Here is a 56,935-nt window from a genome sequence, read left to right on the forward strand (position 1 = left end):
GGGCCAGTTCCGGCGCACTCTTCAGCAGATCGTCGACCCTCACATAGAGTGCGGTTGCGAGGGTGTCCAGTTCGGTCGTCACAACCCGAGAATGGACATCCTCGCCCTATCTCCGCAGCTATGCCTTGGACTCATTCATCTAGTACGACATGTCACCGATCGTCGTGAAATTTCGTGTGATGTCGTGGGACGAATTCACGCGCCCTTCAGCGGTAGGACATCCAGCGCGGATACCTTTCGACCCTTATCTGTAGGTTTGCTGCCAAGGGAAGCGTCATGTCTCGTTCGTTCATCGCCATGCTGGCCGTCGGCGCGGCTCTGGCCACCACCGTCGCCGCGCCCGCCGACGCCGCCTCGGGACGGCAGCCGCGCGTCCTGTCCGACGTGACGCTGCCCGCCCCCGACCTGGCCGCCTTCGAGCCGGACATCGTCAAGGACTCCCGCGGCGTCAAGCTGGGCGGCCTCGGCAGCGGCCTGTTCCCGGCCAGGCGCGCGGGCGAGTACTGGATGGTCACCGACCGCGGCCCGAACGGCGAGCCCAAGGTCAACGGGGAGAAGCGGCGCACGTTCCCGGTGCCGGAGTTCGCGCCGGCGATCGTCCGCGTGGCCGTCCGGCACGGCGCGGCGCGCATCGTGGAGAGCATCCCGCTGAAGACCTCCGACGGCACCCCGATCACCGGCCTGTCCAACCAGTCCGGCCACGACGAGCCCCCCTACACCTGGGACGGCCTGACGCAGCTCCCCTACGACCCGAACGGCCTGGACACCGAGGACATCGTCACCGACGGCCGCGGCGGCTTCTGGCTGGTGGACGAGTACTCCCCCTCGCTGCTGCACGTGGCGGGCGACGGCCGCGTCCTGGCCAGGTACGTCCCCAAGGGCCTGAAGCTCACCGGCGCCGGCTACCCGGTCCACGAGACGCTGCCCGCGATCCTGGCGACCCGGCAGCAGAACCGCGGCATCGAGGCGCTCGGCGTCTCGCAGGCCGAGCGCGCCCTGTACCTGGCCGTGCAGAGCCCGCTCGCCAACCCCGACAAGAAGACCGGCAAGGCGTCGAGCACGGCCCGCATCCTGCGGGTGGACCTGCGTACCGGCCGCCCGACCGGCGAGTGGGCCTACACCATGGAGAACGTGGCCACCTTCGACCCGGCGGCCGAGCAGGGCGACATGAAGATCTCCGCCCTGAACGTGCTGAGCCCCGGCCGCCTGCTGCTCCAGGAGCGCACCGACGCCGTGGCCCGCCTCTACACCGTGGACCTGCGCCGGGCGACGAACCTGCTCGGCGGCCGGCACGACGACCCGGCCACCACGCCCTCGCTGGAGGCGTCGCTGCCGTCGAACGTCACCGTCGCCCCCAAGGCACTGGCCGTGGACCTGGCGGCGATCCCCGGCCTGCCCGGCAAGATCGAGGGCGTCGCCCTGCTCGACCCGGTGACGCTCGCCGTGGCCAACGACAACGACTTCGGCCTCGGCACCTTCGACGCCGACGGCCGCCTGGTGGACTCGGGCGTGACCAGCCGGATCCTGACGATCCGCCTGGCCAAGCCGCTCTTCTGAGCCGTCCCGTCAGGACGACGTGCTCGCGTACGGGTCCCATCCGGCGGGCAAGGGCTCGGGGGCCGTCACGGCCGAGGTGATCGGGCGGAACTCGGCGCGTTCGCCCGACTCGGTGATGGCCGTCATGAGCTCCAGCACGTGCAGCGTCAGCTCGCCCGAGGCCCGGTGCGGCGTGCCCGCGCGCAGCGACCGGGCCAGGTCGAGCACGCCGATGCCGCGTCCGGCCCGGCCGGCGGCGACGGGCAGCTCGCGCCAGTCGGGGTCGTGCCGGCCGCGGGCCAGCAGCGGGCCGCCGAAGGTGTTGGGGTCGGGCAGCAGCAGGGCGCCTTCCGTGCCGATCACCTCGATCAGCTTGCGGCTGACGGGCGAGTCGAAGCTGAAGGTCGCGGTGGCGGTGGCCGTGCCGGGGAAGTCCAGCAGGGCGTTGACGTGGGTGGGCACGTCCACGGGGAACAGGGTGCCGGCTTTGGGGCCCGAGCCGACGACTCGCTCGGCGCGGGCCCTGCGCGTGCCGCCCGCGACCCGGGCGACCGGGCCGAGCAGGGAGACCAGCGCGGTCAGGTAGTAGGGGCCCATGTCGAACAGGGGGCCGCCGCCGGGCCGGTAGTAGAACTCGGGATCGGGGTGCCAGGACTCCGGGCCCAGGTTCTGGAAGGCGACGGTGATCCCGACCGGCTCGCCGATCAGACCGGAGCGCAGGGCGTGCGCCGCGGCCTGGAGCCCGGGGCCGAGGAAGGTGTCGGGGGCGCCGCCGACGCGCAGGCCCAGGTTGGCGGCCTCGGCCATGACCTTGGCCGCCTGGTCCATGTCCAGGGCGAGCGGCTTCTCGCCGTACACATGTTTGCCGGCGCGCAGGGACTCCAGCGCGACGGCCGCGTGCGCGGCCGGGACCGTCAGGTTGACCACGATCTCGACCTCGGGCAGGGCGAGGATCTCGGCCAGGCTGCCCGAGGCGGGCACGCCGTGCTCGCGGGCCGCCACGGCGGCCCGGCCGGTGTCCAGGTCGGCCACGCCGAGCACCCGCACGTCGGGGAAGGCGGTGAGGTTGCGCAGGTACTGGGCGCTGATCACCCCGGCGCCGACGACCGCGACGCCCACGGGCCCGCTGCTCATGAACCCTCCAGACTGGTTGCGCTGCTCATGATCCCTCCAGGCCGGTGAGGTGGGCGTGGCTGTCGGCGAGTGCGGTGAACAGGTCGGTCGCGCACGTGTCGAGCTCGACGATCCGCCAGGCGTCCGGCGCGGCGGCCAGGATCTCGGGCACCGGCATCGCGCCCGACCCCACCGCCGTGTGCGGCTCGCCCTTCACCACCGGCCCGTCCTTGACGTGCAGCGCGAGGGTGCGCCCGGCCAGGCGGCCGAGCAGGGCGGGCACGTCGGCGCCGCCCACGGCCGCCCAGTACGTGTCGATCTCCAGGAACACCTCGGGGGCGAGCAGGTCGGCCAGCGCCTCGATGGCGTGGCGGCCGTCGATCCTGGGCTCGATCTCCCACCAGTGGTTGTGGTAGCCGATGCGCATGCCGTGCCCGGCCGCCTGCTCGGCCAGGCCGTTCAGCAGGTCGGCGGTGCGCGAGAGGCCGTCGCGGGTGGTGAACTCGGCCTCGGGGACGCCGCCGGGGATGATCACCAGGTCGGCGCCGACCGTGGCGACGGCGTCGAAGACCTCGGCGGGCTCCTGGCTGAGCAGCGCGTACGCGTGCGTGCTGCTCACCGCGAGCCCCAGGTCGTCGATCACCTGGCGGAAGCCCTTGGGGTCGGTGGTCGGGTCGAAGGGCTCGACGGCGCCGTAACCGATGCCGGCGATGCGCTCAAGGGTGCCGTCGCGGTCGGCGGCGAGCTGTTCCCTGACGGTGTAGAGCTGGACGCTGAGCGGCCTGGTCATCCACGGACCCCCATGAGGTGCTCAAGGGCGAGCTGGTTGAGCCGGGTGAAGTGGAAGCCGCGCCGGGCCGCCGCCTCGGGGTCGAAGTCGTCGGCGGCCAGGTCCTGCCAGGTCTCGCCCGCGGCGAGGGTGGGCCGGGCCAGCTCGTCCACGCGGGAGGCGCGCAGCGCCTCCTGGACCTCGGGGTCGGCGCGGAAGGCGCGCGACTTCTCCTTCAGGATCAGGTACGTGCGCATGTTCGCGGCGGCCGAGTCCCACACGTCGTCGGGGTCCTCGGTGCGCAGCGGCTTGTAGTCGAAGTGCCGGGTGCCGTCGTAGCCGCCGTTCTCCAGCAGGTCGACCAGGAAGAAGGCGCTCTTGAGGTCGCCGTGGCCGAAGATCAGGTCCTGGTCGTACTTGGGGCCGTGCTGGCCGTTGAGGTCGATGTGGAACAGCTTGCCGTGCCACAGCGCCTGGGCGATGCCGTGGACGAAGTTGAGCCCCGCCATCTGCTCGTGGCCGACCTCGGGGTTGAGGCCCACCATCTCGGGGTGTTCCAGGTCGTTGATGAGCGCCAGGGCGTGGCCGATGGTCGGCAGCAGGATGTCGCCGCGCGGCTCGTTGGGCTTGGGCTCCAGGGCGAAGCGCAGGTCGTAGCCGCGGTCGAGGACGTACTGGCAGAGCAGGTCCAGGCCCTCCTTGTAGCGGTCGAGGGCCGCCTTGACGTCCTTGGCCGCGTCGGACTCGGCGCCCTCGCGTCCGCCCCAGCACACGTACGTGGTCGCGCCGAGCGAGGCGGCCAGGTCGATGTTGCGCATGACCTTGCGCAGGGCGTACCGGCGCACGTCGCGGTCGTTGCTGGTGAACGCGCCGTCCTTGAACACCGGGTGGGTGAACAGGTTCGTGGTGGCCATCGGGACCTTCATCCCGGTCTCGTCCAGGGCCTTGCGGAAGGCGGCGATCGCCTTGTCCCGGTCGGGCTCGACTGCCAGCAGGTCGTCGTCGTGGAAGGTGACGCCGTACGCGCCGAGCTCGGCCAGCCGGTGCACGCTCTCGACCGGGTCGAGCGCGGGACGGCTCGCGTCGCCGAACGGGTCACGGGCCTGCCAGCCCACGGTCCAGAGTCCGAAGGTGAAGCGATCGGCTGGTGTCGGAGTGAAGGATGACATTTGCTGACGTCCCCTACCTTTAGTCCATAATCTGTACATAATCCTGAGGAGGCATGCATGGTGGCGTCAAGGGGGGTCCGGCATGATTCCATGCGTGCCCGCAATCTGGCCGTGGTACTCCAGGCCGTCCACGGGCACGGCCCGCTCACCAGGGCGGCGCTGGCCGAGCTCACCGGACTGACCAAGACCACCGTGTCCAGCCTGGTCGCGGCTCTGCTGGAGGCCGGCGCAGTGAGCGAGTCGGGCGCGGTGCGCGACGGCGAGCGCGGGCGGCCCGGCGTGGCCGTGGGGCTGAGCGGGCACCGGGTGGCCGCGCTCGGGCTGGAGATCAACATCGACTACCTGGCCGCCTGCGTGGTCGACCTCACCCGGTCCGTACGCCTGCGCCGCACCCGCCCGGCCGACAACCGCGGCTCCGACCCGGCCGGCGTGCTGCAACTGCTGCGCGACCTGGTGAAGGAGGTCACCGCGGAGGCCGAGGTGGCCGGGCTGCGGATCATCGGCGCCGCGCTGGCCGTGCCCGGCACGGTCGAGGGCGCCCTGCTGCGCAACGCCCCTCATCTGGGCTGGCGCGACGTACGGGTGGCCGACCTGCTCGACCTGCCGTGCGCGGTCGACAACGAGGCGAACCTGGCGGCGCTGGGCGAGTTGTGGTTCGGCGCGCGGGCGACGGACTTCCTCTACGTCTCAGGCGAGATCGGCGTCGGCGCCGGGCTGGTCGTGGACGGGACCGTGTTCCGGGGGACGTACGGGCTGGCCGGCGAGCTCGGGCACGTCGTCGTGACCCCCGACGGCCCCGCCTGCCGCTGCGGCGGCCGCGGCTGCCTGGAGGTGTACGCCGGCCAGGACGCCCTGCTCGGCGCACTGGACTCGGTCGCCGCCCTGGTGGACGCGCTGGCCGAGGGCGACCGGTGCGCGCTGGCCGCCTGCGCGCGGGCCGGGGAGGCGCTCGGGGTGGCGCTCACCTCGGCCGTGCACCTGCTGGACCCCGGCCGGATCGTGCTCGGCGGCATCTTCGCCCCGCTGTTCCCGTGGCTGGCGGCCCCGGCGCGGGACGTGCTGGCGACCCGGCTGGGGCAGATGCGCGGCACGCCGCCCGCCCTGGTCGTCTCGGCCAACGGCGCCGACGCGGCGGTGCTGGGGGCGGCCGGGCTGATCATCCAGCGGATCGTCGCCGACCCCGCGAAAGTGCTGGGCCTGTGAGGGTCAGTAGTAGCCCTTGTTCCCGTCGACCAGCTCCCTGACGATGTCGAGGTGGCCGGCGTGCCTGGCGGTCTCCTCGACCATGTGGATCAGCACCCAGCGCAGCGAGGACGCCGCCGACCGGAAGTCGGGGTGCTTGCCGACGTCGTCGAGCGAGTGGGCGGCGACGATCTCGTTGGAGCGCTCGCACTGCTTGGCGTAGTCGTCGAGGAGCTGGGCCAGCGTGACGCCCTCGACCAGCATGTCGGCGTCTTCGGGCTCCTCCAGGAACTGCGGGTTGCCCTCGGCGCTGCCGCCCAGGAAGAGCACCTCGAACCAGCAGTGCTCGGTCCAGCGCATGTGGGCGACCAGACCGGCCACCGTCATCAGGGGCGAGGTCGGCAGGACCGGCCGGTGGGCGTCGGCCTCGGACAACCCCTCGCACTTCCAGTGGACGATCGAGCGCTGCATGTCCAGCCAGCCGACAAGCTGGGTACGTTCGTCGGCCACGAAAGGCGGACGTACACGGGGTGGCGTCATGCGCCGGAGGCTACTGCAGGGCTCACCGGCAACGCACCGCATTTTCGGCCGGTTCGCGTATGACCCCGGCGAGCCGCGACAATGGCTCGATGGCGGAAAGTGCAGAGGCCGACTGGGTCTCCAGGTTCGCGGACGAGGTGATCTCCGAGGCGGAGCGTCGTGCCCCGGGCAAACCGATCGTCTGCGCCTCCGGGCTCAGCCCCTCCGGCCCCATCCACCTGGGCAACCTGCGCGAGGTCATGACCCCCCACCTCGTCGCCGACGAGATCAGGCGGCGCGGCCTCGACTGCGTGCACCTGCTGTCCTGGGACGACTACGACCGCTTCCGCAGGGTGCCCGCGGGCATCGACCCGTCCTGGGCCGAGCACATCGGCAAGCCGCTGACCTCGGTGCCCGCCCCGCCGGGCAGCCCGCACGCCAACTGGGCCGAACACTTCAAGGCACCGATGACCGCGGCGCTGGCCGAGCTGGGCGTCGACTACCGGGGCATCAGCCAGACCGAGCAGTACACCTCGGGCGCCTACCGGGAGCAGATCCTGCTGGCCGTGCGCGAGCGGTCGCGGATCGACGCGATCCTGGCGGCGTACCGGACCAAGGACGGCGGCCGGGAGGTGGCGGACTACTTCCCGTACAAGCCGTACTGCGAGCTGTGCGAGCGCGACCTCACCAAGGTCACCGCGTACGACGACGAGACGACCGAGCTGGCCTACACCTGCGAGTGCGGGTTCGGCGAGACCGTGCGGCTGGCCGAGCACGACCGCGGCAAGCTGGTGTGGAAGGTCGACTGGCCGATGCGGTGGGCGTACGAGGGCGTGGTCTTCGAGCCGTCGGGCGTCGACCACCACTCCCCCGGCTCGGCCTGGATCGTCGGCGGCCAGATCGTCGGCGAGGTGTTCGGCGGCGAGCAGCCGATCGGCCCGATGTACGCCTTCGTCGGCATCACCGGCATGGCCAAGATGAGCAGCTCCAAGGGCGACGTGCCGACCCCGGCCGACGCGCTGGAGATCATGGAGGCGTCCGTGCTGCGCTGGCTGTACGCCCGCCGCAAGCCCGCCCAGTCCTTCAAGGTCGCCTTCGACCAGGAGATCCAGCGCCTCTACGACGAGTGGGACGCCCTGGCCCGCAAGGTCGCCGCCGGCCAGGCCCAGCCCGCCGAGCTGGCCGCCCACGCCCGCGCCGTGGGCACCGCCGCCGGGCCGCTGCCGGCCACCCCGAGCCCGGTGCCCTACCGCACGCTGGCCTCGATCCTCGACATCACCACCGGCCACGACGAGCAGGCGCTGCGCATCCTGCGCGACCTCGACGCCGTCGACGAGCTCGACCAGGCCCGCCCCCGGCTCGACCGGGCGCAGCGCTGGGTGGCCGACCACCTGCCCGCCGACCAGCGCACCCGCGTACGCGAGACGCCCGACCAGGAGCTGCTCGACTCCCTCGGCCAGACCGAGCGCGAGTCGTTGCGGCTGCTGGCCGAGGGCCTCGACGACTGGACTCTCGACGGCCTCACCGGCCTGGTCTACGGCGTGCCGAAGCTCCAGGCCGGCCTTGACGCCGACGCCAAGCCCACGCCGGAGCTGAAGGCGGCCCAGCGCGCGTTCTTCGTGCTGCTCTACCGGCTGCTGGTCGGCCGGGACACCGGGCCGCGGCTGCCCACGCTGCTCATGGCGGTGGGCGCCGACCGGGTGCGGAAGCTGGTCGGCGGGTGAGGGGCGGCCGCGGGTGAACGGCGGACTTGTATTTCGAAGCCGGATTTACAGCAATTGTGCAAGATGTGGTGCTTGGAGAGGACTTGGAGCGGTTCACCCGGTGGATCCGCACCCGTCCGCTCCGGGTGGTCGTGCTCGCGCCCGACGCCGCCGCCGTCGAGCGCCGCGAGCGCGAACGCGCCAAGACCGGCTCCGGCGCCTGGACGATCGCCCAGCTCGACGCCACCCTGCGGGCCGGTACGCCACGGATCGGCCTGTGGCTGGACACCTCCGCGCAGTCCCCCGCCGAGACCGTCGACGAGATCCTCGCGCGGGCGGACGAGGCATTGGTCGGTGGAGATCGCATATAAGTAGGATCACTGCAAGGCAGTGTCAAGTGGGCTGCATGTGTGCAGGTGCACCTTGTACCCATGAACAAGCAGCCCTTCGCCGCCAGTGTCAGTGTCATCGTCCCCGCGATGAACGAAGCCGAGAACCTTCCCCACGTCTTCGCCACGCTGCCCGAGTGGATCGACGAGGTGATCCTGGTCGACGGCAACTCGACCGACGACACCGTCGCCGTCGCGCGCAGGCTGCGCCCCGACCTCCGGGTCGTCGTGCAGAGCCGGCGGGGCAAGGGCAACGCCCTCATCGAGGGTTTCCAGGCCGCCCGGGGCGACATCATCGTCATGATCGACGCCGACGGCTCCACCGACGGCAAGGAGATCCGCTCCTTCGTCGAGACCCTCATCGACGGCGCCGACTTCGCCAAGGGCTCCCGGTACGCCCCCGGCGGCGGCTCCGACGACCTCAGCCCCATCCGCTCGCTCGGCAACAAGGTCCTCACCGGCCTGACCAACATGCTGTACGGCACCCGCTTCACCGACCTGTGCTACGGCTACAACGCCTTCTGGCGCGACCACCTGGACGTCATGGAGCTCGACTGCGACGGCTTCGAGATCGAGACCCTCATGAACGTCCGGGCCGCCCAGGCCGGCCTGGTCATCCACGAGGTGCCCAGCCACGAGCGCTCCCGGATCCACGGCGCGAGCAACCTGCACGCGGTGCGCGACGGCTGGCGCGTCCTGAAGACGATCATGCGCGAGCGTACGCGCGGGACCGCCCTGATGCCGCGGACCGAGGTGGCGCTCGCGAAGTAAGAAGTGACATTCTCGGACAATGCGCTACATAGTGATCGGAGCAGGAGCAGTCGGCGGCACCATCGGCGCCCGCCTCCACCAAGGCGGGCACGAGGTCGTGCTCGTCGCGAGAGGCGCGCACCACGAGGCGCTCAAGCGTGACGGACTCCGCCTGATCACCCCCGACTCCGACGAGACCCTGCGCATCCCCGCGGCCTCCGGCCCGATCCCCACCCGCGACGACGACGTGCTGATCCTGGCCACCAAGTCCCAGGACACCCTGGCCGCCCTCGATCCCTGGCCGACCGACCTGCCGGTGGTGTGCGCCCAGAACGGCGTGGCCAACGAGCGCACCGTCCTGCGCAGGTCCGAGCGGGTCTACGGCATGTGCGTGTGGCTGCCCTCCCAGCACCTCGAACCCGGCGTCGTGGCCGCCTACGGCCGGCCGTACTCGGGCCTGCTGCACGTCGGGCGCCATCCCCAGGCTGTGGACGACCTCGCCGGGCAGATCGCCGACGATCTCGGCAAACACGGACTGCTCGCCCGCGCCACCCCCGACGTCATGCGCTGGAAGCACGGCAAGCTGCTCGGCAACCTCGGCAACGCCGTCGAAGCCCTCGTCGGGCACGCCGACGGCATGGTCGAGCTCTTCGACCGGGCCCGCGCCGAGGCCATCAACGTGTTCGAGCACGCGGGCATCCCCTACTCCACCCCCGAGGACGAGCGCCGGGTCCGCGGCGACCAGGTGGACGTCGTCCCCATCGAAGGCGTCCAGCGTGGCGGCGGGTCGTCCTGGCAGAGCCTGGCCAGGGGCAGCGGCTCGATCGAGGCCGACTACCTCAACGGCGAGATCGTCCTGCTCGGCCGCGAGCACGGCGTGCCCACGCCGGTCAACGAAGTGCTGCGCCGCGAGGCCAACCGGGTCGCCCGCGAGAAGCTGCCGCCCGCCTCGATGCCGGTGGCGGAGCTGACCGCGCTCATCGACGCGCGTTCCGCAGCCTGATCCCGCTGAACCGCATGCTGCTGCCCGTCACCTCGTGCCAGAACGGCCACAGGTTGTCCAGCACGCGCAGCTGGATCCCGGCCTGCTCGTGCAGCTCGAACAGGTCGCTCACCGGCTCGGGCGGGCCGAGCGGGACGACCGGCTCCCTCGACACCACGGCGTGCGGCGGGTCGCCGATCGGCGCGAACCCGGCCGCGGGCAGGCGGTAGGCGTACAGTCGGACGTCCATGATGGCCTTGAGCCAGGCGTACTCGACGGCGTGCACGCGGTCGCCGCAGCCCGCGCCGGCGATCCTGGCCACGTCCTCGTCGGTCGTGTCCGGCCCGCGCCAGGCCATCGCCCGCGGGCAGGCGCGCGGGAACCAGTAGTCGGGGCAGCGGTCGTGGCCGACCGCCCACACGTACGGCTCGCCGAGCGAGGACGTCACCGCGACATGGGGCACGAACCGCTCGATGGTCGGGTCCTCGGAGAAATGCAGCACCTGGCCTGGCTCGGGTCTCATACCCGCCATCATGCGCATACCCCGTCTTCGTCAGGGCAGAAGAAACGCGCTCTGACGACAAGGGGTGAGTTCGGATGGTCTTATTGGGTCTGATCCTGGTCCTGCTCGCCGGCGGCGCCGTCGCCTTGGTGGCGACGGAGGAGAGTTCCAGGTACATCCTGTTCGGCAACACCTACCAGCTCGACCACGTCCAGATGTTCCTCGCGGGAGCGGTCGCCGCGGCCGCACTGCTGGCGGGGATCTGGCTGATCGGCGCCGGGTCGCGCAGGACGGCCAGGAATCGCCGCAGGCTGCGGGCCGCCCGCGCCGAGGCGTCCGACCGGGTCTCCCGGCTGGAGGGCGAGAAGCGCGACCTGGAACGGCGGCTCGAACGCGACCGCAACCGCGCCGCGAACGACGGCGTGACCGACGGCGTGACGGACGGCCGCGTCGCACACGAACGGGTCGCGAGCGAGCGAGCCGCGCACGAACGGGCGGACGGCGACCGGCTGGTGGCCGGCGGCCGTCCCGACGACACCAGGCCGTGAGCTCATGGGCGCGAGGGCAGCAGCTTGCCCTCGCGCCAGAGCGCGAACCCCGTGGCCAGCGCTCCCACGCCTTCCCAGAGCCCCACGCCGAAGAACTCGCCCGGCGCCGCCCCCGTCAGCACCAGCGTCGTGAACACCGCGAACGTCACCAGCCTGAACGGCACGGTCCACCGGAAGAACGGCGTGTAGTCGGCGGATGCCGCGAAAACGTAATAGACCCCCATGTTCACCGCCGCCATCGACGAAGCCGCCATGTAGACCAGCGTGTAGTCGCCGGACGGGCGTACGTCGAGCACCTCGAAACCCAGCAGGACCAGCAGGGAGTCCGGCGACAGCAGCCCGACGAGCCCGAGCGCGAAGGCGAGCACGCCGAAGACGCCGATGGTCCAACCGGCGGTGGAACGCGGAAGACGCACAGAAATCCTTCCAAGGGGGGGTGTAATCTGCGAGGCGATCTCATCATGCACCCGGAGGTCGCATGCCCCCCACGCGTGGCCGTCCCATTGCTCTGAAGCTCCTGATCCTCCTGCTCGTGCCGCTGCTGTCCCTGGTCGGGCTGTGGGCGTTCGCGGCGGGCCTCACCGGCGGCGACGGCCTGCGCCTGCTGGAGATCAACAAACTGGCCTCCAACCTGGCCACGCCGTCGGAGCGGATCAACGCCGAGCTCCAGGACGAGCGGCTGGCCTCGGTCGCGTTCCTGGCCACCCAGCGCGGCGCCGACAAGCTGGCCAGGCAGCGCGGGCAGACCGACCGGGCCGTGGCGGCCTTCCGCAAGCTGGCCAAGGACCAGCGCGGGATGTCGCCCGAGATGCGCACGCAGCTCGACGCCCTCAACGCCAAGCTCGACCTGCTGGCCGGCATCCGCGCCGAGGTCGACGGCAACACGGTCGCGCCGCTGGCCGTGATCGACGGCTACAGCCAGATCGTGGACGCCTCCTTCCGCATGTACGACGCGATGGTGCTGGTGCCCGACATGTCGCTGTACCGGCAGGCGCGGGCCGTCACCATGCTCGGCGAGGCCAAGGACCTGGTCTCGCGGGAACGCGCGATGATCGTCGTGGTGCTGGCCAGAGGGCGGGTCGAGGCCGTCGAGCGGGAGGCGTTCACCGGGATGGTGGCGACCCGGCGGCTGCTGTACTCGCAGGCGCTCTCGCACCTGGACGGCGGCCTGCGCGGCCCGTACGAGCAGCTGGCCGCCTCGCCCGTCTACAAGGAGTTCCTCGACGCCGAGGACGCCATCCGGGGCCAGGCCGCGATGAACGGCCTGCCTGCCACCGCCGCCACCTGGGAGATCGACGGCCAGAACCTGTGGGCCGTGCTCGAACGCGACCAGGGCCAGGCCGTGGCGGGCATCGTGGCCCGGGTGACGCCGGCCGCCGGGAGCATCCTGATCAAGATCGGCGTTGCCGGCGGCGTGGGCCTGCTCGCCGTGCTCGCCTCGATCCTGCTGTCGCTGCGCTTCCGCAGGCGGCTGGTCCGCGAGCTGGCCGGGCTGCGCGACGCGGCCACCGAACTGGCCGAGGTGCGGCTGTCCGGGCTGATCGAGCGGCTGCGCACGAACACCCGCCCGCCCACGGCCGCCGAGGTCGCGCCGCTGGAGGTCAGGACGGAGACCTCAGAGGTCGCCGACATCGTGCGCGCCTTCAACCACGTGCAGTCCACGGCCGTCGAGGCCGCCGTCGACCAGGCCAGGCTGCGGCACGGCGTCAGCCAGGTCTTCGTGAACCTGGCCCGGCGCAACCAGTCGCTGCTGCACCGCCAGTTGCTCCAGCTCGACGGCATGCAGCGGGCCACCGAGGAGCCGGACCTGCTGGCCGACCTGTTCAAGCTGGACCACCTCACCACCCGCATGCGCAGGCACGCGGAGAGCCTGATCATCCTGTCCGACCAGGCCCCGGGGCGCGGCTGGCGCAACCCGGTGCCCATCCTCGACGTGTTGCGCGCGGCCGTCGCGGAGGTCGAGGAGTACGAACGCGTCGAGATCCTCATGCCGCCGCAGACCGCGCTGCTCGGCGCGACCGTCACGGACGTGGCCCACCTGCTGGCCGAGCTGGTCGAGAACGCCACGCTCTTCTCACCCCCCAAGACCAGGGTGGACATGCGCAGTTCGAGCACCCCGCACGGCCTGATGATCGAGATCGAGGACCGCGGCCTCGGCCTGCCCCGGGTCGAGCTGGACGAGCTCAACGACCGGCTGGCCAAGATGCCCGAGTTCGACCTGGCGCAGAGCGACCGGCTGGGCCTGTTCGTGGTCGGCCGGCTGGCCGCCCGGCACGACATCAAGGTCACCCTCGCGCCCTCGCCCTACGGCGGCCTGACCGCGATGGTCTTCCTGCCCTCAGCCCTCCTGGCCGACCAGCCGGTCCTCACCGGGAGCTAGGTACGCCGTCCTGCCCGAGGCCCGCGCCCGCGCGACCGCCAGCAGCCGCCGGTGGCCGTGGGCGGGCAGCAGGCGGGCGGCCTCCTCGTGGGTGTAGAAGCCGTGGTCGTCCAGCTCCTCGGCCTGCAAGGTGATCACCGCGCCCGGCGGGAGCTCGCCGCAGTCGAACATGAAGTTGACCATCGCGTACGGCACGTAGGCCAGGCCGTCGACCCAGCTCACGGCGAGCAGCCTGCCGACCTCCAGCACCAGGCCGAGCTCCTCGGCGACCTCCCTGGCGCACGCCTGCGCCGGGTGCTCGCCCGCATCGATGATGCCGCCGGGGAAGGACCAGTGGTCGCGGTAGTTGGGCTTGACGAGCAGGGCCCGGCCCCGCTCGTCCGTGATGTAGGCCGCGGCTCCGGTGACGACCCGGTTGACGGTGGACCAGAAATCGTTCACCGGGCCCACGTTACGGCAGCACCTGCAGCAGGGCCTGGGTCCTGGCCCTGGCCGGTTCCTCGACCCGCTGGCTCTCCTTGCCCGCGGCGTCCAGCACGACCAGCGTGTTGTGCGCGCCGCCCGCCACGCGGACGACCAGCCGCCCGTCGGCCAGGTAGAACGCGCCGATCAGCCGGCCCTTGACGGCCGGGGTGAGCTGCCGGCCCGTCACCAGGTCGACCACGGCCGGCTTGAAGGCCGCCGGCCAGCTGCCGTCGCCGAGCGCGGCGGAATCGGCGGGGACCGCGACGACCGCGTTGCGGCCGTTCGGCGACAGGCTCTGCACGTGGGTGACGAGCTTGACGCCCTTGGCCCTGGCGGCCTTCCCGGTCCTGACGTCGAGCCGGTAGACGGCGTCGGCCTCGCCGGTGTAGCCCGCGAGGTAACGGCCGCCCGCCGCCCACGCCAGATGGCACACGCCCTTGGACGCCCCGAGCCTGCGCCTGCCGGTGCCGTCGGCCTTGACCGCCATGATGGTCTCGCCCTTGCCGACGTAGGCGATCTGCGTCGAGTCCGGCGACCAGACGGGGGTCAGGCACGGCGTGCCGCCCTGGAGCTTCGTGGCCGCGGTGACGGTCTTGGCGCCGTCCTTGACCTGGAGGTTGCCGCCGTCGGTCACCCAGGCGGCCTTCCTGCCGTCCGGCGAGACGGCGAACTGCGGCAGCGCGGCGATCTTGACGAGGGTGCTCCACTCCCCGCCTTCGTAGCGGGCGAGCCGGTGGCCGTTGTCGGCGTAGACGGCGGCGCCCGAGAGCTCGGGCGCGGTGGCCGCCGACGCCGGGGCGGGGGCCAGCAGTGCGGCGCCGAGGGCGACTCCGGCCACAACACGAATCTTCATGACAGCCTATGGTGCCGTAACGGATCAAAGACGCATGAACGGCTCGCTGAAGTGCGCGGTGGCGATCGTCGCCCGCTCGGCCCTCAGCGCCGCCAGGACCTCGATGCGCGTGCGCGCGGCCGTCTCCTGGTCGTCGTCGTAGGCGTAGTGGATGCCCGGGTCGGCCAGTTGCACCGGGTGGAGCACGAGGTCGCCGGTGATGGCCAGGTCGCCGACCCTGGCGATCTGGTGGCCGGGGGTGTGGCCGGGCGTGTGCCGGACGTGGATGCCCGGTGCGATCTCGGCCTGCCCCTCGACGACGTGGAGCTGGTCCTTGAGCGGGGCCAGCAGCAGGTCGGACATGACTCCGGAGGCCGAGTCCACCTCGGCCCGCTGGAGCACGTGGCGCGCGTTCTCGAACACCGGCCGGCCGTCCGCGACAGCGCCGCTCGCGTGGTCGCTGTGCAGGTGGGTGAGGACGACGGTGCCGATGTCGGCGGGCGTGACGCCCACCGCCGCCAGCTCGTCCGTCAGGACGCCGGGCACGGGCGCCCAGCCGGCCGCCGGGGAGTCCTCCCCGCCGATGCCGGTGTCGACGAGGGTGAGGCGGCCTGCGCCGTCACGCAGCAGGTAGCAGTGGAAGTGCAGGACCCACTGATCGTCCGCCGGGTCGGAGCCGGGGAACATCTCGGCGAGCGGGAGGCGGATCGCGGGGCCCATCGGGCCCACCGCGTCGCAGAGCGGCGTCACCTCGACGCCGGAGACGGTGATGGGGCTGTGCTTCATCCCGCCTAGGTTAGGCGGCGACGGGCTGCCGCGGAACGTACTCGTTCTCCAGGTCGGCGGCGTAGACGGCGCGGCAGCAGTGGGCGCACCGGTAGATGATCGGGCCCTCGTCGAGCGTGTGCTGACACTGCGGGCAGTGGACGGTCTTCATGGCGATCCCCCAAGGAGCTCGGATGTGTCCATGGAACCCCCGCCGAGTTGCAGGGGTCCTGCATGTCACTTGACACGGTGCCGCTGCGCTGATGGGGGTTGTGTGCCTTCGCCGCACCGCCGGCCGGGGGTCGTCCGCACGGCGTGGTGCGATGAAGAACATTGTCACGCGTTCGGGCCGGGACACGCGGCAGAACACACCAGAACCGTCCGGGAATAGTCCAAGAGGGCTAGGCGTTTCATGGGGCGGAACGTGTGGTATCTTCCCCACAAGCGTTGAGCTTCCGCTCCGCTGGTTTTCCTCGTCAAGCCCCGCCCAGGTTATCCGGGCCCGGCTTCTTCATCGAACTCGCCGATCTCTGGTCGGCGCATCTCCCCCAAAGGGGCTCATCATGTCTGTTCACACCATTCCGCAACAGCGCGCGGAAACGCCCGCAGGGCAGGTGAGCGGCCTCCTCGACGTGCAGGAGAAGTCCGCCTTCATCCGCGCGGAACACCTTCCCGGGCCGGGCGACGTACGCGTGCCCGCCGACCGGGTCAGGCAGCTCGGGCTGCGGCGCGGCGACCACGTCGTGGCCTCCGTGGCCGGGAGCAAGCTGGCCGGCGTCCAGTCCGTCAACGGCCTGACCGAGTGGCGGGACCGGCCGCGGTTCGACGAGCTGACGCCCGTCCATCCCGACGAGCGGCTGGTCATCGAGACCGGGTCGCTCAGCACCCGGGTCATCGACCTGGTCGCGCCCATCGGCAAGGGGCAGCGCGGTCTCATCGTGGCGCCGCCCAAGGCCGGCAAGACGATGGTGCTGCAGGCGCTGGCCGCCGCGGTCACCCGCAACCATCCCGAGGTGCACCTCATGGTCGTGCTCGTGGGCGAGCGGCCCGAGGAGGTGACCGAGATGCGCGCCTCCGTCCAGGGCGAGATCTTCGCCTCCACCTTCGACCACCCCGACCGCGACCACGCCGCCGTCGCCGAGCTGGCCCTCGAACGCGCCAAGCGCCTGGTGGAGGCCGGCCGAGACGTCGTGCTGCTGCTCGACTCGCTGACCCGGCTCGGCCGGGCCTACAACAACCTCGCGCCGGGCGGCGGCCGGGTGCTCACCGGCGGCATCGACGCCCGCGCCCTCTACCCGCCCAAGCGCTTCTTCGGCGCGGCGCGCAACGTCGAGGGCGGCGGCTCGCTGACCATCCTCGCCAGCGCCCTCGTGGACACCGGCTCCCGCATGGACAACAGCCTGTACGAGGAGTTCAAGGGCACCGGCAACATGGAGCTCCACCTCGCCCGCGACCTGGCCGAGCGACGCCTGTTCCCCGCGGTCGACCTGGAGGCCTCCGGCACCAGGCGCGAGGAGATGCTCCTGCACCCGCAGGAGCGGCAGGTGATCTGGCGGCTGCGCCGCACGCTCGCCGGGCTGGACCGGCAGCAGGCCCTGGAGACGCTCGTCGGCAAGCTGCGCGCGACGCCGTCCAACGCCGCGTTCCTGCTGGAGGCGCTGCGCGCGGCGGCGTGAGGCCGCTGGAGAATGGGCGCATGCTGGCCGACATCGTCGAACACCTGATCTGCCCCGTCTGCCACGCGGACGTGGAGCTCGCCGACGGCGCACTGCGGTGCGCGCGGGGGCACTCCTTCGACGTGGCCAAGCAGGGGTACGTCAGCCTGCTCACCGGGTCACGCCCGCCCGGCACCGCCGACAGCCCCGCGATGGTGGCCGCGCGGGCCGAGTTCCTGGCGGCCGGGCACTACGCCCCGCTGGCGCAGGCGCTGGCGGAAACCGTACGCGTACGGGTGGCGGGCGGAGAAAAACGTGAATCTTCTACTGAATCGAATGACGAATCCGGGCCGAGAGCGTACGGTGGGGCGGGAGTGGAGGCCGGTCCGCAAGGTGGGCCGGTGACCGTCGAAGGTCACGGCGCGGCGGGCAGGGTCGCACCGCTGATCGTCGACGCCGGCACGGGCACCGGGCACTACCTGGCGGCCGTGCTCAATGCGGTGGACGATGGCATCGGGATGGCGTTCGACGTGTCCAAGCACGCCGTACGGCGGGCGGCGCGGGCGCATCCGAGGCTGGGGGCGTTCGTGGCGGACGTGTGGCGACCGCTCCCGATCCGGCATGGGGTGGCCGATGTGGTGATCGATGTGTTCGCGCCCAGGAACGGGCCCGAGTTCCGGCGGATCCTGCGCCCTGGAGGGGCCGCGGTCGTCGCGACCCCCGCGGCGGCGCACCTGAGCCCGCTGGTCGAGGAGCTGGGGCTGCTCTCGGTGGACGAGGAGAAGGACCGCCGGGTCGCCCGCAGCATGCAGGGGTTCACCCGGACCGGGCGACACACGATCGAGTTCGACATGGAGCTCGGACCGGACGAGCTGGTCCAGGTCGTGGGAATGGGCCCGAGCGCGTGGCACACTGATTCCGCCGAGCTGGCCTCCCGCATATCCGGCTATTTCAGCCGACATGCCAAGAATGGCCAGAAGAAAGTTACGGTCAGAGCCGCGTTTCATCTGTCTATCTTCGAGCCTGAGCCCCGTTCAAGACCTGTTCCTTGACGGGCATATGCGACTGGTGTTACTGATGGGGTATTTAGTCCGAAATTCCCCCACATTCCCCGAGTATTTCCCCGACTCAGGCGCAATACTGGACGGCATCCCGCACCCAGAGGGCGTGGGCCATCGATGGGAGGGGGCGCACCGGATGAAGGCGGAGGAACGCTGGCAGGCCAGGTTCCGTGCGTCGCGCATGACGCTGCCGGCCTGGGCCCGCCAGGCCCCGAACCGCTCCATCTACCGCTCCAACGCCACAGGGACGTGGGAGGTCTACGCCTGGGACCGGGCGACGGGCGCCGTGCGCCAGGTCACCGACCGGCCCAAGGGCACCGCGTACGCGGCGATCGACCCGGCGGGACAGTGGATCTACTGGTTCGCCGACACCGACGGCGACGAGTTCGGCACCTGGTGGCGTCAGCCGTTCGCGGGCGGTCCCAGCGAGCCGGCCGCCCCCGGCCTGCCGCCGGGCCAGCCGGGCGGCATCGCGCTCTCGGCGACCGGCATGGCCGCCATCAGCCTGGCCAGCGAGGGCACGTTCCGGATCCACCTGGTACGCCCCGGCGCGCCGGCCGAGCTGCTGTACGAGCACGCCGAGGCCGCCTGGGTGACCGACATGTCCCTCGACGGCTCCCTCATCGCCATCAACCACGGCGAGTACGGCGACTTCCGGCGTCCGGCGCTGCGCGTCGTCGACCAGCACGGCGAGACCGTCGGCGAGCTCTACGACGGCACCGACAAGGGCGTGCACGGCCTCAGCTTCGCCCCGGTGCTCGGCGACCGCCGCCTGCTGACCCTGCACGAGCGCCGCCAGCGCCACGAGCCCCTGGTCTGGGACCCGGTCACCGGCGAGCAGCGCGAGATCTGGCTGAAGGACCCCGGCGACCTGGCCGCCGAATGGTACGACGACGGCCGCGGCCTGCTGATCCTGCGCGACCACCGCGCCCGCAGCTACCTGCACCGCTACGACCTGGCGGGCGGCGTCCTGACGCTCATCGACACCCCGCACGGCGTGATCGACGAGGCCGCGCCACGGCCTGGCGGCCACATCGAGTACTCCTGGTCCAGCGGCTCGCGTCCGCCGGTCATCCGGTCGAGCAACGGACAGGTCGTGCTCAACGCGGGCGGCCCGTCGGCGCCGCCGAGCGTCCCCGTCGAGGACCTCGACGTCGAGGGGCCCGGCGGGCGCATCCACGCGCTGGTGTCCAAGCCCGAGACCGGCGCGGCGCCCCACCCGGCGGTCTTCCTCATACACGGCGGCCCGACCGACCACGACCGCGACGCCTTCTCCCCCGAGGTCGCGGCCTGGGTCGACGCGGGCTTCGCCGTCGTCCGCGTCAACTACCGCGGCTCGACCGGCTACGGCTCCGCCTGGCGGGACGCGCTGCACGGCGACGTCGGGCACATCGAGCTGGCCGACATCGCCGCCGTACGCCGGACGCTGGTGGACCGGGGCACGATCGACCCCGCCCGGCTGATCCTGGCCGGCACCGCGTGGGGCGGCTACCTCTCGCTGCTCGGCCTCGGCGTCCAGCCCGGCCTGTGGGCCGCGGGCATCGCCGCGGTGCCCATCGCCTGCCACCAGACCTGCTACGAGGACGAGGCCGAGAGCCTGCGCGCCTACCAGCGCGCCCTGCTCGGCGGCTCCCCCGACGAGCAGCCCGAGCGGTACGCCTTCTGCTCGCCGATCACGTACGTGGACCAGATCAAGAGCCCTCTGCTGATCCTCGCCGGCGAGAACGACACCCGCTGCCCGCTGCGCCAGATCGAGAAGTACGTGGCCAAGCTGGCCGAGCACGGCCGCGAGCACGAGCTCTACACCTACGGCGCCATCCGCGGCTCGCTCGTGGTCGCCGAACGCATCGCGCAGACGGCCCTGCAACTGGAGTTCGCCCGCAAGCACGTGCACGTCGGCTGACCCTCTCGCGCACGTCGTGGGAGCGCTCCTGCGGGGGGCGCTCCCGCGCGGGTCAGCGCGCGCGCAGGACCACGATGGCGAGGTCGTCGGCGCTCGGCTCGGCGGCGAACTCAGCCGCGCCCCTGCGGATGCGCTCGGCCACCGCCCTGGCCGACAGCCCGGCGCACTCGGCCAGCAGCTTGGCCAGGCCGCCGTCGTCGTCGAGCAGCCGCCCGCCCGAGCGCCGCTCGGTCACGCCGTCGGTCACCGCCAGCAGCACGTCGCCGTGGTCGAGATGGATGGTGTCGGCCTCGAACACGACCTCGTGGAAGACGCCGAGCAGCGACTGGGGCGTGGTCACCGCCTCCACCTTGCCGCTCGGCTTGAGCCGCAGCGCCTCGGGATGGCCGGCCGACACCAGCCGCACCTCCAGGCCGGACTCCACGGGCGTGATGTCGCCGTGGAGCAACGTGAGGAACCTGGCCCGCTCGCCCTCCTCCAGGATCGCCTGGTTGAGCCGGCCGAGCACCGCGGCGACGCCGTAGCCCTCGCGGGCCAGCAGGCGCAGCGTGTGACGGGCCAGGCCGGTCACCGCGGCGGCCTCGGGGCCGGTGCCGCAGACGTCGCCGATCGCGAAGCGCCAGGAGTCGTCGCCCGCCTTGAACAGGTCGTAGAAGTCGCCGCCGACCTCGTTGGCCTCGCCGGCGGGCTCGTAGATGACGCCGTAGTCGAGGCCGGGCACCTCGGGCTCGTTCGGCGGCAGGAGGCTGCGCTGCAACGCCCGGTTGGCCGCGGCCTGCTGGGCGTAGAGCCGGGCGTTGTCCATGGCCAGCGCGGCGCGCCTGCCGATGTCGTCGGCGAACTGGATGACCTCGTCGGGGAAGCGGTCGGACCGGCCGAGGCACATCATGCCGAGCCCGCGGCCGCGCGCGGTGAGCGGCACGGCCAGCACCTGGGAGTCGTTCAGGTGGATGGTGGACGTGGCCCTGGTGTCGGCCGCGCCGACGTTCATGTCCGTGAGCTGCTCGCGCAGGCCGTCGATGCGGGCCTCGTCGGCGTGCCAGAGGTAGACCAGCCGCAGCGGGCCGCCCGAGTTGCCGGCGGTGTAGACGGCGCACCAGCTCGACAGGCGGGGCACGACGATCTGGGCGATGATCGCCGGGACCATGTCGGGGTCGAGGGTGCCGGCCAGCAGGTCGCTCGCGTCGGCCAGGAACCCGAGCCAGTGGGGGCCCCGCGCGCTCTCCTCCGACCATTCCGCGGCCACCTGGTCGACGGAGCCGGGTAGCGTGAGCCTTGCCCAATGGACACGGGAATCGCCCGCGAAGGTGACTCCCCACTCCTCCACGTTCACGGAAGGAGCCTTCGGGTCGCCGTGCGCGGTGATCCGCTGCCGCAGTTCGACCTGGACGGCGTCCCCGTAATGCTTCCAAATCACCTCAAACGGCTCGTCAGAGACCTGCTCCGCGAGATCGCCGGCCACCTGCTCGGCGGTATGGAGCACGCTGACGGTGGCCCACGCGGTCATCACCTCGCGCGTGAACCTCATCGCAGCCGTCACAGCGGTATCGCCAGGCGCGAAGGTCGCGGCCAGGATCGCGTGGGGAGAAGCAGTCATCCCATCGTGCCTACCACACTTCTCACTGACTTGGGGTAAATCCAAGGGCAGGACTACGAGCTACTCATCGTGACAGACTTGAATCACTCGCCGGGACCCGTCGCGAGTGAAGGAGGCCCCATGACCACGGCCAAGGCCGCATCAAGCCCGGAGGAGAGGACCTATACAGAATCGGATCTCGTTCCCGTGCTGGAGACTCTCTTCTCCTGGCGTGACGGCGATTTCCGGCGTCGGGTCCCGCACGCTCCTCCCGGCATCCTCAGCGAAGTGCGCCTGCTGCTGAACGAAGTGGCCGACCGCCGCGAACATCTCGCGAACGAGCTGGCAAGAGTTCGCAAAGAAGTCGTCAAGGAAGGGCGCTTCGGCGAGCGGCTGACGCCCGGCCCGGGCGTCGGGGCGTGGTCCGAGAGCGTCGAGTCGGTCAACATGCTGATCGACGCCCTGGTGAGCCCGGTCAGCGGCGCGGCCGACGTGATCGACGCGGTGGCCAAGGGCGACCTGTCACGGCGCATCGACCTCGACCGGTCGGCCCGCGGCGAGGTGCGCCGCCTGGGCAAGGCCATCAACGGCATGGTCGACCAGCTCGCCCTGTTCAACTCCGAGGTCACCAGGGTCGCCCGCGAGGCGGGCACCGAGGGCCGGCTGGGCGGCAGCGCCAACCTGCGGGGCATGTCGGGAAGCTGGCGCGACCTCACCGAGGCCGTCAACACGATGTCCTCGCGCGTGGCCGCGCAGGTCCGCGACATCGCCGTGGTCACCACGGCGGTCGCCAAGGGCGACCTGAGCCGCAAGGTCACGGTCGACGCCGTGGGCGAGATGTTCGAGCTGAAGAACACCGTCAACACGATGGTCGACCAGCTCTCGGGCTTCGCCGAGGAGGTCACCCGCGTGGCCCGCGAGGTGGGCACCGAAGGCCAGCTGGGCGGCCAGGCGCAGGTCACCGGCGTGTCGGGCGTCTGGAAGGACCTCACCGACAACGTCAACTTCATGGCCAACAACCTCACCTCGCAGGTGCGCTCGATCGCGACCGTCGCGACGGCGGTCGCCCAGGGCAACCTGTCGAAGAAGATCACCGTAGACGCCGAGGGCGAGATCCTGCAGCTCAAGGACACCCTCAACACGATGGTCGACCAGCTGTCGTCCTTCGCCGACGAGGTCACCCGGGTGGCCCGCGAGGTCGGCACCGAGGGCAAGCTCGGCGGACGCGCCGAGGTGAAGGGCGTGTCGGGCGTCTGGAAGGACCTCACCGACAACGTCAACTCGATGGCCAACAACCTGACCTACCAGGTGCGCAACATCGCCCAGGTGACCACGGCCGTGGCCAACGGCGACCTGACCCGCAAGATCGACGTCGACGCCCAGGGCGAGATCCTCGAACTCAAGTCGACCATGAACACGATGGTCGAGCAGCTGTCCTCGTTCGCCTCCGAGGTCACCCGCGTGGCCCGCGAGGTGGGCACCGAGGGGCAGCTCGGCGGCCAGGCGCAGGTGCGCGGCGTGTCCGGGGTCTGGAAGGACCTCACCGACAACGTCAACTCGATGGCCAACAACCTCACCTCGCAGGTGCGCCAGATCGCGGCCGTCTCGTCCGCGGTGGCGCAGGGCAACCTGTCGAAGAAGATCACCGTTGACGCGCAGGGCGAGATCCTGCAGCTCAAGGACACCCTCAACACGATGGTCGACCAGCTGTCGTCCTTCGCCGACGAGGTCACCCGGGTGGCCCGCGAGGTGGGCACGCAGGGGCAGCTCGGCGGCCAGGCGCGGGTGCAGGGCGTGTCGGGCGTCTGGAAGGACCTCACCGACAACGTCAACTTCATGGCGAACAACCTGACCTATCAGGTGCGCAACATCGCCGAGGTCACCACGGCCGTGGCCAACGGCGACCTGACCCGCAAGATCGACGTCGACGCCCAGGGCGAGATCCTGGCGCTGAAGACCACCATCAACCGGATGGTCGACCAGCTGTCCTCCTTCGCCTCCGAGGTCACCCGCGTGGCCCGCGAGGTGGGCTCGGAGGGCCAGCTCGGCGGCCAGGCCCGGGTCGAGGGCGTCGAGGGCACCTGGAAGCGGCTCACCGAGAGCGTCAACGAGCTGGCCGGCAACCTGACCACGCAGGTGCGTGCCATCGCGACCGTGACCAGCGCCGTGGCCCGGGGCGACCTGACCCGGTCGATCGCCGTCGAGGCTCAGGGCGAGCTGGCGGAGCTGAAGGACAACATCAACTCGATGGTGGCCAACCTCCGCGAGACCACCCAGGCCAACCAGGAACAGGACTGGCTCAAGTCCAACCTGGCCCGCATCTCCCGGCTCATGCAGGGCCACCGCGACCTGTTCGAGGTGGCCAAGCTGACGATGAGCGAGCTCACTCCGCTGGTCTCGGCCCGTTACGGCGCCTTCTACGGCATCGACCCCGAGGGCGACCACGAGCTGACGCTGATCGGCGGCTACGGCGTGCGTCCCGACCGGGGGCCGCGCCGGCGCTTCGCGATCGGCGAGGGCATCGTCGGCCAGGCGGCGGCCGAGGGCAGGCACATCATCCTCGACGACGTGCCGCCGCAGTTCATCACCATCGACAGCGGGCTCAGCCAGTCCACGCCCGCGCAGATCGTCGTGCTGCCGATCCTGTTCGAGAACCGCGTGCTCGGCGTGCTGGAGCTGGCCTCCTTCACCCCGTTCGGCGAGGTGCACCTCGACTTCCTGACGCAGCTCGTCGAGACCATCGGCGTCACGATGAACACGATCATCGCCAACTCCCGCACCGAAGACCTGCTGACCGAGTCCCAGCGGCTCACCCGTGAGCTGCAGGAACGCTCTGACGAGCTCCAGCGGCAGCAGGAGGAGCTGCGCAGGTCCAACGCCGAGCTGGAGGACAAGGCGGCGCTGCTGGCCAAGCAGAACCGCGCGATCGAGATCCAGAACTTCCAGATCGAGCAGGCCCGCCGCACCCTGGAGGAGCGCGCCGAGCAGCTCGCGGTCTCCTCGCGGTACAAGTCCGAGTTCCTCGCGAACATGTCCCACGAGCTGCGCACACCGCTCAACAGCCTGCTGGTGCTGGCCAAGCTGCTGACCGAGAACGCCGAGGGCAACCTGACGTCCCAGCAGGTCGAGTTCGCCCGCACGATCCACAGCGCGGGCTCGGCGCTGCTGCAGCTCATCAACGACATGCTCGACCTGTCGAAGGTCGAGGCGGGCCGGATGGACATCCATCCGATCCAGGTGTCGCTGCCCAAGATGGTCGACCTGCTGGAGGCGGCCTTCGCGCCGCTGGCCCAGGACAAGGGGTTGTCGTTCGGCGTCGAGGTGGCCTCCGACGTGCCGAGTGAGCTGCGGGCCGACGAGCAGCGTCTGCAGCAGGTGCTGCGCAACCTGCTGTCCAACGCGGTGAAGTTCACCCCGAAGGGCGAGGTCAAGCTGCGGGTGGCGGCGGCGCCCCGGGGCGTCGACTTCGACGACGACACCCTCCACGACGCCACCGACCTGCTGGCCTTCCAGGTGATCGACACCGGCATCGGCATCGCGCCCGACAAGCGCGAGGTCATCTTCGAGGCGTTCCGGCAGGCCGACGGCACCACCAGCCGCAAGTACGGCGGCACCGGCCTCGGCCTGGCCATCTGCCGCGACATCGCCCGGCTGCTGGGCGGCGAGATCCACGTCGACAGCGAGCTGGGCAGGGGCAGCACGTTCACCCTCTACCTGCCGGCCTCCTACACCGGCCCGCTGGCCGCCACCGACGGCAGCACGGCCCCGCGCCGGCAGCTCATGACCTCGCCCGCCGAGGAGCAGGCCGCCGCCGCGACCCTGCCCGAGCCGCCGCCGCTCGACATGCCGATGCCCGAGCTGGTGGAGGCGCCGGTGGAGACGCCCGCCCAGTGGCAGGGCGACGACCCGCTCAACGGCGCCAAGATCCTCATCGTCGACGACGACATCCGCAACGTGTTCGCCCTCACCAGCGTGCTGGAGCGACACGGATCGACGGTCGTCTACGCCGAGAACGGCCGCGAGGGGATCGAGCAGCTCGAACGGAACGAGGACGTCGCGCTCGTGCTGATGGACATCATGATGCCGGAGATGGACGGCTGGGCCACGACCTCGGCCATCCGGCGCATGCCCCAGTTCGCAGACCTGCCGATCATCGCGCTGACCGCTAAGGTCATGCGTGGTGATCGCGAGAAGAGCATCGCCTCGGGCGCGTCCGACTACGTGCCCAAGCCGGTCGACGTCGATCGCCTGCTCGAACGGCTGCGCGGCTGGCTCAGCCGTGGGCGAGGAGCCACGACCGACTCGTCGCCCTCAACCGCTGAAGGGTCGTGATCGATGCCGGACCGTGCAAAGATCCTCCTGGTCGACGACCGCGAGGAGAACCTGATCGCCCTGGAGGCGATCCTCAGCTCGCTCGACCTGGTGCCCGTACGCGCCAGGTCCGGTGAGGAGGCGCTCAAGGCGCTGCTCAACACCGAGTTCGCGCTGATCCTGCTCGACGTCCGGATGCCGGGCATGGACGGCTTCGAGACGGCCGCCCACATCAAGCGGCGGGAGCGGACCAGGAACATCCCGATCATCTTCCTGACCGTGGTCGACAGCGCTCCCGACTACGCCTTCCGCGGGTACGCGGCGGGCGCGGTCGACTATCTCACCAAGCCGTTCGACCCTTGGGTGCTGCGGGCGAAGGTGTCGGTGTTCACCGAGCTCTACAACATGAACAAGCGCCTGGCCGAGCAGGCGTCGTTGCTCCGGGAGCGGCTGACCGGCGAGCTACCGCCCGGAGCGGGTGACCACGCCTCGGTGCTGCCGGAGTTGTCCCGGCGGCTCACGGCGGTGGAGGACGAGCTGGCCCGGGCGCGTGAGCTGGCCCGCAAGTCGCAGGATCCGGCGCTCGCCGTGCCGCTGGCCGACCTGGGCGATCGGGTCGCCCATCTGCGCGCCGGCTTCGACGCGCTTTCCTGACCTCGTCCCGTCCGACGCCCGGGCCGCCGCTCATGGCGCCCGGGCGTCTGGCTTGCCACGCCTGTCGGGAGGGTCAGTGGCGGGCGCGTTCGAGGGCGTCCCAGAAGCCGCGGCGCAGCGCGTGGCGGACCTCGTCGTGCAGGAGGAAGTCGATCGGCAGCGAGGACCCCTGCAGGAGGCGGGCCTCCAGGTCGGAGGGCATGCGGGGTTTGCGGGCGAGCACCGCCTCCAGCCACAGCGCGGGCGCGTCGCGGGCCACGGACTCGCCGAAGTCGTGCCCTTCGCGATGGGCGGCCTTCACGGCGTCGGCCAGCGTGGTGGCCCCGGCGGTGGCGGCGGACGGCGGGGAGACAGGCGCGGCCTGCGGCCCGGTGTACGGCCCGAGCTGCGCAGGCTGGTACGTGCCCCCCGAGGACGGCGTGGCGAACTGCCCGGTGCTCGGCGAGGCGGACTGCGGCTGCTGCAGCGGCCCCGTCGCCGGCGCGGACGGCGGCACGGACGGCGGGATCGACGGCGGCTGCTCCTGGTACCCCGAGTACGAGGGCAGCACCGGCGGCGTGGCCGGCCGACCGCCCGAGGACGCCTGCCCGTTGGCGGACGGCTGGCCGGAGGAGGGGGCCGCGTGGCTCCCGGAGGACTGCCCGGCCGCGTGGCTGCCCGAGGACGGCGCCGGCGGCAGCGAGGCCGTCGGGGTCACCGGGGGCGCGGCCGGCGGCGCGGGCGGCAGGGAGTGGGCGGCGTGCCCGTTGCTGAGCGGCTGGTGGTGGCCGTTGGCGGACTCGGTGACGCCGCTCACCATGGTGACGTAGGGCCGCAGGTGGGCGCTGCCCAGCTCGACCAGGTCGTCGCACTCCTGCCGCAGCGACCGGGACACGGCCCACCCGCCGTCGGCGGCGATGTGGATGACGGTGACCCTGATGCCGAGATCCTGGGCGTCGCACACCACCTGGGTGAGGTCTTCGTCGCCGCTGACGACGACGGCGTCGCAGATGGCGTTGTTGCGGGCGAGGGTCATGAGGTCGCGATGGACCTGGGCGTCGACGCCTTCGCGGCGGCCCGGCCGGATGCGCGAGAGCCTGAGCTTGAGGCCCGGGATGTCGGCCAGCGCGTCGTGCTCCGGCGTGCGGCGGCCCTCGACGGTCGCCTCGTACCAGTAGCACCGCAGCAGCGGCAGGCCCGTGCGTTCGCGCGACAGGTTGGTCATCAGCTGGAGGAGCCCGGGATAGTCCCAGGCGACGGCCTCTCGATGGCGAGTGCCGTGCACGGCCATCGCTCCGTCTGCCAGCAGATAGCCGGCGTCCACGAACAGCGCGCAGCGATCCACTGACACCGCCCCTTTCCTGGTGGTCCGACCTTGCTGGCTCTGCACCGTCAGAGACCGGACTCGGCGGCCCTCTTTCAGGGTAATGAAAGCAGGTGATCGCGCGAGGGTGAATCCCGACGATTCGACCGCGGGTCGCCGTCCAGCCAGACCATTTAGGCAGACCGTACCAGTTCGTCCTGTTTGCGGTCATGAACGTCCCCTGACGGTCAGCGCGGCCGCGCCGAAGAGCACGACGTCCTTGTCGGTCACGATCGTGAGCGCCGGATCGCGGCCCAGCTCGGCGTCGACCGTGTCGACGTCCACGCCGAAGGTCATCCCCCTGGCGCCGTTGGCGGATCCGTCGAAGACGTTGGCGCGCTCGCGGTCGCCGCCCTCGGGGACGATCGCGCCGGTGCCGAGCGAGACCTTGTCGCCCTGGAGATCGGCGTCGCCCTCCCAGGTCACCAGCTCGGCCCGGGCCGGCGCGGCGGCCGGGCTCAGGCCGCCGAGCGGCATGCGCACCTTCCTGGCCGCGCCGCCGATCACGGTCGCCGTGTCGAGCACCACGGCCTGGCCGTACGGCTCCCGCGGCCCGGCCACGACCACCACCAGGCTCCACCCGGCGTGGCTGGAGGCGCCCTCCGCCATCGGCGCGTCGGCCGCCCACCACAGGCCGCCCGGCCGCGCCTGCCCGGCCAGCGCGGTGACGTCGGCGAACGCCTGGTAGGCCGGGCCGAGCGGCATGTCGAGGGCCGTGACGTGGTCGGGGCGGACCGACACGTACGCGCGCCGGCCCGGCGCCCTGACCTTGACGGGCCCCGCCGCCGCGCCGCTCGCCGACCAGTAGAGGCCGGCCCACACGACCCGGCTGTCCTTGGGCAGGGTGAGCCGGGCCGCGCTGGACGCGGTGGTGGCCGGGCTGGAGTCCTGGTCGAGCGGGGTCATCGGCCACAGGTCGTTGTCGCGCTGGTCACCCTGGCGGCGCCGGGCCTCGGCACAACCGTCGTGCTCCTCGGGGCAGCTCAGCAGCGTGTTGCCGATCGCCCGGACGGCCACCCTGCCCTCGGTGGCGAACCTGGCCGACGCCCCCACCGTGCGCACGCCCTGCGCGGCCCGCGCGTTGACGTGGAGGTCGTCGGCGTCGACGCGCACGGCCGGCCCGGCGCCCTCCGGGGCCAGCTCCGACACCAGCACGCGCAGGAACACCGCCGTGCCGTGCCCCGCGGCCAGCGGCTGCCTGGCGCACCGGGCGCCCTGGCCGGCCTGCCGGCAGGACCAGCCGTCGACCGTGCCCACGGGATCGAGGAGCGCCACGCCGTGCCCGCGCCTGGCCGGCGGCAGGAGCGTCACGCCGGGCGGCAGCTCGACGGTCGCGGCCAGCTCGCCGCTCGGGCCGTCGCCGTCGTTGCGCAGGCGCATGCCGACGATGCCGGGCTGGGCGCGTACGAGGGCGCCGAGCGCGCCGATCGTGGCCCGCAGCCGCGGCCTGCCCCGCGGCTGCTTCCGCGGCGGCGGGACGCGCGCCGGCGGCTCGCTCGCCACGGGCAGCGGCACCGGCCGCACCGACACCGGAGGCTGGGCCAGCGGCGTGGGCGTGGCCACCGGCCGCTCGGCCACCGGCGACTCCCCGGACACCAGCACGAACGCCGCCACCGCCGCGGACGCGACCGCGACGCCGCCCGCCGCCACGACCTGCTGCCGCGAGGGCGCCCGCCGCAACCAGCCGAACAGCCGCAGCAGCCAGCCCGCTCCGCCGCCGGCCGCGCCCGCCTTGGCCAGCGCCGCGGCGTAGCCGCTGAACACCGGGCCGGCGATCAGCGGGCCGACGATGACGCGCAGGCCGCGGTTGACGTCGGTCAGTTCGAGCAGGACGCCGTGGCATTCCTCGCAGTCGTTCACGTGGTCGTCGACCGCGCGCGAGTCGCGCCTGGCCAGGCCGCCCCTGACGTAGGCGCCCATCTTGCCGAGCACGGGACGGCACTCGTGCTGCGGCGCCGCGCGCAGGTGCATCTGCAGGTACGCCTGCCGCAGCCCCTCGCGCGCCCGGTAGGCCAGCGCCGCCACCCCGTTGGCCGACAGGCCGAGCAGCGGCGCGACCTCGGCGGGCTTGCACTTCTCCACCTCGGTGTGCCAGAGCACCGCCCGCCACCGCTCGGGCAGCGACAGGAACGCGCGCGAGATCATCGACCGCTCCAGGCCGACGAGCGCGGGATCGACGAAGGGCACGCCCGCGTCGTAGCGCTCGATCTCGCCGGTGGTCACCTGGCGGCTCTCGACCCGGCTGCGGTCGTAGACGGTGCGGCGCACGACGGTCAGCAGGTAGGTGCGGAACCCCGACTCCGGCCCGCCGCCCCTGCCCACCAGGTCGAGGATCTTCGTGAACGACTCGGCCACGACGTCCTCGACCTCGGACTCGCCCCGGACGAGCTGCCTGGCCAGCGCGCGCGCCGCGGCCACGTGACGCTCGTAGAGCCGTCCGTACGCGGTCGCGACGCCGGCCCGGACCTCCTTCAGCAGGTCCGCATCGCTTCGCGGCGATTCCACACTCATTGTGACCTCACGATTACAGTGGGTTGCCCCGCGCAATCATTCCGCATCCTCCGTCATGACTAAACCGAAGCGCCGTCTTTACCTCTGAGGATCACGGGAGGACGCATGGACGAGGACGTGCTGTCGCGCTGGCGCGGCCGGAGCATGGCGGAGGGCTGGTCGCTGGCCGACGACTGGTGGACCCCCGCGGTGGCGTACGCGATCAGGGCCGTGACGGACGGCGGCGACCTGCCGCGCGCCTGCGAGGAACTGGGCGCGGCGCGCGCGGGGGCGGGGGTGGGGATCACCGAGGGGCTGGGCGACCTGGCGGCGCTGTTCGCCGTCACCGATCGCGGGGAGCCGACGTTCCCCCTGGTACGGGCGTACGCGGCCGGGTGGGCCGAGCAGAGCTTCGCGCCCATGAACGACCTGCAGTGCGAGGACCCGCTGACCGGCCTGACCACGGTGGCCTACCTGCGTACCAGGCTGGGCGAGCTCTACCGGGGGACGTCCGCGGGCGGGCACCTGCTGGTCGTGGCCGAGCCGTACGGGCAGATCGCGGAACTGGCCGAGCGGCTGGCGGCGGCGCTCAACCTGGCCACGGCGCTGCGCAAGGCGTTCACCGGCGAGGAGACGCTGGCGTTGCTCGCGCCCACCCGCGTCGGCGCGGTGACCAGGGAGGACGATCGGCTGGCCGGCAAGATCGCCGACCTGCGCGCCACGGAGATCCTGCACGGCCGCCACGCCCGCGTCCGGGTGCGCCGGCTCCCCCGCGCGCACGCGCAGGCCCTGGCTCTCATCAGGACGCTGAGCCTGGGACCCTAAGCTTGGGCGCATGACAGACCGCGACAACCTGCTGGCCGAGATCAAGCGCAAGGCCGTCGTCCACGGCAAGGTCACGCTCTCCTCGGGCAAGGAGGCCGACTTCTACCTCGACCTGCGGCGGATCACGCTCGACGGGGTGGCCGCGCCGCTCGTCGGCAAGGTGATGCTCGACCTGACCGACGATCTCGACTTCGACGCCGTCGGCGGGCTCACGATGGGGGCCGACCCGGTGGCCTGCGCGATGCTGCACGCCGCGGCGGCGCGCGGGCGCACGCTCGACGCGTTCGTGGTGCGCAAGACGCAGAAGTCGCACGGCATGCAGCGCCGGATCGAGGGGCCCGAGGTGAAGGGCCGCCGGGTGCTGGCCGTGGAGGACACCTCGACGACCGGCGGCTCGCCGCTGACCGCCGTCGAGGCGCTGCGGGAGGCGGGCGCCGAGGTGGTGGCCGTGGCCACGATCGTCGACCGGGGCGCGGGCGCGCGGATGGCGGAGGAGGGGCTCGACTACCGCACCGCCTTCAGCCTCCAGGACCTCGGACTGTGAAGGCCGCCCTCGCGCCCTGCTCGCCGGGGGCGCGGGGGCTGCCGTTCTCGGTGACGCGGACGGTGCCCGCGTCGTCGAGCACGACGTCGAGCTCGGGCTCGAAGTAGCTGACCTCTTCGCCCCTGCTCATCTCGCGATGTTGCAGCACGTCCCCGCCGGGGACGCGGACGGTCACGGTGGGGCAGACCTCGGCCACGCACTCGATGCGCACGGTCGGCGCCCTGCCGTCGCTCGCCCGCACGGCCCCGGTGCCCGTGGGCATGGCCGTGGGCATGGCCGTGGGCATGGCCTTGGACGCTACCGTGGACGCCGGCCGCTCCGGCTGCGAGCCGAACGAGCCGATCAGGGCGCGCACGCCGACGACCACCAGCGTCACCACGGCCCCCACCGCGAGGACGACGAGGGCTGATCGGGCGATTCCCATCGGATCTGACCTGTGGCGTCCCACAGGGGCACTGTACCCGGTGGTAACTCAGGGCCCCCGGGTCAGCGCCGGGGGCCGGGCCGGATGTCGGTGCCGGATGTCAGTGCTGGGGGTCGCTGCTGGAGGGCACGCGGTGGTGCTTGCCGTTGGGCAGCGGCAGCCGCTTGCGCTCGCGGCGCTTCTTGACGACCTCGACGATGATCGGGATCAGCGAGATGAAGACGATGATGAACACGCCCGGCAGGATGTACTTGTCGATCTGCTTGGGATCGACCTTGCTGCCGAGGAAGTAGCCGAGCAGCACCAGGCCCTCGACCCAGACCACGCCGCCGATGACGTTCCACAGGAAGAAGCGCCTGGCGGGCATCTCCAGGACGCCGGCCACCGGGTTCATGAACGTGCGGACGATCGGCACGAACCGCGCCAGCACGACCGCCCTGGCCGGGCCGAACTTCTGGAAGAACTCCTCGGCGCGTATCACGTGTTCGCGCTTGAACAGCCGCGAGTCGGGCCGGTCGAACATCTTCCTGCCGAACCGGGCCCCCAGGAAGTGGCCGAGCTGGGCGCCCGCGATGGCACACAGCGGTGTGCCGATCACCAGGACGGGGAAGGAGATCGGCGGCGCCTCGCCCACGACCAGCGACGCGGAACTGAAGATCCCCGCCGCCACCAGCAGCGAGTCGCCCGGCAGGAAGAAGCCGAGCAGCAGACCCGTCTCGGCGAAGATGATCGCCAGGACGCCGATGGTGGCGAAGGCGCCGAGGATGGTGAGCCACCACGTCGGGTCGAGGAGATTCCAGAGCCAGTCCACCCCGTGAGCCTACCTGGAGCCGAGCGGATCGGATGTGGCCATCCGGCTCGCGTTGTCACTACCAGTTGTGGTTGGGAGCCGGGATACTGGGCAGGCGCGAAGCCGTACTTCTCAGGGAGATGACTCATGCCCATCGCAACTCCAGAGGTCTACGCCGAGATGCTCGACCGTGCCAAGGCGGGCGGGTTCGCCTATCCGGCGATCAACGTGACCTCTTCTCAGACCTTGAACGCCGCACTGCGCGGGTTCGCCGAGGCCGAGAGCGACGGCATCGTCCAGGTGTCCACCGGCGGCGCCGAGTTCCTCTCCGGCACGACGGTCAAGGACATGGTGACGGGCGCGACCGCGCTGGCCGAGTACGCGCGGGTGGTGGCCGCCAAGTACCCGGTCACGGTGGCGCTGCACACCGACCACTGCCCGAAGGACAAGCTCGACGGCTACATGCGGCCGCTGATCGACATCTCGCTGGAGCGGGTGTCCAAGGGCCTCGACCCGCTCTTCCAGTCGCACATGTGGGACGGCTCGGCCGTGCCGCTGGAGGAGAACCTGGAGATCGCCAAGGAGCTCCTGGACAAGTGCGCCCGCGCCCGGATCATCATGGAGATGGAGATCGGCGTCGTCGGCGGCGAGGAGGACGGCGTCGTCGGCGAGATCAACGAGAAGCTCTACACCACCGCCGAGGACGCGCTGGCCACGGCCGAGGCCGTCGGCGTCGGCGACCGGGGCCGCTACATGCTGGCCGCCACGTTCGGCAACGTGCACGGCGTCTACAAGCCGGGCCACGTGAAGCTGCGGCCGAGCGTGCTGAAGGAGATCCAGGACGCGGTCGGCGCCAAGTACGGCAAGGACAAGCCGTTCGACCTGGTCTTCCACGGCGGCTCCGGCTCGCTGCTGGAGGAGATCCACGAGGCCATCTCCTACGGCGTGGTGAAGATGAACGTCGACACCGACACCCAGTACGCCTTTACCAGGCCGATCGCCGACCACATGTTCCGCAACTACGACGGCGTGCTGAAGGTCGACGGCGAGGTCGGCAACAAGAAGGCCTACGACCCGCGCGCCTACGGCAAGAGCGCCGAGACCGGCATGGCGGCCCGGGTGGCGGAGGCCTGCCACAACCTCAAGAGCAGTGGGACGAAGATCTCCTAGCCACTTGGGCGGCACGGCGGGTATGACTTGTCCTATGGATAACCTTCTCGCCGGGCCGCCCCCGACTCACCTGCCGGACCTGCCCGAGGCCAGGGAGGCGCTGGAATCCGGGGCCAAGGCCGCCGACGTGGCCGCCCGCTTCCCCGCCCACCCGGCGGCCTGGGCCGCGCTCGCGGAGGAGTACTTCGCGCAGGGCCATGCCGTCACCTCCTACGCCTTCGCCCGCACGGGCTACCATCGTGGCCTCGACCAGCTGCGCAGGAGCGGCTGGAAGGGCCACGGTCCCATCCCGTGGGAGCACGAGCCCAACCGCGGCTTCCTGCGCTGCCTGCACGCCCTTTCCAGGGCGGCGCAGTCCATCGGCGAGAAGGACGAGGCCGAGCGCTGCCTGCAGTTCCTCAAGGACAGCACCGAGACCGGATATGAGGCGCTGACCAAGGGTTAGCAGCGCATTGGGTCCGCATTGGACCCACGCGCCTTGGGACGAATGGGCAGACTCGGGTAGTCTCTCTACGCAAGAGCCCCTGTCGCACTTGCGCCAGGGGTTTCGTTTTGTGCTCGGGAGACTGAACAATGCCGGCTGCCGTTCTCGTTGGGGCCCAGTGGGGCGATGAGGGCAAGGGCAAGGCCACCGACCTGCTCGGTGGCGACGTCGACTACGTCGTCCGTTATCAGGGTGGCAACAACGCGGGACACACCGTCGTCATCGGTGACCAGAAATACGCTCTGCATCTTCTGCCGACGGGGATCCTGTCGCCGGACGTCGTGCCGGTGATCGGCAACGGGGTGGTGATCGACCCGGGGGTGCTGCTGAGCGAGATCGACGGGCTGGCCGCGCGGGGCATCTCCGCCGAACGCCTGCTGATCTCCTCCAACGCGCACCTGATCATGCCGCACCACAAGGCGCTGGACAAGGTCACCGAGCGCTATCTGGGCAAGGCCAAGATCGGCACCACCGGACGCGGTATCGGCCCCGCGTACGGCGACAAGATCGCCCGGATGGGCGTGCGGGTCCAGGACCTGCTCGACCCGGGCATCCTGGCCAAGAAGATCGAGGTCGCCCTGACCGAGAAGAACCAGGTGCTGACCAAGGTCTACAACCGGCGCGGCATCGACCCGGCCGCCGTGCTGGAGGAGTACCTGGCCTACGCCGAACGGCTCAAGCCGCACATCGCCGACACCTCGCTGGTGCTCTCCAAGGCGCTGGACGAGGGCAAGTTCGTGCTGCTGGAGGGCGGCCAGGGCACGCTGCTGGACATCGACCACGGCACGTACCCGTTCGTCACCTCCTCCTCGCCGACGTCCGGGGGCGCGTGCGCCGGGGCGGGCATCCCGCCGAACCGGCTCACGAAGATCATCGGGATCCTGAAGGCGTACACGACCCGCGTGGGCTCGGGGCCGTTCCCGACCGAGCTGACCGACGAGACGGGCGAGTGGCTGCGCAGGACCGGCGGCGAGTACGGCGTCACCACCGGCCGCGACCGTCGCTGCGGCTGGTTCGACGCGGTGATCGCCCGCTACGCGACCCGGATCAACGGGATCACCGACTACTTCCTCACCAAGCTCGACATCCTGTCGGGGCTGGAGCGCATCCCGGTGTGCGTGGCGTACGAGGTCGACGGCGTGCGGTTCGACGAGATCCCGATGACCCAGACCGATTTCCACCACGCGGTCCCGGTCTACGAGGAGCTGCCGGGCTGGCAGGAGGACATCTCCCACGCCAAGTCGTTCGAGGACCTGCCGCCGAACGCGCAGTCGTACGTGCGGGCGCTGGAGGAGATGAGCGGGGCGCCCATCTCGGCGATCGGCGTCGGCCCCGGCCGCGACCAGACCGTGGTGGTGCGGTCGCTGGTCTGACCGGCACGTGACGAGGGGCCCGGCGCGGGAACGCGCCGGGCCCCTCGCGTGTCGCGGGCCTACGGCCGGCCGGCGGGCTCCTCGTCCGCCGGGCCTCCGGCGGTGAGGACGGCGGCGGTCATCGGGGTGTGCAGGGTCCAGCCCAGGGTCTCGTACAGGGCCTGGCCCGCAGCGGTGGCGACCAGGATGCCCGTGCGGGCGCCCCGGGAGACGGCGGCGGCGGCGAGCGCGGCCATGACGACCGTGCCGAGGCCGCGCCGCCGGTGTTCGGCGGCCGTCTCCACCTGGTCGATCACGGCGGCGCGGTCCGCGACGGCGAACTGGCCGCGCGCCGCGACCTCGCCCGCGGCCGTGAGCAGCCGGGCCACGCTCACCCCCGCCCGGGTGGTGATCGCCAGGGTGTAGCCCGGAGGGGCCTTCGGGGTGGTGCGGGCCAGGGACGCGGTGGTCATCATGTACTCCTGCTCCTGCACTGACCACTGCGGGGGCAGGGAGGGGGCGACCGCCTCGGCGGGGGCGCAGAGCTTGAGCCAGGTGCCGGGGGCGGTGAGGGTGCCGGTCAGGTGGTCCAGGATCTCCGCGGTAGGGGTGGGGACGACGTGCCGCGCCACGTGGCCGGGAAGGCCGACGTCCACTCTGAGGCCCCACGGTTCGGGTACGGGCCGCGGGGCGTTGCGGGAGATCACCCAGCCGTCCACCCATGCCCGGACTGTTGCTGAATGGGCATGTTTGAGAACCTCCGTCATGAGCTCCAGCTTATTGCAAGGTAGTTGCATTTATCGTGCAATAAGCGGGCGGAGGGTCCTCTTGACCGCCTTCGCCTCCGACCGGGCGTAGCAGGATAAAAAGGACACGGCGTGGCACTGCCTCAGCGGGCCTCGCGCCGGGTAGTGTCCCCGGTGTGCGCGTTGAGATTCATGGTCACCGAGGAGCGCGGGGCCTGTGGCCGGAGAACACCCTGCCAGGGCTGAGCCGCACGATGGAGCTGGGCGTTCACGCGCTTGAGCTCGACGTCGCCCTCACCGCCGATCGCCGCCTCGTGCTCACGCACGACCTCACGGTCTCGGCCGTCACCAGTGCCGACCGCCGGCCGCTGCGGCAGGGCGATCCGCTCTTCCCGTACGTGGGCAAGCCGATCAACGCGCTCAGCCTCGCCCAGCTGCGCACGCTCGACGTGGGCGTACGCCTGCCGCGCCACCTCGACGACCCGTTCGCGCTCACCCAGGTCGCCATGCCGGAGACCAGGATGCCCACGCTCGGCGCGGTGCTCGGGCTGGTCAACGCCTACGAGGCCGAGCACGTGCGGCTGCACGTCGAGCTGAAGTCCGACCCGACCAGGCCGGAGCTGACGGCCGATCCGGAGATGTTCACCGAGCTGGTGGTCGAGGAGCTCGACCGGCACGGCAGGCTGGGCAACGCCGCCGTCCTCAGCTTCGACTGGCGCGTCATCAGGCACGCGGCCCGGCTCGCGCCGGCGGCCAGGCGGTTCGCGCTGATCGAGCTCGACACGCTCCACTGGCACGAGGGCGGGCTGGGCGACGACATCCCGGCCGCCGCCCGCGAGGCCGGTGCCACCACGCTCTCGCCCGAGCACGTGATGGTCGACGAGAAGCTGATGACCCAGGCGGTCGCGGCGGGCCTCGACGTGGCGGTCTGGACGGTCAACGACCAGGCCCTGGCCGGCCGCATGATCGACCTCGGCGTGGCCGGGATCGTGACCGACTACCCCGACCGCATGCGGGAGTTGTGGCGCGAGCGCGGCCTTGAGCTGCCGCAGGGCGTTCGGCCGCTCAAGCCCGTGAGCGTCTGAGCGCCGCTCAGAGCCAGCCGTTGCGGCGGAAGCCGCGGTGCAGCAGCACACAGGCCGTGATCATCACGGCCAGCACCGCCGGATAGCCCCAGACCTGCTTGGTCTCGGGCATGAAGTCGAAGTTCATGCCGTAGATGCCGGCGATCATCGTCGGCACGGCCAGGATGGCGACCCAGGACGAGATCTTGCGCATGTCCTCGTTGGCCAGGGCGTTCGAGCGGGCCAGGGCGGCCTGCAGGATCGAGCTGCACAGTTCGTTGGAGGACTCGACCTGCTCGCACACGCGGGACAGGTGGTCGCCGACGTCGCGGAAGTACTCGCGCATCTCCGAGGGGATGACGCGGCGCTGCGGCAGCGCCGACAGCGGTGACTGCAGCGGGGTGACGGCCCGCTTCATCTCCAGCATCTCCCGCTTGAGCTGGTAGATCCGGTTGATGTCGCGGGAGCTGACGTCGGCGAAGACGGTCGCCTCGACCTCTTCGAGCTCCAGCTGCATCAGGTCGGCCACCTGGAGGTACTGGTCGACGACGTGGTCGGCGATGGCGTGCAGCACGCCGGCCGGGCCGCGGTTCATCAGTTTGGGCTTGTCCTCAAGGCGCTCGCGGACCAGGGTGAGCGGGCAGTGCTCGCCGTGGCGCACGGTCACCACGAAGTCGACCCCGAGGAACACCATGATCTCGCCGGTGGCGATGATCTCGCTGTTGGCCGTCAGCTCGTCGTGGTCGAGGTAGGCGACCGTCTTCAGCACCATGAACAGCGACTCGCCGTAGCGCTCCACCTTGGGACGCTGGTGGGCCTTGACCGCGTCCTCGACGGCCAGCGGGTGCAGCCCGAAGACCTCGGACAACCACTCCACCTCGGGTGCCTCGGGCTCGTGCAGCCCGACCCAGACGAACGCGTTCGCGCCGTCGGCGTTCTTGTTGTGCTCGCGTACGAGTTCGAGGGACTCGACGATGCCCGGGGCGCAGACCTTCTTGCCCTGGATGTAGGCGCCGAATTCGACGATGGAGTCGACAGGGGGCACGCAGACCTCACGCACCGGCTTGGTGAGCGGGCGTGCGGCGTGCGGCTGAACAGGGTGACGGTTGATGCGACGGAAAAGCGTGGACGAGCGCATGGCAGTCCCTTTCCGCCCGACCTGGCACGCTCCACGCGCGATGAAAAGTCACCTCAATCGACACAAATGCGTGGAGGCACGATCAGGCTGCCGGATTGGAGTGGTCGGGGGTAACTGGGGCGTACGTGGAAGAGCACGTACTGCTGGGATCACCAGGTTTCATCCCGGACCACCTCCAATCACAAGAGACGCCGCAAAGCCGCCTTAACCTACCACAGGCGGGTGAACCCAAACGACGATACTCGCCGGAGGGTGCTCGGATCAGGTAGAACCACACAAAGATGCGGGCTTGTTCCGGCATTCGACGTGCCCGCGACCCGCCCGGGACCCGCGCCGGGCGAGGGGGCCGGGCCTGCGACAATGGGGCACGTGCGCGTTCTAGTCATTGGTTCCGGAGGGCGTGAGCACGCCCTGTGCCGTTCGCTCAAACTCGATCCCCAGGTCAGCGAGCTCCACTGTGCTCCCGGTAACGCGGGCATCGAAGGCGTCGCGACCGTTCATCCCGTCGATCCCGTCGATCCCGCGCAGGTGGCCGAGCTGGCCGGGCGGCTGGCGGCCGACCTCGTCGTGATCGGGCCCGAGGCGCCGCTCGTCGCGGGCGTGGCCGACGCCGTGCGCGAGGCCGGCATCGCCTGCTTCGGGCCGACCCGCGAGGCGGCCATGCTCGAAGGCTCCAAGGCGTTCGCCAAGGAGATCATGAAGGCCGCCGACGTACCGACCGCCCGGGCCCGCACGTGCGAGACCGAGGAGGAGGCCGCCGCCGCGCTCGACGAGTTCGGCGCCCCCTACGTCGTCAAGGACGACGGCCTCGCGGCGGGCAAGGGCGTGGTCGTCACGCGCGACCGTGACCAGGCGCTGGAGCACGCGCGGGCCTGCGAACGGGTGGTCATCGAGGAGTTCCTCGACGGGCCCGAGGTGTCGCTGTTCGCGCTGTGCGACGGCAGCACGGCGGTGCCGCTCCAGCTCGCCCAGGACTTCAAGCGCGCCTACGACGGCGACGAGGGGCCCAACACCGGCGGCATGGGCGCCTACACGCCGCTCCCCTGGGCGCCGGAAGGGCTGACCGAGCAGGTCATGCGCGAGGTCGTGCACCCGACGATCGCCGAGCTGGGGCGGCGCGGGCTGCCGTACCAGGGGGTGCTCTACGTGGGGCTGGCCCTGACCCGGAAGGGGCCGAAGGTGGTGGAGTTCAACGCCCGGTTCGGCGACCCCGAGACGCAGGTGCTGCTCGACCGGCTGGAGACGCCGCTCGGCGGGCTGCTGATGGCCTGCGCGACCGGCGAGCTCGGCCTCGACCCGGTGTTCAAGGACGGCTCGGCGGTGACCGTGGTGATCGCGGCGGAGAACTACCCCGACTCGCCGGTCAAGGGCGACGTGATCACCGGCCTGGCCGAGACCGAGCACGCGTACGTCATCCACGCCGGCACCACGCGCGGCCCCGGCGGCGAGGTCGTCTCCAACGGCGGCCGGGTGCTGACCGTCGTCGGCCACGGCCCCGACCAGGCGAGCGCCCGCCGCAACGCCTACGACCTCGTCGACCGCGTCGAGCTGCGCGGCTCGCACCACAGGACGGACATCGCCCGATGAAGCATCTGCACTCCGGCAAGGTACGCGACCTCTACGAGACCGACGAGGGCCTGCTGCTGATGGTCGCCTCCGACCGGATCTCGGCCTTCGACTACGTGCTGGAGCCCGGCATCCCCGACAAGGGCGCCATCCTCACGCAGATGTCGCTGTGGTGGTTCGACCAGCTCAAGGACGTCGTGCCCAACCACATCCTGGCCAGGGGCGACGACGCGCGCAGCGTGGTGTGCAAGCCGCTGCGCATGGTCCAGGTGGAGTGCGTGGCCCGCGGCTACCTGACCGGTGGCGGCCTGTCGGAGTACCGCGCGACCGGCACGGTCTCCGGGGTGCCGCTGCCCCCGGGGCTGGAGGACGGCTCCCGGCTGCCGGAGCCGATCTTCACCCCCTCGACGAAGGCCCCGCAGGGAGAGCACGACGAGCCGATCTCCTTCGAGCAGGTGGTCGCCGAGGTCGGCGCGGAGACGGCCGACGAGCTGCGGCGCATCACGCTGGACGTCTACACGCGCGGCGCGGAGATCGCCCGCGAGCGCGGCATCATCCTGGCCGACACCAAGATCGAGCTGGGCTTCGACGCCGACGGCGTGCTGACGCTGGGCGACGAGGTGCTGACGCCGGACTCGTCGCGGTTCTGGCCGGCCGACGAATGGCAGCCGGGCCGGGCGCAACCTTCTTTCGATAAGCAATATGTACGTGATTGGCTACTCTCGCCCGAATCCGGATGGGACAAATCCTCCGGAAACCCCCCACCTCGACTTCCCGAGCACGTTGTCGAGCGCACAAGGCAGCGATACCTAGAAGCGTATGAGCGCGTCACGGGGGCTCCCTTTAGCGGATGATTCGGCTGGGTCACCTGGTGTCAGCCACTACTGTTGGCCCGATCGAGCCTCACCGTTGATTTCAAGGAGCCGCACGAAATGGTCCGTTACCGCGTGCGCGGTGGCAATGCACTGCGTGGAACCGCGTTCATCCAGGGCGCGAAGAACGCCGTGCTTCCCATGATCGGTGCGGCTCTGCTCGCCGCCAAGGGCCGTACCGTGCTGCGGAACGTGCCGATCATCGAAGACGTCCGGCGCGCGGTCGAGCTGGCCGAGGCGATCGGCGCGTACGTGGAGCTGCACGAGTCCGAGCGCACGCTGGTCATCGACGCCTCCCGGCTGAGCAGCCCCGTGCTGCCGGCCGAGATCGCGCGCCGGTTCCGCGGCTCGGTGCTGTTCACGCCCGCGCTGCTCCACCGGCTGGGCGAGGCGATCGTGGAGGGCGTGGGCGGCTGCAACCTCGGCAGCCGCAACCTCGACTTCCACTACCTGGGCTACAAGCGGCTGGGCGCGGTCGTCGACGAGGGCGAGACCGTCATCCACGTCAAGGCCAGCGGCCTGACCGGCGCGACGCTCTACCTCGACACGCCCTCCCACACCGGCACCGAGAACCTGATCATGGCCGCCGCCCTGGCCAGGGGCACGACGGTGATCGAGAACGCGGCCCTTGAGCCGGAAGTGCTCGACGTCATCGACATGCTCGCCAAGATGGGCGCGCGCATCAGCGGCGGCGGCACCGGGTTCATCACCGTCGAGGGCGTGGAGGAGCTGCACGCCGTCGAGCACACCGTGATGCCCGACCGGCTCGACGCGGGCGTGTTCGCGATGGCCGCGGCGATCACCGGCGGCGAGCTCAGCCTCGTGGGCACCGGCCTCGACCTGGGCGTCGTCCGCTACAAGCTGGAGCAGATGGGCGTCGACTTCGCCCGGCAGGGAGCGGTGCTGCACGTGCGGTGCGACCGTCCGCTGCGGCCCATCAACATCATCACCGACACCTATCCCGGGTTCGCGACCGACCTGCAGTCGCCGATGATGACGGTGGCCGCCCTGGCCGACGGCACGAGCTACATCCACGAGCGCATCTTCGACGGCCGCTTCGCCCTGGCCGGCGAGCTCAACAAGATGGGCGCCGACGTCGAGGTCGACGGCAGCAGGGCCGTCGTACGCGGGCGCACTCCGCTCAAGGGCGCACAAGTCACGGCCCACGATCTGCGCTCCGGTATCGCGCTCGTGCTCGCCGGTCTGGCGGCCGAAGGAGAGACCGTCATCGAGTCCGGATACCTCATCGATCGCGGCCACGCACATCTCGCGGCGCGAATGCGCGCGCTCGGCGCGGACATTACACGAGAGATTTCTGAGCGCTAAAAAACATGAGAAAAACCGCGTTGAGCTGCTGAGACATCTTGTCGGGCGGTCAACCAGAACGACTTTCCGGAAAAGTCGGGCGTGACATTACGGCCCCCGCGAGCGATCGTTCCAAAAGAGAGCACTGCAACGGACGGCAGGATGGGACGAACATTGGTCGAGAGGGCCGAAGAAACTCCCCGAGTGTCACGCCCGGGCGCCATGACACCGGACCTCACCATCGGCGTGGTCGGACCCCACGACCTGGTCGAGCGAGTCATGCTGATGGGTCACGCCGCGGCACCGCTGCCGTGTCGCCTGGTCGCGGCCGCGTACCGCGATGAGCAGGAGGCGCCCGACAAGGTGACGCGGCTCGGTCCCGGTGTCGACGCGTGTCTGTTCGCCAGCCCGGTCCCTTATGACCTGGCCAGGCGATCAGGCGTGCTGACGATGCCCGCGACCTACGTGCAACTCGGCGGAGCGGCATTGGTGGCGGCGCTGGCGAAGGCCGCACTTGACACTCGGATGGACCCGCAACGGGTCAGCGTCGACGTGGTCAGCAGGGCGGATGTCGAGGAGGCGTACACCGACCTCGGCATACCCGCCACGGACGTGCACAGCCGCGACGAGCCCGGAGCGACGGGCACGATCGCGGCCTACCACGAACGGCTGGCCCGTCAGGGAGCCACCTCGGGGGCACTGACGTGCCTGCCCGCGGTGGCCGAACGCCTGCACGCCGCGGGCGTGCCGGTCATCAGGATCAGGCCGACCTCGGCCGCGGTCCGGACGGCGCTGCACACCGCGGCGCTGCTCGGGGCGCATCACCGGCTGGAGGAGTCGCAGCTCACCGTGGTGCTGGTGGAGGTGCCGACGCTGCGCGAGCCCGTGCGGCGCGCGGCGCCGCGCTACTGGCGCGACGAGCTGCGGCTGTCGCTGCACCGGTTGCTGGTCCAGGAGGCGAACCGGATCAACGCGACGGTCTGGCCGATCGACGATCACAGTTACCTGGTCACCGCGACCAGGGGCTCGATCGCCGCGGCCACCGACGGGTTCAGGGTGCTGCCCTTCGCGGCCAGGATCCGGGACGAGCTGGGGCTGGCGGTCGAGGTGGGCGTCGGGATGGGGCGGACGACACACGACGCGGAGTCGCACGCGCGGGCCGCGCTGGCCCGTACCCAGGCCGGCAAGCAGGCCCAGGGGTTCGCGGTGGACCGCGAGGGCCGGGCCCTCATCCCGGCCCCCCGGATGCCACCCACCGGGTCGACCGCGCTCAAGCCGAAGGGCGTGGAGGTACTGGCCAGGCTGGCGGCCAAGCTCGAAGGCGGCGACACGGTGGTCGACGCCGAGGGCGCAGGCAAGATGCTCGGGGTGACGCCGCGCACGGCTCGGCGGTTGCTGCGCACGCTGGTTGACGAGGGACTCGCGTGGCCGCTTCCGCCGAACCGCACCCCGCAGCCGGGGCGTCCGCGCCAGCTCTATCGGCTCATCGTGGAGAAGCTCGGCCCGCGGTGACCGTACGGGGCCCGTCGCCCCATTTCAGGGGCGACGGGTGCCGATTTCTTGACCTGGGGAGTCAAGGGTACGGACAATCCCCTTGACTCTTGGGGACTTATTGGTTGACCCGAGTAGATGCGGGTATGTTCTCCCACGCCCCCGATCGACGGGATTCGGACGGGGGCGCCAAACTTTCCCGCACGGCCCCTTCGGCGCCATCCTTTTTGCGGAAGGCGTCCGCAAGGGGCTGTGAGGCGGTTTGGCGGCACTGTCGGACCGGCGGGCATGTCCGGATATAGCCGGTCACCACAACCCGCCTGGGACGCTTTCAGCAGGCGCACGCGACCCCGCCACCGGCTTCAGCAGGCGCACGCGATCCCCGACACCGGCGCCGTCAGGGCGTCGATCGGCCGCCGCCTCACTCCGGACGCGGTCTCGACCGGAAAGCCCTCCCTGGCCCAGTACTCGAAGCCGCCGAGCATCTCCTTGACCGCGTAACCGAGCCTGGCGAACTCCAGTGCGGCCCGCGTGGCGCCGTTGCAGCCGGGGCCCCAGCAGTAGGTGACGACGGTGGCGTCCCGGGGGACCAGCGCGGCGGCCCCGGCGGCGATCTCGGCCGTCGGCAGGTGCACCGCTCCCTGGACGTGCCCCTGGTCCCAGCTCTCCCGGCTGCGCGAGTCCACGACCACGACGCCCGGCGCACCCGCGGCCAGGTCGGCGGCCACGTCGGAGACGTCGGTCTCGAAGGCCAGGCGGGCGGCGAAGTGGGCGAGGGCGGCGGCGTTGGGGGCGGCCGGGGTGGAGGTGACGGCTGACATCTACGACATTTCCCTTCATTGCTGGTCAGTCGCGATCGTCTCAGCCGGCCCGCCCGCTCAACAGTGGCACAAAAGCCGCCTGTCGCTAATATCGCGCCAAAGTCCTAAGTCCGATACCCGCAGGTGCTTTGTCGGAGTCGCCCGATAAAGTCATGACCCATGAGTGCGAACACCACTGACAGCCGGGCTCCCGTCCTTGTCTGGAGCGCCCTGGCGATCGTGTACGTGGTGTGGGGTTCGACCTACCTCGGCATCAGGATCGCCATCGAGACCATGCCCCCCATGCTGAGCGGCGCGCTGCGCTTCGTGACGGCCGCGCTGCTGCTCGGCGGCTTCCTGCTGATCAGGAAGGGCCTGGAGCCGTTCCGGGTGTCGTGGCGGCAGGTCTGCGGGGCCGGGCTGGTCGGCCTGCTCCTGCTGACCAGCGGCAACGGCATGGTCGCCGTGGCCGAGCAGCACATCTCCAGCGGGCTGGCCGCACTGCTCGTGGCCTCGGTGCCGCTCTGGCTCGTCGTGTTCCGGATCCTGGTCAGGGACCGGCCGGCCGTGCTGACGCTGGCCGGCGTGCTCGTCGGGTTCGGCGGCGTCGCGGCGCTGTCGCTGACCGGCGGCCAGTCGGTCGACGTCACCGGGATCGTGGTGATCCTGGTCGCCTCGTTCTCGTGGTCGGTCGGCTCGTTCCTGTCGGCGCGCATCCCCATGCCCGCCAACCCGTTCGCGGCCAGCTCGATCGAGATGCTGATCGGCGGCGCCGGCCTGGCCGTGACCGGCACGGCGCTCGGCGAACGGCTCGACCTGGCGGCGATCTCCGGGCGTTCCTGGGTGGCGCTGGCCTACCTGGTGCTGGTCGGATCGCTGGTCGGCTTCACCGCCTACACCTGGCTGCTGGGCAACGCGCCGATCTCGCTGGTCTCCACGTACGCCTACGTCAACCCGGTCGTCGCAGTGATCCTCGGCGTGCTGGTCGTGAACGAGAGCGTGACCCCGCAGATCATCGCCGGCGGGGCGGTGATCCTGGTGGGCGTCGCCCTGGTGGTCTCCACCGAACGACGCGCCAGGACCAGGACCGCGGCCCTCGCCGAAGAGGTCAGCGCCTAACCGCGAAACTCCTTGGCCGCGGCGAGGAAGGCGTCGTTGGCCTCGGGGTCGCCGATGGACACCCGGGCCCCCTCACCCGCGAACGGCCGGACGGCCACGCCCTCCACCGCGCAGGCGGCGGCGAAGTCGAGGGTGCGCTCGCCGAGCCGCAGCCAGACGAAGTTCGCCTCGGTCGGCGGAACCGTCCAGCCCTGCTCGATCAGCGACTCGCGGACGCGGCTGCGCTCCTTGACCACCCGCTCGACCCGCTCCAGCAGCTCGTCCTCGGCCTTCAGGGAGGCGACGGCGGCGATCTGCGCGAGGTGGTTGACGGCGAACGGGATGATCGTCTTGCGGACGGCCGCGGCCACGGGCTCGTGCCCGATCAGGTAGCCGACCCGCAGGCCCGCCAGCCCGTACGCCTTGGAGAAGGTGCGCAGCACGCAGACGTTCGGCCGGTCGCGGTAGAGCGTCAGGCCGTCGGGGACGTCCTCGTCGCGGACGTACTCGCGGTAGGCCTCGTCCAGGACCACGAGCACGTTCTCCGGCACGCGGTCGAGGAAGGACACCAGGGCGTCGCGGCGGATCGCGGTGCCGGTGGGGTTGTTGGGGTTGCACACGAAGACCATGCGGGTGCGGTCGGTGATCGCCTCCGCCATGGCGTCCAGGTCGTGGTCCTCGCCCGCCAGCGGCACCTGGACGGACGTGACCCCCGACAGGTCCGCCAGCAACGGGTACGCCTCGAACGACCGCCACGCGTAGACGACCTCGACGCCGGGCTCGCCGACCGACTCGAACAGCTGCTGGGCCACCGTGACAGAGCCGGCGCCCAGTGCGATGTGCTCGAACGGCACGTCGTACCGCTCGGCGAGGGCCTCGGTCAGCCCGACGGCGCCGGGGTCGGGATAGCGGTTGATCTGCCGGGCGCCCTCGGCGACGGCCTCGACCACGGAGGGCAGCGGGTCGTAGGGGGATTCGTTCGAGGAGAGCTTGTACGACCGGCCGTCGGCGGAGACCACGGCCTTGCCCGGCTTGTAGGGGGGCATGGTGTCCAGGATGTGGCGGAAACGAGGCATAGAACTACCTTAAAAGGCCACGCCCGATGAAGCATCCGCCAGCCCCCGCACGTCGAGAAGGCTCATGGCCGGGTGCGTTCCCAGCGGATCTCGCCGTCGTGCACGAGGTCGGTGGGGTGGAGGCCGGCGTGGGCGGCGACCGCGGCGGAGGCCGTGTGGCCGGGGTGGATGTGGGCGATGACCGTGCCGATGTCGTGGGTGTCGCACCAGGAGACCAGGGCGCGGGCGGCCTCGGCGGCCAGGCCGCGGCCCTGCCAGGGCACCGCGACCACCCAGGCGATCTCGGCCGTGTCCGCCTCGACGGTCGCCTGCACGTAGCCGGTCAGCCGGCCGTCGGCGCGCAGGCGGAGCACCCAGTTGCGCCAGCCGGGCGGGCCGGCGACCAGACGTTCGTAACGGGCGCGCAGCTCCTGCTCGGCGGCGGGGGCGCCGCCGATGAACTCGTGCAGGCGCGGGTCGGCGAGCACGGCCGCCATCTCCGCGGCGTGCTCGACCCGCAGGGGCACCAGCGACAGGCGAGGGGTCTCGATGACGTCCATGAGGTCGTTCGGGGTGTTCATGGGCGGGCGGTCACTCCTGGAGCATGGGCGGGTGGAGGAGCTCGGCGGGCCCGCGACGGTAGAGCTTGGCGGGACGGCCGCCGTCTCTGGTGGTGGTGGAGCCGGTCTCCACCAGGAAACCCTCGGCCTTGGTGACCTTCCGGTGGAAGTTCCGGGGATCGAGGGGGCGCCCCCAGACGATCTCGTACACCCGGCGCAGGTCCGCGACGGTGAACTCCGGCGGGCAGAAGGCCGCCCCCAGGGGCGTGTACTCCAGCTTGGCGCGGGCGCGGTCGACCCCGTCGAGCATGATGCGGCGGTGGTCGAAGGCCATGACGGCCAGCGCCTCGACCGGCTGCCAGCTCATGTGCGCCTTCTCCGAGGCCGGCAGGTCGGGGGCCAGGCCCAGGTAGGCGACGCTCAGCACGCGCTGGCGCGGGTCGCGGTCGGGGTATCCGTACGTCTGGAGCTGCTCCAGGTGCACCGGGGCGCCCGGGAGCCCGGCCCGCTCGGCCAGCACGCGGTGGGCGGCGGCCGGCAGGTCCTCGTCGAGCTGGATGAAGCCGCCCGGCAGCGACCAGCGGCGCAGGAACGGCGGGTTGTCGCGCCGCCACACCAGGGCGCTGAGTGCATGGTTGCGTACGGTGAGCACGACCAGGTCGACGCTGACCGGGATGCTCGGGACCATGGACGGCACGTTACACGGAGTCCCGTCTGCCCTATGCGGATATGCGTACGTGGAGCGGCGTCGTGGCCTCCTTGCCGGACGCCCCCTTGATCCCTATCTTGACCCATTCCCCGGGCGGCACCTGGGTCCAGTCGAACGGCACCCAGGCCGTCGCCATCCGGGCCGGATGCTCCTCCAGCGGGTCCTTGTCCAGCCAGCCGACGGCCGAGACCACCAGCTCCTTGGTGCCGCCGGACCATTCGACGAGCACGGTGCTGCCGTCGAGGTTGTAGCCGCGCACCTCGACGCCGTCCTGCGGGTCGCGGGCCCGCCTGATGGCGTCCACGGCGATCGGGCGTTGCCAGTCGCCGGCGATCTCGTCCTGGAGCGAGGGGTCGCCGCAGGTCATGAAATCGCTCCACATGTAGGAGACGATCTTCTGGACGTACCGGCCGGCCATCGTGACGGCCTGGTCGAGGCGCTTCTTGTCCGTCTGGCCGCGGGTGCCCTGCGGGGCGCACGGCTGCTTGCCGGACGGCTCGAACGCCTCCACGTTCGCCCACAGCTCCACCTCGTGACCGGCCTGGAGCATCTCGTCGCGGGCCTTGGCCATCTCCCGGTAGTAGTCGCGGGTCGAGCCGTGGTACGCGGTGCCGTACGTGGCCTCGCCCACCACCGGACGCAGCCGGTCGTCCACCTCGGTGTCGCGCTCGTCCGGCCAGAACAGGCCGACCTTGCCGGTCCCCCGGCTGTCCTGCGGGGCGATGATGCCGACGCCGGTCCGCGCCAGCGCCTTGAACGCCTCGGCCACCTGGGCCGGCGTCTGGCCGAAGCCGACCCGTTTGCGCGCGTCCAGGTACGGGCTGATCAGGATCGGCTTGCCCAGCTCCTGCTCCACGATCCGGTGCTGGTCGGCGTACACCTCAAGGGTGGGGTTGGTGGCCAGCGTGGCCGCCATCTGGACCTCGAACGGCTGGTAGACGCCGCCCAGGGCCTGCCGGTCGGCGAAACGCACGCCGTAGTCCTGCAGGATGCGCCGGGTCAGCGTGGTGAGGGTGCCGAGGTGCCGCCTGTTCGCCCTGGTCGGCGTCTCGGAGTCGCGCGGGGCGAGCGGCAGCGCGGGGAACACCCGCATGCTGAACTGGTCGGCCAGGTCGAGCAGCTCGTTCAGGCTGTCCTTGGCCGAGCCGGCCACCAGGATCAGGTCGTACGACGTGGCCTTCTTGGTGAAGTCGCAGGTGGCGTCGTCGGAGCCGTCCGGAGGGGCGACCATGCGGTAGTAGATGCGGTCGCCGACCTTGACGCTGTGTTCCATCTTGGGGCAGCGGAACAGGCCGCCGCCGAACGCCTCGTCGGTGCGGTAGACGTACGTGCGCCCGATCCGGTTGCCGGGGTTGGCCTTGCGCAGGTCCCGTTCGGCCGCGTCGTGGCAGGTCAGGCCGTCTTCCTCGCACGCCTTGTAGAGCGGGTCGAGCGTCCCGTCCTTCGACAGCACCTCACCGGTGTCGGAGACGCCGCGGAACTGCAGGCCGTACCCGATCCTGATGATCGTGTCGCCGCCGGCGCGGTGGATCTCCTGGAGCTGGTGACGCCAGGTGCACGGGTTCGACTTCGGCGTGATCCAGTAGCCGGTGACGGCGTAGAAGTTCTTGGTCGTGGTGTCGAACGTTCCACAGGGGTCGGTGAACTCCTTGACCTTCGGCGGCAGCGGCGTCGAGACGGTCCTGGACGGCTTCGGCGTGCTCGACGAGGACGCGACCGGCCGCTCGGACGACGACGGGAAGAGGATGATCACCACCGCGACCACCGCCAGGACGGCTGCGCCCACGAGCAGGAAGAGCCATCGCACGTTCAGGAACCTACCGCTCTCATGATCTGCCGGAGATGAACCGCTATCGCGTGATCCCGGCCCATGCCTCAAGCTGGGTCACGAACCGCTTGGCCGAGTTCGGCCAGTGGTGGTTCGCGCGGGCCGCGGCGTACCCGCGAGCGCCCTGCGCCCGCCGTTCGCGCACGTCGTCCCGCAGCGTCAGCGCCGCCTGCGCGACGGCCTTCGGGTCCTCCCAGGGCACGACGACGCCGCTGTCGTACCGCTCCACCAGCTCGACCGCGCGCGGTGACGGCGTCGTGATGACCGGGATGCCGTGCGCCATGTACTCCACGATCTTGGTGGGCATCGAGTGCCGGTAGTTGGGCTCGTCGTGCAGCAGCGACAGCCCGGCCAGCGCCCCGTCTAGCCGCTTGAGCGCCTCGTCGTTGGGCATGAAGTCACGCCACTCCAGCAGGCCGTCGGCGACGGCCTGGTTGAGCATGGGACGGCTCTGCGGATCGGCGTACCCGATCAGCTCCACCGTCACCCGGTACGGCTGCAGCAGCTTGGCCACCTCGACGGCCTCGAACACCCCGCGCGCCCGCGACAACCACCCGAGGTAGACCACCCGGTCGTCGCCCGGAGGCGTCACCGAGTCCGGCACCCAGGTCTCGTTCGGCACGATCAGATGGGCGTGCTTGAACCGGCCCGCGTAGGCGGTCTCGGCCAGCAGGAGGTGCATGTGCCGCTCGGCCGTGCCCTCCAGCATGCGCGCGAAGAAGCGCACCGGCGGGCGCAGGAACGAGGGCAGCCACGGCTTGAGCGACAACGTCGCCGGGGTGTCCTCGTGCACGTCCCACACCACCGGCGGCCGGTTGCGCACGCCCCAGACCGCGAACAGCAGCTCCGGGTCGTGGATCAGGACCAGGTCGACCTTGTTCCGCATGCGCTTGAACAGCCGCCGGGCGGCCCAGACGGCCGCCATGCGTTTGCGCTGGGCGGCCCTGGGCAGATCGACGCCGTTGACCCATGGACGCGGTACGACCCCGTGCGCCGAGAAGGAGGCGGCATACGTGACCTCATGACCGGCATCCACGAGGGCACGGATCTGCCGATGCAGAATTCTCGCGTCCTCGGGGTTATGCACCACCGTCATGACGAGCACGTGCACTGCGCGCAGCCCTCCGTCGCTACAGCCGCTCGACGCGTTCACCCTCGGTGAGCACACCGCGGGTGTCCAGCACGAGCTTGGCCTTCGCCTCGACCATGGCCAGATCGAACGCGGCGTGCTGCTGCAGCAGCAGCGTCACGTCGGCGTTGACCACGGCCTCGGCCAGATCCTCTTCCCGTGGCACCGGAGTGCCGTCGACCGACCACTCCTTGACGTACGGATCGGCGAACGAGAGGTCGGCCCCCAGCTCCAGCAGCGCACGCGCCACAGGCAGAGCCGGAGTTTCCCGTTCGTCGGCGATATCCGGTTTGTACGTGACGCCGAGCATAACCACTCGGGCGCCGTTCACGGGCTTCTTATGTCTGTTCAGCAGTCGCTGGACGCGGGCCACCACGTAGGACGGCATGCGCTCGTTGATCTCCTGGGCCAGCTCCACGAACCTGAACGGGTAGCCGAGCTTGCGCACGGTGTAGGACAGGTACGAGGGGTCCACGGGGATGCAGTGACCGCCGACGCCCGGCCCCGGCAGGAACTTCTGGAAGCCGAACGGCTTGGTGGCCGCGGCCTCGATCGATTCCCACAGGTTGATGCCGAGCTCGTCGCAGAAGATCGCCATCTCGTTGACGAGGGCGATGTTGACGTGCCGGTAGGTGTTCTCCAGCAGCTTGGCCATCTCGGCCTCGCGGGTGCCGCTGACCGGCACCACCTGCTCGATGAACTGCTTGTAGAACGCCGTCGCCCGGTCGCGGCAGACCGGCGTGTAGCCGCCCACGACCTTCGGGGTGTTCTTGAGCCCGAACTTCGGGTTGCCCGGGTCGATGCGCTCGGGCGAGAAGGCCAGGTGGAAGTCCACGCCGGCGGCCAGGCCCGACTGCTCCAGCAGCGGGCGGGCCACCTCGTCGGTGGTGCCGGGCCAGGTGGTGGATTCGAGCACGACGAGCGTGCCCTTGCTGAGGTTGCGGGCGACGGCCTTGGTCGCGCCCTCGACCGCGGACAGGTCGGGACGGTGGTCCTCGTCCAGCGGGGTGGGCACGCAGATGACGATCGTGTTGCTTCTGGCCAGCACGGAGTCGTCCAGCGTCGCGCTGAATCCGTTCGCCAGCATGTGATCGAGGTCGGCGTCGGTCAGGTCATCGATGTAGGACTGCCCGGCGTTGAGCGCGTCGACCTTCCGGGGGTCCACGTCCACGCCGACGACCCGCAGCCCGGCGGCCACCGCTTCCTTCGCGAGCGGCATGCCGACGTAGCCGAGGCCGATGACAGCCAAGTCGATTTCTGTCACAGCAGTGCCTTCGAGAGCCGGAAACAACACTTCATGGTCGCAAAGGTTATCTCAAGTCCACCTAGCTCACGCCTAATGCGACCGAACCCATCACAACGTACAGGCAACGTGGAGGTCATCTTTCGGCAAGCGATCGGTATAGAGCTTGATAAGTCTCGGCAACGCGGCTCCAGGTCCGCTTCGCGGCGACTTCGGCGCGTCCGGCCTCGCCCATCTCCGCCCGCCTGGCCGGGTCCTCGCGCAGGCCGGCGATCGCCTTGGCCAGCTCGGCCGGGTCGCCGGCAGGCACCAGCAGGCCGGCTCCGTCGGAGCCGACGAGCTCGGACAACGCGGGCAGATCGCTGAGCACCACCGGCTTGCCGAGCGCCATCGCCTCGACCGGCTTCAGGGGCGTGACGAGCCGGCAGACCCGCAGGTCCTCGCGCGGGCAGGCGAAGATGTCGATGGCGTCCTGGGCCTGCAGCGCCTCGTCGGGGCCGACCCGGCCGGGCAGGACGGCGTCGCGCAGCCCCAGCTCCTCGACCAGGGCGAGCAGGTTCTCCCGCTCGGCGCCGTCGCCCACGATGAGCACCCGCACCGGCGTGCGGTCGTCGCGCAGCAGCGCGGCGGCGCGCAGCAGGGTCGCGAAGCCCTCGTAGGCCACGATGCTGGACACCGAGCCGACCACGATCTCGCCGGGGGCGATGCCGTACGCGTCGCGGAACGAGGCGCCGTCGTAGTGGGCCGACAGCAGGGTGTCGTCGACGGCGTTGGGCGCCAGGTGGATGCGTTCCCTGGGCACGCCGCGCTCGACGATCTCCGTGGCCATCGTCTCGGCCAGCGTGACGACCGCGTCGGCCTCCCGCATGAGGAACGCCTCGCGCTCGCGCTGGAGCACGTGCCGCTGGCTGCCGACCCGGATCGGGTCGCGGGAGGCCCACGTCTCCTCCAGGAAGCCGCGCACCTCGTAGACGAACGGGGTGCCCGTCCGGTCGCGGACGGCGTGGGCGACCGAGCCGTTGCGGTGGTCGGTGGCGGCGTGCAGGACCTGCGGGCGCAGCTGCTCGACCAGGCGGGTGACGCTTTCGGCGCCCTTGACCATGCGGCCGCGCATCTCGAACGGCACCTCGCCGTGCCCGTCGGGCAGCAGGCGGTAGTAGGGGATGCCGTCGATCTCCTCCTGTGCGGGCGCGTCGGCGTGCCCCTGGAGCATGGGCCAGCCCCAGCTCGTCACGACGTGCGGGTCGAGCCCGGCCGCCTTCTGGGAGGTGACGATCCTGTGGGTCCGCACGGTGTAACCGGCCTGCGTGTACGGCAGCGCGTTGGTGACCAGGTGCAGCACGCGGCCCTCGACGCGCCCGCCGATGGCGACCTTCGGCGCCGGCGGGATCGGGTCGGGGCTGATGGCGGCCAGCTCACCGCGGTAGTAGGCGGCCCTGCGCTTGACGAAGGGGTATTTGGTGTACGCGTCGAGCACTTCGGCGGCCTGGGCGACCCGGCCGGCGTCCCAGTGGGCCTTCGCCTCGTTCCACGGCGCCTTGATCATGCGCATGCCGAGCTTGCGCACCATGCGCCGGGCGCCGCGGGCGGCGGGCCAGGCCACGCTGCCGACGATCGGGCGCAGCTTGGGCGGGAGCGCGTCGGCGGCGGCCTGCGCCACGCGGACGGGGTCGGACTTGACCTTGGTCACGACGACGCGGGAAACGATGACGGGGTGCTGGACGAAGCCTTTGAGAAGTCCCCCGACGCCGGCCCGGGCGGACTTCGCGGAAACCTTGGAGGAGTCTTGACGACTGGCGTCGGATGCCACGCGGTGACCGTACCATAGGCAGCGTTTTTTCCCTTCCGCTATGAAAGGCGAGGTCAATGAGGGAGAACCCCCTGGTCCTGCACGTTTTGGGTGCTCGTCCCAATTTCGTGAAAGCGGCCCCGGTGGTGCGTGCACTCGGTGAACTCGGCGTGCGGCAGGGCATCATCCACACCGGTCAGCACTACGACGCGCTGATGTCGGACGTCTTCTTCGCCGACCTCGGCCTGCCCGAGCCGGTGGCCAACCTGGCGGTGGGCTCCGGCACGCACGCCAGGCAGACCGCGGCCCTGCTCGTGGGCCTGGAGGACGTCTTCGTCGCCCAGGAGCCCGACCTCGTCGTGGTCTACGGCGACGTGAACTCGACGCTGGCCGCGATCCTGGTGGCCGCCAAGCTCGGCATCAGGACGGCGCACGTCGAGGCCGGGCTGCGCTCGTTCGACCGGGGCATGCCCGAGGAGGTCAACCGGGTCGTCACCGACGCGCTGGCCGACCTGCTGTTCGTCACCTCGCCCGAGGCCCTCGCCTATCTGGCGTCGGAGGGCGTGCCGCCGGCCAAGGTGCACCTGGTGGGCAACCCGATGATCGACAGCCTGTTCGCCGCGCTGCCCTCGCTGGACCCGGCGCCGGTGGTGGCGCGGCTCGATCTGCCGGCCCGGTACGCCGTGGCGACCCTGCACCGCCCGGCCAACGTGGACACCGCCGAGGCCGCCAGGGAACTGGTCGAGGCGGTGCTGGAGGTGTCGCGGCGGACGCCGGTCGTGGTGCCGGTGCACCCGCGCGGCAAGGCGCGGCTGGCCGAGGCGGGTCTGGTGGACGGCGACGCGATCAAGGTCATCGAGCCGCTGGGTTATGTGGACTTCCTCTCACTCGTCCGGGGCGCGGCGCTGGTCGTCACCGACTCCGGCGGCGTGCAGGAGGAGACGACCATGCTGGGCGTCCCCTGCCTGACGCTGCGGCCCAACACCGAGCGGCCGATCACGATCACGCACGGCACGAACCGCCTGGTCACGCCCGCGCTGCTGCCCGCCGCGGCGGAGAAGGCGCTCGCCGACGGCGCCGCCACGCCGGCCGGCGAGCTGCCGGTGCTGTGGGACGGCAAGGCCGGTCCGCGCATCGCGACGGTGATCGCGGCGTGGCTGAAGGGCGACAACCTGGCTCCCGCTTCCCAGGCCAAACGCCCCGAATAGCGGCTGAATCCGCCGTACTATGACATACCTCCGCTGAGCGATAGGCGTATGACCATGGCCGAAAACCCTGAGCCCCCCGCATTCCAGCGACTGGGACCCGTCAACTGGCTGCCCGAGGAGCGCAAGCTCATCGAGCGGTACGAGGCCGAGGTCAGGGAGCTGCGGCGGCGGCTGGAGATCGCCGAGGCCAAGGCCGCGTACGCGGGCTGGAAGCTGGCGGCCACCCAGGCCAAGCGCACGTTCAAGCTGGGTGAGGCCCTGGGCTCGAAGAGCCCGGGGAAGATCGTGGACGCGGTCCGGTCGAAGGACAGGGCGCCCAAGCCGCCCATGCCGGTCACCGAGGCGGTCGAGCTCGCCAACCACCGCCCGCCGCTGGTCGAGGTGCCGGCGGCGAAGTGGCCGCTCGGCCCGGTCAACCGGCCCGACCTCAAGGTGGCGGTCATCCTGGACGACTTCTCCAGGATGGCCTTCAGGTACGAGTGGGACCAGATCGAGTTCGGCCTCAAGGACTGGCCGGAGATCTTCGCCGAGAAGCGCCCCGACCTGCTGTTCTGCGAGTCGGCCTGGCACGGCAACCAGGGCCGCTGGCGCTACCAGATGACCGGCACGAACGCCCCCAAGGAGCCGCTGCGCGACCTGGTCGCCTGGTGCCGTTCCGAGGGCATCCCGACGGTCTTCTGGAACAAGGAGGACCCGCCGAACTTCGACTTCTTCATCGACACGGCCAAGCTGTTCGACCACGTGTTCACCTGCGACGGCGACATGGTGCCGAAGTACCGCGAGGTGCTCGGCCACGACCGGGTCGACGTGCTGCAGTTCGCCGCCCAGCCGCGGGTGCACAACCCGATCCAGCAGAAGCAGGGCCGCCTGCACGACGTCGTGTTCGCCGGCATGTACTTCCGCGACAAGCACCCCGAGCGCCGCGAGCAGATGGAGGTCGTCCTCGACCCGGTGCGCGAGCTCGGCCTGCACATCTTCGCCCGCAACGGCGAGGTGGACGAGAAGTACGCCTGGCCGGAGAAGTACCGGCCGCACATCGTGGGCGAGCTGCCCTACGACCAGATGCTGGCCGCGTACCGGATGTACAAGGTCTTCCTCAACGTCAACTCGGTGCTCGACTCGCCGACCATGTGCGCCCGCCGCGTCTTC

51 protein-coding genes (1 of these 51 cut by a window edge) are annotated in these 56,935 nt (G+C 71.0%); 26 read left to right on the forward strand and 25 right to left on the reverse strand.

Annotation, left to right across the window (positions count from 1 at the left end; translation table 11 throughout):
* The first annotated feature begins 276 nt into the window (after positions 1-276).
* Complete coding sequence (locus ABZ444_RS35660) at positions 277-1,557, forward strand: esterase-like activity of phytase family protein (RefSeq protein WP_358006876.1); 1,281 nt, start codon at positions 277-279, stop codon at positions 1,555-1,557.
* A 9-nt stretch (positions 1,558-1,566) separates the two neighbouring features.
* Here ABZ444_RS35660 and ABZ444_RS35665 read toward each other — a convergent pair whose 3' ends face one another.
* Genes ABZ444_RS35665 through xylA form a run of 3 tightly spaced genes read right to left on the reverse strand, consistent with a single transcriptional unit; the run spans position 1,567 to position 4,587 of the window.
* On the reverse strand, positions 1,567-2,670 hold the full coding sequence (locus ABZ444_RS35665) for a Gfo/Idh/MocA family oxidoreductase (protein WP_358006879.1): 1,104 nt from the start codon (positions 2,668-2,670) through the stop codon (positions 1,567-1,569).
* A 25-nt stretch (positions 2,671-2,695) separates the two neighbouring features.
* Positions 2,696-3,439, reverse strand: coding sequence for a sugar phosphate isomerase/epimerase (locus tag ABZ444_RS35670; RefSeq protein WP_358006881.1), 744 nt, complete (start codon positions 3,437-3,439; stop codon positions 2,696-2,698).
* Positions 3,436-4,587, reverse strand: coding sequence for a xylose isomerase (xylA, locus tag ABZ444_RS35675; RefSeq protein ID WP_358006884.1), 1,152 nt, complete (start codon positions 4,585-4,587; stop codon positions 3,436-3,438). Before xylA ends, ABZ444_RS35670 begins: the two co-directional genes overlap by 4 nt.
* Positions 4,588-4,677: 90 nt before the next feature.
* On the opposite strand from xylA, the gene ABZ444_RS35680 reads away from it, so the two are divergent.
* Positions 4,678-5,790, forward strand: coding sequence for an ROK family transcriptional regulator (locus ABZ444_RS35680; RefSeq protein ID WP_358006887.1), 1,113 nt, complete (start codon positions 4,678-4,680; stop codon positions 5,788-5,790).
* A gap of 3 nt (positions 5,791-5,793) precedes the next feature.
* Here the strand turns inward: ABZ444_RS35680 and ABZ444_RS35685 are convergent, their stop codons facing one another.
* Entirely contained in the window at positions 5,794-6,309 is a 516-nt protein-coding gene (locus tag ABZ444_RS35685; RefSeq protein ID WP_358006890.1) for a DinB family protein, read from the reverse strand.
* An 89-nt stretch (positions 6,310-6,398) separates the two neighbouring features.
* Between ABZ444_RS35685 and lysS the strand changes: the two genes are divergently transcribed.
* From lysS to ABZ444_RS35705, 4 genes are all read left to right on the forward strand, one after another.
* Positions 6,399-8,012 (forward strand): lysine--tRNA ligase, encoded by a 1,614-nt coding sequence (gene lysS, locus ABZ444_RS35690; protein ID WP_358006893.1) that lies wholly within the window; start codon positions 6,399-6,401, stop codon positions 8,010-8,012.
* Between the two features lie 83 nt (positions 8,013-8,095).
* A complete protein-coding gene (locus ABZ444_RS35695; protein ID WP_358006896.1) occupies positions 8,096-8,362 on the forward strand; it encodes a phosphotransferase in 267 nt (88 codons plus the stop codon).
* 60 nt (positions 8,363-8,422) lie between these two features.
* Complete coding sequence (locus ABZ444_RS35700) at positions 8,423-9,151, forward strand: glycosyltransferase family 2 protein (RefSeq protein ID WP_358006899.1); 729 nt, start codon at positions 8,423-8,425, stop codon at positions 9,149-9,151.
* A gap of 19 nt (positions 9,152-9,170) precedes the next feature.
* Positions 9,171-10,133, forward strand: coding sequence for a 2-dehydropantoate 2-reductase N-terminal domain-containing protein (locus tag ABZ444_RS35705; protein WP_358006902.1), 963 nt, complete (start codon positions 9,171-9,173; stop codon positions 10,131-10,133).
* Here ABZ444_RS35705 and ABZ444_RS35710 read toward each other — a convergent pair.
* A complete protein-coding gene (locus tag ABZ444_RS35710; RefSeq protein WP_358006905.1) occupies positions 10,108-10,635 on the reverse strand; it encodes a DUF6886 family protein in 528 nt (175 codons plus the stop codon). The genes ABZ444_RS35705 and ABZ444_RS35710 overlap by 26 nt on opposite strands.
* A gap of 74 nt (positions 10,636-10,709) precedes the next feature.
* Here ABZ444_RS35710 and ABZ444_RS35715 point away from each other — a divergent pair, with 74 nt between their 5' ends.
* The gene (locus ABZ444_RS35715) at positions 10,710-11,162 is read left to right on the forward strand and encodes a hypothetical protein (protein WP_358006908.1); all 453 of its coding nucleotides are present in this window, start codon (positions 10,710-10,712) and stop codon (positions 11,160-11,162) included.
* 2 nt (positions 11,163-11,164) lie between these two features.
* On the opposite strand, the gene ABZ444_RS35720 is transcribed toward ABZ444_RS35715, so the two are convergent.
* Positions 11,165-11,578: a hypothetical protein gene (locus ABZ444_RS35720; protein ID WP_358006911.1), complete on the reverse strand. Its 414-nt coding sequence runs from the start codon at positions 11,576-11,578 to the stop codon at positions 11,165-11,167.
* A 62-nt stretch (positions 11,579-11,640) separates the two neighbouring features.
* Here ABZ444_RS35720 and ABZ444_RS35725 point away from each other — a divergent pair, with 62 nt between their 5' ends.
* On the forward strand, positions 11,641-13,542 hold the full coding sequence (locus ABZ444_RS35725) for a nitrate- and nitrite sensing domain-containing protein (RefSeq protein WP_358006913.1): 1,902 nt from the start codon (positions 11,641-11,643) through the stop codon (positions 13,540-13,542).
* On the opposite strand, the gene ABZ444_RS35730 is transcribed toward ABZ444_RS35725, so the two are convergent.
* From ABZ444_RS35730 to ABZ444_RS35745, 4 genes are read right to left on the reverse strand one after another with little or no spacing between them, the layout of a single operon-like run.
* A complete protein-coding gene (locus ABZ444_RS35730; RefSeq protein ID WP_358006916.1) occupies positions 13,501-13,983 on the reverse strand; it encodes an NUDIX hydrolase in 483 nt (160 codons plus the stop codon). The genes ABZ444_RS35725 and ABZ444_RS35730 overlap by 42 nt on opposite strands.
* A gap of 10 nt (positions 13,984-13,993) precedes the next feature.
* On the reverse strand, positions 13,994-14,860 hold the full coding sequence (locus tag ABZ444_RS35735; RefSeq protein WP_358006919.1) for a hypothetical protein: 867 nt from the start codon (positions 14,858-14,860) through the stop codon (positions 13,994-13,996).
* Between the two features lie 24 nt (positions 14,861-14,884).
* Complete coding sequence (locus tag ABZ444_RS35740) at positions 14,885-15,625, reverse strand: MBL fold metallo-hydrolase (RefSeq protein WP_358006922.1); 741 nt, start codon at positions 15,623-15,625, stop codon at positions 14,885-14,887.
* A 10-nt stretch (positions 15,626-15,635) separates the two neighbouring features.
* Positions 15,636-15,776 (reverse strand): hypothetical protein, encoded by a 141-nt coding sequence (locus ABZ444_RS35745; RefSeq protein WP_358006925.1) that lies wholly within the window; start codon positions 15,774-15,776, stop codon positions 15,636-15,638.
* A gap of 391 nt (positions 15,777-16,167) precedes the next feature.
* Between ABZ444_RS35745 and rho the strand changes: the two genes are divergently transcribed.
* The 3 genes from rho to ABZ444_RS35760 all read left to right on the forward strand — a co-directional run bounded on the left by rho (position 16,168) and on the right by ABZ444_RS35760 (position 20,223).
* Entirely contained in the window at positions 16,168-17,280 is a 1,113-nt protein-coding gene (gene rho / locus ABZ444_RS35750) for a transcription termination factor Rho (RefSeq protein ID WP_358006928.1), read from the forward strand.
* Between the two features lie 20 nt (positions 17,281-17,300).
* Positions 17,301-18,311 (forward strand): putative RNA methyltransferase, encoded by a 1,011-nt coding sequence (locus ABZ444_RS35755; protein WP_358006931.1) that lies wholly within the window; start codon positions 17,301-17,303, stop codon positions 18,309-18,311.
* A gap of 145 nt (positions 18,312-18,456) precedes the next feature.
* Positions 18,457-20,223, forward strand: a complete 1,767-nt coding sequence (locus ABZ444_RS35760) for a prolyl oligopeptidase family serine peptidase (protein ID WP_358006934.1) — start codon at positions 18,457-18,459, stop codon at positions 20,221-20,223.
* Between the two features lie 52 nt (positions 20,224-20,275).
* Here the strand turns inward: ABZ444_RS35760 and ABZ444_RS35765 are convergent, their stop codons facing one another.
* Positions 20,276-21,751 carry a SpoIIE family protein phosphatase gene (locus ABZ444_RS35765; protein ID WP_358006937.1) on the reverse strand — a complete coding sequence of 492 codons (1,476 nt, stop codon included), beginning with the start codon at positions 21,749-21,751 and terminating at the stop codon, positions 20,276-20,278.
* A gap of 189 nt (positions 21,752-21,940) precedes the next feature.
* On the opposite strand from ABZ444_RS35765, the gene ABZ444_RS35770 reads away from it, so the two are divergent.
* A complete protein-coding gene (locus ABZ444_RS35770; RefSeq protein ID WP_357966033.1) occupies positions 21,941-26,131 on the forward strand; it encodes a HAMP domain-containing protein in 4,191 nt (1,396 codons plus the stop codon).
* Positions 26,132-26,134: 3 nt separating this feature from the next.
* The gene (locus ABZ444_RS35775) at positions 26,135-26,764 is read left to right on the forward strand and encodes a response regulator (RefSeq protein ID WP_358006940.1); all 630 of its coding nucleotides are present in this window, start codon (positions 26,135-26,137) and stop codon (positions 26,762-26,764) included.
* Between the two features lie 73 nt (positions 26,765-26,837).
* On the opposite strand, the gene ABZ444_RS35780 is transcribed toward ABZ444_RS35775, so the two are convergent.
* Positions 26,838-28,088, reverse strand: a complete 1,251-nt coding sequence (locus ABZ444_RS35780; RefSeq protein WP_358007067.1) for an NYN domain-containing protein — start codon at positions 28,086-28,088, stop codon at positions 26,838-26,840.
* A gap of 186 nt (positions 28,089-28,274) precedes the next feature.
* Positions 28,275-30,611 carry a sigma-70 family RNA polymerase sigma factor gene (locus tag ABZ444_RS35785; RefSeq protein ID WP_358006943.1) on the reverse strand — a complete coding sequence of 779 codons (2,337 nt, stop codon included), beginning with the start codon at positions 30,609-30,611 and terminating at the stop codon, positions 28,275-28,277.
* A gap of 111 nt (positions 30,612-30,722) precedes the next feature.
* Between ABZ444_RS35785 and ABZ444_RS35790 the strand changes: the two genes are divergently transcribed.
* Together ABZ444_RS35790 and pyrE are read left to right on the forward strand one after the other, a co-directional pair.
* Positions 30,723-31,421: a hypothetical protein gene (locus ABZ444_RS35790; protein WP_358006946.1), complete on the forward strand. Its 699-nt coding sequence runs from the start codon at positions 30,723-30,725 to the stop codon at positions 31,419-31,421.
* A 10-nt stretch (positions 31,422-31,431) separates the two neighbouring features.
* Positions 31,432-31,965, forward strand: coding sequence for an orotate phosphoribosyltransferase (gene pyrE, locus ABZ444_RS35795; RefSeq protein WP_357966018.1), 534 nt, complete (start codon positions 31,432-31,434; stop codon positions 31,963-31,965).
* On the opposite strand, the gene ABZ444_RS35800 is transcribed toward pyrE, so the two are convergent.
* Together ABZ444_RS35800 and ABZ444_RS35805 are read right to left on the reverse strand one after the other, a co-directional pair.
* Entirely contained in the window at positions 31,940-32,389 is a 450-nt protein-coding gene (locus tag ABZ444_RS35800; protein WP_358006949.1) for a hypothetical protein, read from the reverse strand. The two genes, pyrE and ABZ444_RS35800, sit on opposite strands and share 26 nt — an antisense overlap.
* Positions 32,390-32,489: 100 nt before the next feature.
* On the reverse strand, positions 32,490-33,200 hold the full coding sequence (locus ABZ444_RS35805; protein WP_358006952.1) for a DedA family protein: 711 nt from the start codon (positions 33,198-33,200) through the stop codon (positions 32,490-32,492).
* A 126-nt stretch (positions 33,201-33,326) separates the two neighbouring features.
* Here ABZ444_RS35805 and fbaA point away from each other — a divergent pair, with 126 nt between their 5' ends.
* The 3 genes from fbaA to ABZ444_RS35820 all read left to right on the forward strand — a co-directional run bounded on the left by fbaA (position 33,327) and on the right by ABZ444_RS35820 (position 36,206).
* Positions 33,327-34,349: a class II fructose-bisphosphate aldolase gene (fbaA, locus tag ABZ444_RS35810; protein WP_352357541.1), complete on the forward strand. Its 1,023-nt coding sequence runs from the start codon at positions 33,327-33,329 to the stop codon at positions 34,347-34,349.
* 34 nt (positions 34,350-34,383) lie between these two features.
* Complete coding sequence (locus ABZ444_RS35815; RefSeq protein WP_357966011.1) at positions 34,384-34,794, forward strand: DUF3151 domain-containing protein; 411 nt, start codon at positions 34,384-34,386, stop codon at positions 34,792-34,794.
* 128 nt (positions 34,795-34,922) lie between these two features.
* Positions 34,923-36,206 carry an adenylosuccinate synthase gene (locus tag ABZ444_RS35820; RefSeq protein WP_358006955.1) on the forward strand — a complete coding sequence of 428 codons (1,284 nt, stop codon included), beginning with the start codon at positions 34,923-34,925 and terminating at the stop codon, positions 36,204-36,206.
* Positions 36,207-36,265: 59 nt separating this feature from the next.
* Here ABZ444_RS35820 and ABZ444_RS35825 read toward each other — a convergent pair whose 3' ends face one another.
* Positions 36,266-36,841 (reverse strand): GNAT family N-acetyltransferase, encoded by a 576-nt coding sequence (locus tag ABZ444_RS35825; RefSeq protein WP_358006958.1) that lies wholly within the window; start codon positions 36,839-36,841, stop codon positions 36,266-36,268.
* 266 nt (positions 36,842-37,107) lie between these two features.
* Here ABZ444_RS35825 and ABZ444_RS35830 point away from each other — a divergent pair, with 266 nt between their 5' ends.
* Positions 37,108-38,016: a glycerophosphodiester phosphodiesterase family protein gene (locus ABZ444_RS35830; RefSeq protein ID WP_358006961.1), complete on the forward strand. Its 909-nt coding sequence runs from the start codon at positions 37,108-37,110 to the stop codon at positions 38,014-38,016.
* Between the two features lie 7 nt (positions 38,017-38,023).
* On the opposite strand, the gene corA is transcribed toward ABZ444_RS35830, so the two are convergent.
* Entirely contained in the window at positions 38,024-39,040 is a 1,017-nt protein-coding gene (gene corA / locus ABZ444_RS35835; RefSeq protein ID WP_357966001.1) for a magnesium/cobalt transporter CorA, read from the reverse strand.
* 462 nt (positions 39,041-39,502) lie between these two features.
* Here corA and purD point away from each other — a divergent pair, with 462 nt between their 5' ends.
* The 4 genes from purD (at position 39,503) to ABZ444_RS35855 (ending at position 44,388) form a co-directional block, all read left to right on the forward strand.
* Positions 39,503-40,720, forward strand: coding sequence for a phosphoribosylamine--glycine ligase (gene purD / locus ABZ444_RS35840; protein ID WP_357965999.1), 1,218 nt, complete (start codon positions 39,503-39,505; stop codon positions 40,718-40,720).
* Positions 40,717-41,553, forward strand: coding sequence for a phosphoribosylaminoimidazolesuccinocarboxamide synthase (locus ABZ444_RS35845; RefSeq protein WP_358006964.1), 837 nt, complete (start codon positions 40,717-40,719; stop codon positions 41,551-41,553). The genes purD and ABZ444_RS35845 overlap by 4 nt, the downstream gene beginning before the upstream one ends.
* Before the next feature lie 78 nt (positions 41,554-41,631).
* Positions 41,632-42,897, forward strand: coding sequence for a UDP-N-acetylglucosamine 1-carboxyvinyltransferase (gene murA / locus ABZ444_RS35850; protein ID WP_358006967.1), 1,266 nt, complete (start codon positions 41,632-41,634; stop codon positions 42,895-42,897).
* 201 nt (positions 42,898-43,098) lie between these two features.
* Positions 43,099-44,388, forward strand: coding sequence for a GTP cyclohydrolase IIa (locus ABZ444_RS35855; RefSeq protein ID WP_125644142.1), 1,290 nt, complete (start codon positions 43,099-43,101; stop codon positions 44,386-44,388).
* 341 nt (positions 44,389-44,729) lie between these two features.
* On the opposite strand, the gene ABZ444_RS35860 is transcribed toward ABZ444_RS35855, so the two are convergent.
* On the reverse strand, positions 44,730-45,188 hold the full coding sequence (locus ABZ444_RS35860) for a rhodanese-like domain-containing protein (protein ID WP_358006970.1): 459 nt from the start codon (positions 45,186-45,188) through the stop codon (positions 44,730-44,732).
* Between the two features lie 159 nt (positions 45,189-45,347).
* Between ABZ444_RS35860 and ABZ444_RS35865 the strand changes: the two genes are divergently transcribed.
* Complete coding sequence (locus tag ABZ444_RS35865) at positions 45,348-46,286, forward strand: EamA family transporter (protein ID WP_358006973.1); 939 nt, start codon at positions 45,348-45,350, stop codon at positions 46,284-46,286.
* On the opposite strand, the gene hisC is transcribed toward ABZ444_RS35865, so the two are convergent.
* The 7 genes from hisC to ABZ444_RS35900 all read right to left on the reverse strand — a co-directional run bounded on the left by hisC (position 46,283) and on the right by ABZ444_RS35900 (position 54,599).
* Positions 46,283-47,341: a histidinol-phosphate transaminase gene (gene hisC, locus ABZ444_RS35870; protein WP_358006976.1), complete on the reverse strand. Its 1,059-nt coding sequence runs from the start codon at positions 47,339-47,341 to the stop codon at positions 46,283-46,285. The genes ABZ444_RS35865 and hisC overlap by 4 nt on opposite strands.
* 62 nt (positions 47,342-47,403) lie before the next feature.
* Entirely contained in the window at positions 47,404-47,901 is a 498-nt protein-coding gene (locus ABZ444_RS35875) for a GNAT family N-acetyltransferase (RefSeq protein WP_358006979.1), read from the reverse strand.
* A gap of 10 nt (positions 47,902-47,911) precedes the next feature.
* Complete coding sequence (locus ABZ444_RS35880) at positions 47,912-48,568, reverse strand: NUDIX domain-containing protein (RefSeq protein WP_358006982.1); 657 nt, start codon at positions 48,566-48,568, stop codon at positions 47,912-47,914.
* 31 nt (positions 48,569-48,599) lie between these two features.
* On the reverse strand, positions 48,600-50,396 hold the full coding sequence (locus ABZ444_RS35885; protein ID WP_358006985.1) for a DUF4434 domain-containing protein: 1,797 nt from the start codon (positions 50,394-50,396) through the stop codon (positions 48,600-48,602).
* 43 nt (positions 50,397-50,439) lie between these two features.
* On the reverse strand, positions 50,440-51,528 hold the full coding sequence (locus tag ABZ444_RS35890; RefSeq protein WP_358006988.1) for a glycosyltransferase: 1,089 nt from the start codon (positions 51,526-51,528) through the stop codon (positions 50,440-50,442).
* Positions 51,529-51,547: 19 nt separating this feature from the next.
* Positions 51,548-52,795, reverse strand: coding sequence for a nucleotide sugar dehydrogenase (locus ABZ444_RS35895; protein ID WP_358006991.1), 1,248 nt, complete (start codon positions 52,793-52,795; stop codon positions 51,548-51,550).
* A gap of 130 nt (positions 52,796-52,925) precedes the next feature.
* Positions 52,926-54,599: a glycosyltransferase family 4 protein gene (locus tag ABZ444_RS35900; protein ID WP_358006994.1), complete on the reverse strand. Its 1,674-nt coding sequence runs from the start codon at positions 54,597-54,599 to the stop codon at positions 52,926-52,928.
* Between the two features lie 56 nt (positions 54,600-54,655).
* On the opposite strand from ABZ444_RS35900, the gene wecB reads away from it, so the two are divergent.
* A complete protein-coding gene (gene wecB / locus ABZ444_RS35905) occupies positions 54,656-55,786 on the forward strand; it encodes a UDP-N-acetylglucosamine 2-epimerase (non-hydrolyzing) (protein WP_358006997.1) in 1,131 nt (376 codons plus the stop codon).
* A 54-nt stretch (positions 55,787-55,840) separates the two neighbouring features.
* On the forward strand, positions 55,841-56,935 hold the 5' portion of the coding sequence (locus ABZ444_RS35910) for a glycosyltransferase (protein WP_358007000.1). It continues 942 nt past the right edge of the window; 1,095 of the gene's 2,037 nt are visible here — the first part of the coding sequence; it begins with the start codon at positions 55,841-55,843; its stop codon lies beyond the right edge, outside the window.

Source organism: Nonomuraea sp. NPDC005730 (assembly GCF_040630865.1).
Classification (GTDB): Bacteria; Actinomycetota; Actinomycetes; order Streptosporangiales; family Streptosporangiaceae; genus Nonomuraea.

Excerpts from the sequence above, each read along its gene's own strand:
- ABZ444_RS35715 (WP_358006908.1), top strand. The coding sequence starts at position 10,710 with ATGGTCTTATTGGGTCTGATCCTGGTCCTGCTCGCCGGCGGCGCCGTC.
- ABZ444_RS35725 (WP_358006913.1), top strand. The coding sequence starts at position 11,641 with ATGCCCCCCACGCGTGGCCGTCCCATTGCTCTGAAGCTCCTGATCCTC.
- ABZ444_RS35700 (WP_358006899.1), top strand. The coding sequence starts at position 8,423 with ATGAACAAGCAGCCCTTCGCCGCCAGTGTCAGTGTCATCGTCCCCGCG.
- ABZ444_RS35665 (WP_358006879.1), bottom strand. The coding sequence starts at position 2,670 with ATGAGCAGCGGGCCCGTGGGCGTCGCGGTCGTCGGCGCCGGGGTGATC.
- fbaA (WP_352357541.1), top strand. The coding sequence starts at position 33,327 with ATGCCCATCGCAACTCCAGAGGTCTACGCCGAGATGCTCGACCGTGCC.
- murA (WP_358006967.1), top strand. The coding sequence starts at position 41,632 with ATGGTCCGTTACCGCGTGCGCGGTGGCAATGCACTGCGTGGAACCGCG.
- ABZ444_RS35680 (WP_358006887.1), top strand. The coding sequence starts at position 4,678 with ATGCGTGCCCGCAATCTGGCCGTGGTACTCCAGGCCGTCCACGGGCAC.
- ABZ444_RS35670 (WP_358006881.1), bottom strand. The coding sequence starts at position 3,439 with ATGACCAGGCCGCTCAGCGTCCAGCTCTACACCGTCAGGGAACAGCTC.
- xylA (WP_358006884.1), bottom strand. The coding sequence starts at position 4,587 with ATGTCATCCTTCACTCCGACACCAGCCGATCGCTTCACCTTCGGACTC.
- ABZ444_RS35855 (WP_125644142.1), top strand. The coding sequence starts at position 43,099 with ATGACACCGGACCTCACCATCGGCGTGGTCGGACCCCACGACCTGGTC.
- lysS (WP_358006893.1), top strand. The coding sequence starts at position 6,399 with ATGGCGGAAAGTGCAGAGGCCGACTGGGTCTCCAGGTTCGCGGACGAG.
- pyrE (WP_357966018.1), top strand. The coding sequence starts at position 31,432 with ATGACAGACCGCGACAACCTGCTGGCCGAGATCAAGCGCAAGGCCGTC.
- ABZ444_RS35875 (WP_358006979.1), bottom strand. The coding sequence starts at position 47,901 with ATGAACACCCCGAACGACCTCATGGACGTCATCGAGACCCCTCGCCTG.
- wecB (WP_358006997.1), top strand. The coding sequence starts at position 54,656 with ATGAGGGAGAACCCCCTGGTCCTGCACGTTTTGGGTGCTCGTCCCAAT.
- hisC (WP_358006976.1), bottom strand. The coding sequence starts at position 47,341 with ATGCCTCGTTTCCGCCACATCCTGGACACCATGCCCCCCTACAAGCCG.
- ABZ444_RS35740 (WP_358006922.1), bottom strand. The coding sequence starts at position 15,625 with ATGAAGCACAGCCCCATCACCGTCTCCGGCGTCGAGGTGACGCCGCTC.
- ABZ444_RS35775 (WP_358006940.1), top strand. The coding sequence starts at position 26,135 with ATGCCGGACCGTGCAAAGATCCTCCTGGTCGACGACCGCGAGGAGAAC.
- ABZ444_RS35660 (WP_358006876.1), top strand. The coding sequence starts at position 277 with ATGTCTCGTTCGTTCATCGCCATGCTGGCCGTCGGCGCGGCTCTGGCC.
- ABZ444_RS35710 (WP_358006905.1), bottom strand. The coding sequence starts at position 10,635 with ATGAGACCCGAGCCAGGCCAGGTGCTGCATTTCTCCGAGGACCCGACC.
- ABZ444_RS35755 (WP_358006931.1), top strand. The coding sequence starts at position 17,301 with ATGCTGGCCGACATCGTCGAACACCTGATCTGCCCCGTCTGCCACGCG.
- ABZ444_RS35685 (WP_358006890.1), bottom strand. The coding sequence starts at position 6,309 with ATGACGCCACCCCGTGTACGTCCGCCTTTCGTGGCCGACGAACGTACC.
- ABZ444_RS35760 (WP_358006934.1), top strand. The coding sequence starts at position 18,457 with ATGAAGGCGGAGGAACGCTGGCAGGCCAGGTTCCGTGCGTCGCGCATG.
- rho (WP_358006928.1), top strand. The coding sequence starts at position 16,168 with ATGTCTGTTCACACCATTCCGCAACAGCGCGCGGAAACGCCCGCAGGG.
- ABZ444_RS35800 (WP_358006949.1), bottom strand. The coding sequence starts at position 32,389 with ATGGGAATCGCCCGATCAGCCCTCGTCGTCCTCGCGGTGGGGGCCGTG.
- ABZ444_RS35815 (WP_357966011.1), top strand. The coding sequence starts at position 34,384 with ATGGATAACCTTCTCGCCGGGCCGCCCCCGACTCACCTGCCGGACCTG.
- ABZ444_RS35745 (WP_358006925.1), bottom strand. The coding sequence starts at position 15,776 with ATGAAGACCGTCCACTGCCCGCAGTGTCAGCACACGCTCGACGAGGGC.
- ABZ444_RS35765 (WP_358006937.1), bottom strand. The coding sequence starts at position 21,751 with ATGAGGTTCACGCGCGAGGTGATGACCGCGTGGGCCACCGTCAGCGTG.
- ABZ444_RS35770 (WP_357966033.1), top strand. The coding sequence starts at position 21,941 with ATGACCACGGCCAAGGCCGCATCAAGCCCGGAGGAGAGGACCTATACA.
- ABZ444_RS35845 (WP_358006964.1), top strand. The coding sequence starts at position 40,717 with ATGAAGCATCTGCACTCCGGCAAGGTACGCGACCTCTACGAGACCGAC.
- ABZ444_RS35880 (WP_358006982.1), bottom strand. The coding sequence starts at position 48,568 with ATGGTCCCGAGCATCCCGGTCAGCGTCGACCTGGTCGTGCTCACCGTA.
- ABZ444_RS35705 (WP_358006902.1), top strand. The coding sequence starts at position 9,171 with ATGCGCTACATAGTGATCGGAGCAGGAGCAGTCGGCGGCACCATCGGC.
- ABZ444_RS35735 (WP_358006919.1), bottom strand. The coding sequence starts at position 14,860 with ATGAAGATTCGTGTTGTGGCCGGAGTCGCCCTCGGCGCCGCACTGCTG.
- ABZ444_RS35865 (WP_358006973.1), top strand. The coding sequence starts at position 45,348 with ATGAGTGCGAACACCACTGACAGCCGGGCTCCCGTCCTTGTCTGGAGC.
- ABZ444_RS35790 (WP_358006946.1), top strand. The coding sequence starts at position 30,723 with ATGGACGAGGACGTGCTGTCGCGCTGGCGCGGCCGGAGCATGGCGGAG.
- ABZ444_RS35860 (WP_358006970.1), bottom strand. The coding sequence starts at position 45,188 with ATGTCAGCCGTCACCTCCACCCCGGCCGCCCCCAACGCCGCCGCCCTC.
- ABZ444_RS35820 (WP_358006955.1), top strand. The coding sequence starts at position 34,923 with ATGCCGGCTGCCGTTCTCGTTGGGGCCCAGTGGGGCGATGAGGGCAAG.